Below are 56,506 nucleotides of genomic sequence, written 5' to 3'. Positions count from 1 at the left end.
CATCTACAAACAGGCCGGGTTTCACAAACGACGATTGGCGGCGACGCGCGATGGCAAACTTGTGCAGGTGATGACCCACCTTTAGCTTTCCGATTTTACGAAGAAGAAAAACATGAAACATTTTCTCGATATCGACGTCACGCCCGCCGAAGACCTCAAGGCGATCGTCACCCAGGCGATGACGATGAAAAAGGCGCGCGAGGGCCAGCCGAAAGGCACGCCCGACGCCGAGCAGCCGCTGGCCAACCATATGGTGGCCCTGATCTTTGAAAAGCCCTCGACGCGGACCCGTGTGTCATTCGATGTCGGCGTGCGCCAGATGGGCGGGCAGACCATGGTGCTGTCGGGCACCGATATGCAGCTTGGCCATGGTGAGACGATCGCCGATACGGCGCGCGTTCTGTCGCGCTATGTCGACCTGATCATGATCCGGACTTTTGAAGAACAGACGCTGCTGGAGATGGCCGAATACGCGACCGTGCCCGTGATCAACGGCCTGACAAATCGCACCCACCCCTGCCAGATCATGGCCGATGTCATGACGTTCGAGGAAAAGATGGGCCCGATCACAGGGAAGAAGGTCGTGTGGTCCGGCGACGGCAACAACGTCTTTGCCAGCTTTGCCCATGCCGCCCGGCAATTCGATTTCGATCTGGTCTTCACCGGCCCGCCGCCGCTTGATCCGGAACCTGCGTTGAATGGCCTTTATACGACGATCCGCAACCCGGACGAGGCCGTTCAGGGCGCTGACCTTGTGGTCACGGATACATGGGTCAGCATGCACGATCCGCAATCGGCGCGAGAGCGGCGACATAACCAGTTGCGCGGCTATCAGGTCAATGACGATCTGATGGCCAAGGCCAAGCCTGATGCGCTGTTCATGCACTGCCTCCCCGCGCACCGCGATGATGAGGCGACGAGCAGTGTGATGGACGGGCCGAACTCGGTCATCTTTGACGAGGCCGAGAACCGGCTGCACGCGCAGAAGGCCATCATGCGCTATTGTCTGGGCAAGTAGACATCCTTTGCCGCACCAAAATCCTCTAGCGGATTTTGTGTGGACAGCCTAAACCACATCGACCGCGGATAGGACGACCAACATGGCAAACGATCTTTTCAACAGCTTCATGACCGGTCCCGACGAAAAGGGCCGGTTCGGGAAATTCGGCGGGCGTTTCGTGTCCGAGACGCTGATGCCGCTGATCCTTGAACTGGAAGCGCAGTACGAAAATGCCAAGACAGACGAAACATTCTGGGCCGAGATGCATGATCTTTGGACCCATTATGTCGGTCGGCCCAGCCCGCTATACTTTGCCGAGCGGCTAACCAACCATCTGGGCGGGGCCAAGATCTACCTCAAGCGGGATGAGCTGAACCACACCGGCGCGCACAAGATCAACAATGTGCTGGGCCAGATCATCCTTGCCCGGCGGATGGGAAAGACCCGGATCATCGCCGAGACGGGGGCCGGGCAGCATGGTGTGGCCACGGCAACTGTCTGCGCCAAGTTTGGTCTGAAATGCGTGGTCTACATGGGTGCGCATGACGTCGAACGGCAGGCCCCGAACGTGTTCCGCATGCGTTTGCTGGGGGCTGAGGTCATCCCTGTGACATCTGGCCGTGGCACGCTGAAAGACGCCATGAACGACGCCCTGCGCGACTGGGTGACCAACGTGCGCGACACGTTCTATTGCATCGGTACGGTTGCCGGGCCGCACCCTTATCCAGCAATGGTCCGCGATTTCCAGGCGATCATCGGCAAGGAAACCAAGCAACAGATGCAGGAGGCCGAAGGGCGCCTGCCCGATACGCTGATCGCCGCGATCGGCGGTGGATCGAACGCGATGGGTCTGTTCTACCCCTTCCTCGACGACAAAGAGGTCAACATCATTGGGGTCGAGGCTGGCGGCAAAGGCGTGAATGAGAAGATGGAGCACTGCGCCTCGCTGACCGGTGGACGGCCCGGCGTGCTGCATGGCAACCGCACCTATCTGTTGCAGGATGATGTGGGGCAAATCCTCGAAGGGTTCTCGATCTCTGCAGGGCTCGACTATCCCGGGATCGGCCCTGAACATGCCTGGTTGCATGATATCGGACGGGCGGAATATGTGGCAATCACGGATAAAGAAGCGCTTGAGGCGTTCCAGCTGTGCTGCGCGCAAGAGGGGATCATCCCTGCGCTCGAACCCTCGCATGCCTTGGCGCATGTGATGAAAATCGCACCTGATTTGCCCAAGGATCACCTGCTGGTGATGAATATGTGCGGACGCGGTGACAAAGACATTTTCACCGTCGCCAAGCATCTGGGCGTCGATATCCAGACCGAATAAAAGCCTAAACTATCGTTTAGGGCTGTCTTTCATCGGTTTAGCGCGCATCGGCTAAACCGGTGAGCAATGGTCTGCGCGCATTGTGTCCTGCACCCTCTGCCGATCGGCGCGAATGCGCGCCACGAGCGAGAAAAGAGGACCAGACCATGAAAAAGACGAAATTTCTATCCACAACTGCCGCAGCCGCCGCGTTGATCTTTACCGGCACCGTAAGTTTCAGCCAGTCGATCACCGAGCAACTGATCACACAACTGACCGAGCAGGGATACGAGCGTATTGAAATCGACAATGATGGACGAACGGTCGAAGTCGAAGCGACACGCGGAGATTTCAAGTTGGAAGTCGTTTATGACGCGACGACCGGCGAAGTCATCGAAGAAGAAGTGTCGTCAGTCGATGATGAGGATGATGAGGATGATGAGGATGATGGCGACGTCGCAGACGATGAAGATGATGAAGATGATGACGAGGACGAAGACGACGAGGATGATGATGAAGAAGAAGACGACGAAGACGATGATGACGAAGACGAAGACGAAGATGACGACGATGATGATGACGACGACGATGACGACTAAGTTGTCATTCACCTGACGTCGATCGATGATCTTTGGCCTTGCCCCGCGTCACCGATGCGCGGGCGGGCCCATCGGTCGGAAAGCAAACATAGATGAAACTTCAAACGACAAAGTACGAAAAACTTTTCTCGACGCCCGTTCTGCGATTTCATGTCGAGGGCCATGACGATCTGAACACAGCGCTGTTGCGGGAAGGCAATGACATGCGGGCGTTGTCTGAAGGTGTGTCGAAATCCAATCGCGCCGGGTGGCATTCCGAAGGGAACCTGTTCAAACGAAAGACCGCTTGCGTGCAGACCCTTAAGACGCTGGTCACCGACAGTATTGCCGCGGCGAATGCCCAGATCGGGGCGAGGGCCGACTTTGACGAACTGTCGCTGAAACTGTTCGGATGGATGAATATGAACCCGGCCGGTGGATATAATGCCCCGCATACCCATCCGGGTGCCCAATGGTCGGGCGTCTATTATGTGTCGCAACCGGCGGTCGAGACTGGCAATGCGGGGATGATCGAATTCCTCGATCCCCGCTCCGATCTGCCGAATTGGCGCATCCTCAAAGCGCCCGCGTTCCGGCTGAAAAAGAAGCTGAGGCCGATGCCGGGCGATATGATCCTGTTCCCATCATATCTGGTGCATTGGGTTTATCCCAACGAGTCCGAAGAAGAACGTGTATCGATCGCGTTCAACGCGACCTTCAAAACCCGGCGCAAGAGTTGACGATGAAGCCGTATTATCAAAGAGTGACTGTCATGAAAAAACGACTGGCCCTATGCATTGGCCTGACTATCGCGCCACTATCCGTGGCGGCCCAATCCGTTGAAGAACAGGTTGTGTCCCAGCTGCGCGCGCAGGGTTTCACTGGCATAACCGTCGAAACAACGCTTTTGCGTCGTTTGCGATTTGAGGCAGAGCGTAACGGCCAAACCCGGGAACTTGTCATCAATCCACAAACCGGCGAAGTCATGCGCGACCGCTGGGTCAGCGAGCGAAGCTCACCGACCGTCATCATACCCGGTGGGGGGCGTGATGATGACAACGACGATCATCGTGGTTCGTCCAGTGGTTCATCGTCCGGCGGCGGATCCGGCGGCGACGATGACGATGATGACGACGATGATGACGACGACGATGATGACGACGATGATGATGACGATGATGATGATGACGATGACGACGACGAAGACGATGATGAAGACGACGATGACGACTGAGCACCTGCGCAAATCGTGAAGGAGCCTCGCCCGTGATCAGCCGCTGGTATATTCCGGCCATCGTTCTCGTTCAGGTCATCTGCGCGGTCTTTTTCGTATCACAAATCCTTTCGTCCATCCTTGGCTTTGCGCCGTTCAGTTGGCAGGTCCACGAACTGATCGAAGTCGGGGCCGCCTTGGGTTTGATGCTGGGGGTCATCCTTGGGCTTTTGATTCTGCGACGCACCGTGGCGCGCAACATCGTGGTCGAGGATCAGTTGCGCCTTGCCTCTGGTGCCTTCATGGAGGTGCTCGAGGAACGTTTTACCGATTGGGCGCTCACTCCAGCCGAACGGGACGTGGCGCTTTTCGCGATCAAGGGCATGTCGACCCAGGAAATCGCCGCCCTGCGGGAGGTCAGCGAAGGGACGGTCAAGGCGCAGACGAACGCGATCTATCGCAAGGCAGGGGTCAGCGGACGGACCCAGTTGCTGAGCCTGTTCATCGATGATCTGATGAGTGAGGCGGTTTGATATAACACCCGCCCCGGCCTAAAGGCGGAGCCTCAACATTGACCAAGAGGTCCCCGGTCAAGCCTAAGACGGCGTTAGGCCTATCCCAATATCCCCGCATATTGCCGCAACACATCGATCGGCACGATATCCAGCGCGCGGACATGGGTCGCGTGCAGGTTCACCTGCGGTGCGCAGCCTTCCTCGTGTGCTTGCAGGAACCGGCTGGCGCACAGGCACCACTGATCCCCCGGCTTCAGCCCGGCAAAGCCGAATTCGGGGCGTGGCGTGCTCAGGTCGTTGCCGACATATTTCGAGAAGGCGAGGAATTCAGCCGTCATGACGGCACAGACGGTATGGCTACCGGTGTCCTGCGCGCAGGTATCGCAGGCGCCGTTGCGAAAGAATCCGGTCATCGGATCGATCGAACAGGGTGTCAGTGCGCTGCCAAGCACATTGAATGACGGATCTTTTTCCATATCAGTTCAGGCTTTCTGCGATCAGGCGAAACATGTCTTCGTTCTGCTGGCTGACGCCGGGTTCGCGAAACCGGCGGTCGGCGGCGTGGACCGAGATGACCACATCGTTGATACGGTCAATGTAGATGTACTGACCGTAAATGCCACGGGCCATGAACTGGCCATCTGTCGCACCTGCCGGGATCCACCATTGATAGCCATAGCCGGTGCTGCCTACGGCTGTATTCGCGCTTGGCACGGTCGCGGCATCCACCCAATCTGCGGGCACGATCTGCTGCCCGTTCCAGCGCCCGCCCTCGGCGATCATCTGACCAAAGCGGGCATTGTCGCGGGTGGTCGTGTTCAGGCCGCCCAACACGAAGGCCACGCCAAATCCATCGGTCACATAGTAGACCTCTGATTCCATTCCCAACGGCTGGATGATTTTTTCGCTGAGCAGGTCGATCACGCTGTGGCCCGTCGCGCCGCGAATGACCATCCCGATCACATGGGTATCGATCGAGACGTATTTCCATATCTCGCCCGGCGGGGCAAAGCTCTGATCCTGCCCGGCGGCGAACGTGTCCATCGACGCGCCCAGGGCCAACACGCGGCCCATTTTGTTGATATCGGACCAGAAATCGAGATAGTCCTCGTTGAACACGATGCCCGACGACATCTGCAAAACATCCTTGATGCTGGTGTCTTCATAAGCCGTGCCCACCAGCGATGGCGCGTATTTGGTCACCGGCTCGTCAAGGCTTTCGAAGGTGCCTTCGTCCAAAAGGACACCGAACAAGGCCGACAGATAACTTTTCGAGATCGACCAGTTGATACGGATATCGTCGGGGCCTGTGCCTTTGAAATAGTCCTCATACACCACCGCGCCGTCTTTGAGGATGACCAGCCCGGTGATACTGCGGTCGGTGATCCAGCTTTGCACCGGGGCGGGCAGGGTGACCTGATCGCCGACGGGTAGTTCACTGGCCGGGCCATCGCCGCGATCGAGCGGCGTGTTCAGAAACGCGGCGTTCATGTTCGAGAAATTGCCGACGATGTTCTCTTCATCGAACAGTGTCAGCACGGTGCCAAGCCGCCCGATTTCTTCCCGCTTCCAAATGCCCACCGCAACAATGACAAGCGCCAGCAAGATCAGAATGCGGCCCGTCCATTTCAGAAATGATTTCATGATGTTCCCTGCTTTCCCGCCATCATGTCGGGCAGCGTGCATAAGGGCAAGCGCCTAGCCGCGCCAGTCCACCCAGCGTCCATGAAAATCCACGCGACCCAGATCGACATGCAGATCACCCGGCCAAAGGCGAAGGGTCATCGCGGCACCCGGATCGCCGCCATCGCTTTCCATGCTGAACCAGGCGAGCGGAGTGTCATCTGTCGCGGTGGCGCCTGCTGCTTCGATCAGTGCGGTGCCCTCGGCCTGCTTCTTCGCCGGAAAGTACTGCCAAGCGACGGTGCTGTAGATCAGATGCAACTGATCCGGCTGATGCGCCAGACGTCCCGCGAGCCAATCAACCGCATCCCCTTGCGCGACAGGCGTATCGGCCGCCGCAATCGCTGCATTCGTCAGTTCCAACCGATGCGGCTGATCTGGCCAAAGATAGGCCTGCAGGCGTAGCGCGTCGGTCTTGGGATCAAGCGGATTGAGGTCCACACCAGCGCGCTCAACGACCCTCGGCGCGACAAGCGGAGGCACGGGTCCGGTCCAATCTGGCGTCAATGTCAGTACTGCGTCAGCCGGACCAAAACGCTGTCCGTTTGCTTCTAGCGCATAGCGATCCCAGTTCAGGTTCAGCCCCGCGCTTGCCCCCAGTTCCGAGGTGCGGATGGGCAACCCGAAGCGACCCGCCAACCAATGCCCGACCGAGATCAGTGCGGCGGACCGCCGGACTTCATTCGTTTGTGGGGCGCTGTTGAGCCATTCATTGATGGTCGCTTCGTCGCTGACCAGCGTGGCGCTGACGGCGTCCCACAATTCATCGTCGGTCACTTGAGCGGGTGGATAAACTGCGTCGAGCACGGCATGACCGTTCAAACGCAAGCTATGGAGCGCCCCGGCCAGCCGCAACGACACCGATTGCCCACGCGGGGTGAGATCACCTTCCCACGCAAAGATCCGGTCACGGATCACACCTTCGGGCCACGGCATGGTCGCGCAAACCCGCATCAACTGCCCCATAAAGGGCGACCCGAGGCTTTCGCAGGCCTTCGCCTGAAACGCTAGGGCAGATGATATGGGCTCAGGGGCTAGCGAAACCGGTCCACCAGTTTTTGCAAGGCCGAGCGGTCATCGACAGGCTCTGGCGCGGGTTCCGCCGGTTTCGGTTTGGGCGCTGATTTAGACGACCGGGGCGGGTTCAGCCGCAACGACACGGCATTCAAAAACCGCCCGCCATCGCCTGATACAAGATGCGCGATCCCATCGCTGATCCCGCGCAATTCATCATCCAGCCATTCCGCATCCGCCTTGGGAAAATCGCGCAGCACGTATCCCGGCACAGCATCCTTGTGCCCCGGATGGCCGACGCCCATCCGGACGCGATCATAATCGGCGCCGATATGCGCATGGATAGACCGCAAACCATTATGACCGGCGTGACCGCCACCCGTTTTCAAACGGATTTTGCCGGGAGCGAGGTCGATCTCATCATGAAAGACGATCACATCGGCGGGCTCCAGCTTGAGATAGCGCATCGCCTCGCCCACGGATTGGCCCGACTTGTTCATGAACGTCTCGGGCTTGAGCAAGGTCACCTTGTCCGACCCGAACCGCCCCTCGGCGATCACACCCTGAAATTTCGACCGCCACGCGGCAAAACCGTGATCGGCGGCAATCCGGTCCATCGCCATGAACCCGATATTGTGTCGGTTCTGCGCATATTTCGCGCCGGGATTTCCAAGGCCTACAAGCAGTTTCATGGACGCAACCTAACCTGTGCCGCGACGCAGCGCCAGTTCATAGCAGTCTTAATGCAAAGGGTTTTGTGCGACGGGCGCGCCCAGAATTTCACGGACGGCACGCATTTTGCGGGACGGGCTTTGCATCGGATCCGAAAGCACCTTTCGCATTCTCAACTGCCCCAGGGGGGTCAGATCATCGCGGTAGAGAGAGTCGAGTATCAGCCAGACATCTTCGTTCTCGTAGATGCCCTCGTCATACAGGCGGTGCATCAAGGTTGCGATCGACAGACGAAACCCACCCTCGGCGGTGATGCGATTGCGCGGATGGCCAAAATAGGCGGCGACAGCGGCATCGATGAATGCCACCCTGTTATCGGCGTCGGCCTTGACCAACATCCGCTTTTCAACCTTAAGCATCACGATCCCAGTCGAAAAGCTGTGCGATCCGCAAAGGCGCGAATGCATCTTTCAAAGCGGCGACGTTATCAGGTGCGCCATCACGCGCGACATAGGCCAGGACGAGTCTCTCCAACGCATCCGAGAGCCCCGCCTGCCCACGCGCATCCTGCAACTGTCGACGTAAGATGTGCCCTTCGCGAATGGTGTCGATCCACTGCAGCGGCGAATGCGCCATCGGTGCCTCTTCGTCGTCCAGATCATCGTCAAGAAAGACAAAGTTGAATTTTGTCTGCAGCAGCGCATCAAGATCGTCGCCAGCGTCACTGTAAATCGCGTCTGTCGCGTCGGCATAGGATTCCGCAGTCACCGCCTCTTGAAAGGCAACGGCAAATTCCCGGGCTGCCGCGTATTGAGGTTGTGACAGTGCCTTGACCGCCGCGGGCTGTGTGAGAATCCATCGCAATGCGCTGATCCACATGATCCGCGGGGCAAAAGGGTCAAAATTCAGGCAGTATCCATCTTCCAGCCAATCGCAAAATCGGGCCATATCCATCGGGGCGATCTGGGGAATCCCCTCCGCAGCGAAAGCGCGCAAAAGCGTCATTTCGTCATAGCGCCACGTGTGGCTGTTCTGGTCAAAGACGGCATCATCGACCTTTTGCGTGGCCGTGTGGCATTCCGCGCGAAATCGATCGGGCGCGTCCAGTTCAAGAAAGATATGCGGTGCCAGCCGGTATGGGATGGACATCCCGAAAAGCACGACCAGATCAGCGATCAGATGGGGACGATAGCTGACGATCGCGGTCTCGAAGCGTTGAAGGCTGTCAGGCACGTGCAAAGTACTCCTTGATCTCGGCCTCGTTCACGGGCACGCCGGTTTGCGCGGCATACGCCGCAAGGCGTCGCGTGCCATCTGGAAGGCCGCTGCAACATCTTTCCACGGAATGAACACGCAAGGCCCTGTGGCAGGCCAGGCGAAATGCGTGCGCCGCGTCCCGGTGCATGTCCAGTTGCATCGTGCGCCGGATCGTATCGGCGTCGTAGTCGGTCAGCGCAGTTGACGTCAAAAGGGTCTGCAATGCGACGAAAGCATCATAAAGGTGCATTTCCTGTTCGGCGATACTGTCCGCGGCGGCGGTCATTTGGTCCTTTGGAATGAACTGGAAAAGCATATCCTGCTGCGCGGCGGCATCCTGATCCATCGGATAGAATGGGGTGAGAAGGCGCACTTCGCGATCCGTCGGCGCGGTCTGGTAGAAGTACCACAAAAAGTCGAAAAGGTTGCCGTTGGTCAGTTTCGATGAAAACTGCGCGAGGCGATCGTGGTCCACCTCGATGGTTTCATCGTTGGATTTTGGTCGGCCATAGGCACCATCATGCAGAAGATGGCGGCAAACGTCACGGACATGGGCCGGGTGTTCGACGATCAGCGACCGAATTTCGGAAAAGGAATCCAGTGCCAGCCAGGCAATGGCCTGATCCAATCTCGTGGCGTCTTGCGCTGATATCCTTACCGGCACAGCCAGTCTCCGAGGCCATAACCGACAGCCGCGCCCCCGGCGCCGCCAAGTGCGGCGCCTTGATAAGCACCTACCGCCGCGCCACCGACCGTGCCCACACCAGGCGCGACCAACGTGCCGCCGGCGGCACCCCCGCCGCCGCCAAGAACAAAGCCGCCAGCCCCCCCGATCAACGTGCCGCCACCGGTAAAGGTGCCGACACATACCTGTTCGGCCGATGGCAGGGCATTCCAGATCCGTTGCGTCAATGGCGGTGGATATTCGTCGCTATATTCCGGCATCGGACGGCCATGTAGGTCTTCCCATTCCGCCTGGGTCGGAAAATCCTTGGCCAGATATTCATCGATCTTCGGGTGCGGCGGCGGACCACCGCAATGCTGATTGTAGAAATCATTTGCCCTTTGAAGGCTGGATCTGGTTTCGTTCCAGGGTCGGACATGGTTCGGGATTTGAGAAGAAACAGCGTTGGGTGCAAGCCCGCGGGCAAGCCTGTTGATCAAACCTTCATGGGGGCCCTCCATCAAGCGATGGATGTAGTCCCGTACACAAGTGCACATGTCTGACTGGCATGTCCTGAGCGCCTTGCGAAGCCCGCCGCGTTCCTGCCTCCAGATCGATCTATCGACAACACCAAGCAAGTTTCGCGGCCTTTCAATTCAAAAACACAACAGCCAAAAGGTCTGACATCCGCGACTTTGTCAACAGAGTGCACCATGGAGTCAACGTACCCGCGCCGGTTTCAGGGGGCGGGGCCGGAATGCAGCGTTAGCGTCCCGCCGCGACAAGCTGCGCAAAAGCGCCCTCCAACTCGGCGCGCGGACGCACGCCGTGCAGATTACCCCGCAACTGCCCCTCTGCATCGAAAAGCAACAAGGTCGTATAGGGTGCGCCATAGCCATTGGCAAAGGCGGCCCCGTCTTCGGCTTTTACATTGGCCACGCGATATTGCAGGTCGCGGTCGTCGAACGCCTTCAATGCAGCCCTTGTTTCGCGCTGCAGGTCGATGCAGGCCCCGCATTGAGGGTCGTGAACCTGCACGACGACAGGAACGCCCTGACCAATGACGCTCAGGTCATGTTCGGCGATCGTCGCCATGACCGTGCTGACCGTAAAGAAACCGCCGATGGCCACAAGGCCCCCGATCAACGCGGCATTGCGCAGCACGCCGCGGCGATGGGCCGTGGGTTTCGGTGCCGGTGCTTGCTTTTTCCGTTTCGGCTGCTGTCGGCGCTGTTTCTTCATGATGTTCCTCGCATTTTTTCGATCATGACAAGAGCTGCCGAACGGGGGGGGTAAACTCGTCGTGAATGCAAAAAGGGCGCCCCCGGAGACGCCCTTTCCAAAATCCGATCCGAATGCCTTACGTCTCGGCTTCGGTCTCTTCCTCATCACCTGCGGTCGGCACCTCATCGGCGGCAACTTCTTCGTCGCTCTCATCCTCGTCTTCGGCCAGAACGGCGCGCGGTGCCTGGACGTTGGCGATGACAAAGTCACGGTCGGTGATGACCGGCTTGGCGCCCTCGGGCAAGGTCACACCACTGATCGAAATCGTGTCGCCCATTTCAGCCTCGGCCAGATCGACGGTGATGCTTTCGGGGATGTCACCGGCCAGCACGTCCAGTTCGACCTCGTTCCGCACAACGGTCAGCACGCCGCCCTTTTTCACGCCGGGGCAGGTATCTGCGTTCAGGAACTCGACCGGGATGAAGATGTTCACGCGGCTTGTACGCTTCAACCGCATCAGATCGATATGCGTCGGCAGGTCCTTGACCACGTCACGCTGCACACCGCGGCAGATCACCCGGACGTCTTCCTGTCCCTCGATCTTGAGGTTGAAAAGCGTCGACATGAAGCGGCCTTTGCGCAGCATGGTCAGCAAATAGTTGAAGGGAATGTTGATCGCCTGCGGGTCTGCCCCACCGCCATAAACAATGCCAGGTACGTCGCCGTTGCGGCGAGCTTGGCGGGCGGCCCCCTTGCCTGTCCCCGCGCGTACCGTGGCGTTCAGATCAGGGATCTGTCCAGCCATAGTATTTCTCCAATATGTAGGGGCCCGCCTCCAAGGGTGTCCGAGCCCGATGAAGCCGTGGCTATAGGGGGGATTCGGTAGGATGGGAAGGGGGTTTTTGTGTGCGCGCGCCTATTTGGCAACCAAAATATCACTAGGCGGGTTGCGGATCATATCGGATGAAAAGCCACCCAACAGGAAGCGCCCGACATTTGAACGTGTATGCGCACCCATGACCAACAGGTCGTGATCGTTGTCCTTCATGATCTGATCGACGGCATCCACTGGCCGGGCTTCGACAAACATGGGGGGCGGCAAATCATCATCCAGCCCAGCGACGGCAAGCCACGTGGCATAGTCACGCTCTGCCTCTTTGTGGAATGACACGTCATGTGCGTGGAAAAGACCTATCCTGGCTTGCGGCAGCAGGGCCTTGGCCAATCGGACCGCCCGGGCGCAGGCCGGGGACAGGTCCACCGCAGCCAACAAATGTGCGTACGGGGCCTCAGCCGGATTGACGACCGCCAGAACGGGTTGGCGGCTGTGGCGGATCAACCGCTCCATCGTTGTTTCCTTGATCTTGTCAAAGAACAGACGGCGGCGATGCACACCCAGGATCAGCAGGTCAGCCATGACCTGTTCAGCTACCTCACCGACTTCGGTGACGACATCACCGACGGGCACCTGAATGTCGGTTTTCAGCTTGGGGTCGGGCACGCAATCGTTCAGTTTCGTTTGCAGCGTGATCGTGGCCTGTTTCTGCACATGGGCCGCGATGTAAGCGGGCAGGGCACTGTCCACGACATAAGCGACCGTGACGGAAGCGCCATGCGCTTCGGCCAGTCTGACAGCACGCCGGATCGCATGGTCAGACCGTTCGGACAGGTCGCTGGCAACAAGGATACGTTTCATGGGATCGGTTCCTTCACACCAATCCAGTTAGGCACTGCGTATCACCGCGCAAGAGGGCTGCGACAACCTGCACAGGCCCGTGAACTTTGGACCTTGCTTTGGGAATATTTTAGATGCAGCACTGCGTTCATGTCGATCATGAACGCCCTTTCCGTCTCGCGCCGCCCCGCCGCCGCCTTTGTGGTGATCGGCCTGTTCTGGGGGTGCTTCGCCGCCCATGTACCAGTGCTCAAGGCGCAGATGGGCGCGTCGGATGCGTTGTTCGGGACGCTGTTATTGGGGTCCGCTACCGGGCTGGTTTCGGCCATGTGGCTCGCGCCGCGGGCTGATCACTGGCTGGGCGCGCGCAGCATGCAATTCGGGGTCGTCGCGCTGTCGCTGGCGTGGCTGATCCCCGGCAATATGACGGTGCCGATCCTTTTCGCGCTGTCCATGGCGCTGGTCGGCTTGTGCTCTGGCCTGCTCGACGTGGTGATGAACGCGCGCGTCAGCGAACTCGAGGCTGACCACAGACGCCCGCTGATGAATGCGAACCACGCCATGTTCTCGGTCGCCTACGCAGTGTCGGCGGTGATCGTCAGCTTCACGCGCGAAGCGGGGGTCGCACCCGTTTATGTCTTTGCTGGCTTCAGTATATTTTGCATCCTGTTAGCCCCATTCCTGCGGATGCGCGTCGCACATGTCGCCGCGGAAGAAGGCTATCAGGGCGGCTATCCGATCTGGCCTATCGCGCTGTGCGGGGCGATCACCCTGATCGCGTTCATGTCCGAGGCGACGGTCGAGGCGTGGTCGGCGCTTCATGTCGAACGCACGCTGGGTGGTGGCGCCGCCGAGGGCGCGCTGGGCCCCGCAATGCTGGGCCTGACCATGGCGATTGGGCGGTTTTCGGGGCAGGCGGTTTCAGAGCGGTTCAGCGAAATTCCTGTGGTCATCGTGGCCGCGATCATCTCGGCCAGTGGTGCGCTTATCGCGGCGGTGGCACCGACCCCAATCGCCGCCTACTTTGGCTTTGGCATCCTGGGCCTTGGTGTTTCGGTCATCGGGCCCATCGGGCTTGCGCTTGTCGGCAAGATGGTCGCCCCCCATCTGCGGACCGAGGCGATCAGCCGGGTCGCCGTGATCGGCTTTTCCGGTTTCTTCTTTGCCCCCATGTTGATGGGGCTGGCGTCCGAAGCGTTCGGCCTGCGGGTTGCCTTTGCCGGTGTTGCGCTTGTCCTGATCAGTGCTGTGCCATTCGCGGTTTTGGTCTCGCGCCTGAACGCCGCAGATCGAAAGGTGGCTTTGCAAAACTGATTATCAAAAGGGACCGGTTTTCACCGGCCCCTTTCAACCTGTGATCGACGCAGTGGTGTTTGCGTCTATGCACCGTGAGTATGCCGTAAGCCGGGAAAGTCGCGCGCGGAATGCAATGAAATAGTAGGTTGCTCCGCGCATCGTCCAATAATCCTCATAACAAATCGATAAGGCATTCAACGTGTAATTCACATGCCTTAGCCCAATGGTGCAGGCCTGGCCCGCACCGGTCAACGAAAATGTCCGTAACTTGCGTGGCTAGTCAGGAAAACCTGACCTCGGCGGACTTTACGCCCACCGGCCCTCGAAATCCTCGGGCACCAGCAAAACCTCGCGATCAAGCGTCTTGACATCCCGCCGCCCGCAGAGGGCCATGGTCGTATCGAGCTCTTTGTGAATCACGTCCAGAGCCTTTGTCACGCCTTCCTGTCCCATGGCACCCAGCCCATAAATATAGGCACGCCCAATATAGGTGCCCTTCGCACCAAGGGCGAGCGCTTTCAACACATCTTGCCCCGATCGGATGCCGCTATCCATATGCACTTCGACCTGATCACCGACAGCGGCCACGATCGATGGCAGCATGCGGATCGCCGACAAAGCGCCGTCAAGCTGCCGCCCGCCATGGTTGCTGACGATGATCGCGTCCGCGCCGACCTCCACCGCTTTCTTGGCGTCCTCCGGATCCAGGATACCCTTTAGGATCAGCTTACCGCCCCATTTTTCTTTCAGCTTGGCGATCTTGTCCCAGTCAAGCCGCAGGTCGAATTGTTCCGCAGTCCAGGATGACAGGCTGCTGGCATCGCCAACCCCTTTGGCATGGCCCACGATATTGCCGAATTGGCGTCGTTTTGTCTGCAGCATGCCCATCCCCCAGCGCCATTTGGTTGCCAAGTTGAGCATGGTCGGCAGGGTCAGCTTTGGTGGTGCGGTCAACCCGTTCTTGAGGTCCTTGTGCCGCTGACCCAGGATTTGCAGGTCCAGCGTCAGCACCAGCGCCGAACAGCCCGCATTCTTCGCCCGCGCGATGATATTATCGACGAATTCCTCGTCCTGCATGACATAAAGCTGAAACCAGAACGGCTCTTTTGTGTGCTCGGCCACATCTTCGATCGAACAGATCGACATCGTCGAGAGGGTGAACGGCACGCCGAATTTCTCTGCCGCTTTCGCCGCTTTGATCTCACCATCCGCGTGCTGCATGCCCGTCAGTCCAACAGGCGCAAGCGCCACCGGCATCGCTACGTCTTGCCCGATCATCTGGCTTGCCGTTGTCCGGCCGGACATATCCACCGCCACGCGCTGGCGCAGGCGGATCTGATCAAAGTCCGACGTGTTCTCACGAAAGGTCTGCTCGGTCCAGCTGCCGCTTTCCGCATAGTCGTAGAACATCTTGGGTGTGCGGCGTTTGTGCAGGCGACGGAGGTCGTCGATCGTGGTGATGACCGGCATGGGTGGAATCCTTCGAATTGGTCATGTCTTCATACCAATTCGAAGGATTCTGTCAAAGCGATAGTGTTTTCCTCAGAAACGCGATGCCCAAGGCAAGCTCTTTCGCCGTCTCGGTGGTTTGCCCGCCACCGCCATGCCCACCGGAGCGGCTGTGGAACCAGAAGGGTTGCCCCGCTGCCGCCAACGCAGCGGCAAAACGACGGGAATGCGAGGGATCGACCCGATCATCGCTGTCATTGGTGTCGATCAGGGCAGGGGGATAAGTGCGCTGATCATACGGGACGACGTTATGCAGCGGCGAATAGGCCCTTAGCCATGCCCGTGCCTTTGGATTATCGGGATCACCATATTCATCGATCCACCCAGCACCCGCGGGGAACAGATGAAAACGCAGCATGTCCATGACGCCGACACTGGCCCAAACCGCGCCAAAGCGTTCGGGATAACTGGTCAGCATCACGCCACATAACAATCCGCCATTGCTGCCACCATGGCAGGCGATGCGTTCAGGCGTCGCATAGCCCCGTTCAACCAAATCGTTGGCGATCGCCGCGAAATCCTCGAACGCGCGGGGCCGGTTCTGACCCTTCGCCGCCAGATGCCAGGATTTCCCGAACTCCGACCCGCCGCGGACATAGGTCAGCACGTAAGCGCCGCCCTTTTCCAGCCAAAGCGGCCCCATCATCCGCAAGTAGTAGGGCGACAGCCCATTGGAAAAACCGCCATAGCCATACTGGAGAACCGGCAAATCACCATCGTGATCCTTCGGCAGGACAATGTGATAGGGCACCTCCGTCCCATCATCCGAGGTTGCCATATGCAGGCGCACCTCCATGCCGGTGCTGTCGAAACTGCGCGTGGATTCGACCAGTAATTCATATACCGGGTGGGTTGCATCTCCGTCGAACAGCCACGTTTGCGAGGGCGTCAGAAACCCGCTCGTTACCATCTGCAGCGGGCCATCATCCGCTTCGGCATCATAATGACCGACCCAGATCGATTGGGCATCGACCGGTAAGGGCAGCGCCTCTGGCTGGTTTTCCACGTCACGCAGGTCCAGGCGTATCAACGTGGGTTGCAGCGTATCCTGCTCGATCCAAAAGATATGATTTTTGGTAAACGCGATCGAATAGACATCGACCGCCCGTCGTTCAGTCGGCTTGAACATGACGCGACGTTGACTGCCATCCAGCCGCTGTAGCACCAACGTGCCGGCTGGGTCGGGGCCATCATCCGCCGCGACATAGGCATAGTGGGAATGGTTGTGGATCGTCACGGTGCCAGCGGGTGCGGTCAACGACACCTCATCCTTACCAATGCGGACGATCCCAAGATCGTCCCCAATCGCCCGCACACGCTTGAGCCCGATACCGCGCGTCCCATCGGACAGCGGGAACGTATAGCCGAACGCCAGCAGATCGCTCTCTTCGACCTCGAAAATCACCTTGGCGTCTTCGGGCGCCTGCCCGCGCTGCAGCGATGCGACCTGCCGTGGCCACCCCGACCGCGTCGCTGCGACCGCCCCGTTCGACATCAAGATCGTATTCGCATCCAGCCAAGCGACCGATGACCGCGCTGGTGCGATATCAAACCCATCCGGTACCGCCGCCTGTGCATCGCAATCCCATTCGAGGTACCGGGTCTGGTCCGACCCCTGATAAGACAACGCCAGCAGTACGCGCGTCGGTTCCGACCACAGTGTTTCCGGTCCGCGCCAATGCCAGTCTTCACCCGTCTCTTTGCAAAAGGCATCCAGATCGAACACGACCTGCCAGTCCGCATCGACAGTCGGTTTCACACCATCGGGAATACGGCGCCACACCCCGCGCGGATGATCGGCATCCTTGCGAAAGTTGAAAACCCAGTCACCGCGGCGCACAATCCCGCCCAGATTGTCCGGGTCTTCCAGCACCTTCGCCGCGCGGTTGACGTCGGTTGCAAAGACATCATCCTGCAACGCCCCTTCGGTCCGGGTGTTCTGCGCCGCAACGAAAGCCGCGATCGCATCATCGTCATTTTCAAGTTCAGGGAATATGAAATCTGCCATGCCCCGATCGTCTCAGGTCACGGGCCCAGATACCAGCGGTTTTCAGGCGCGATGGGTCCCGTCGGCAAGGCTTTTCACAAAGGCCGTAACTTGATCCACGGATTGCCCCGCGCCGACCTTCTCGACGATGGCAGAGCCGACAACGGCCCCATCGGCGATCCGGGCGATGCTTTCTGCCGCTTCGGGTGTCTTGATCCCAAATCCCACGATCACCGGTAGATCGGTCTGCGCCTTGATCCGGGCCACCTCGGGCGCCACTTGGTCGGCCTGAACATCGGCAGTGCCGGTGATCCCGGTCATGGAGACGTAATAGACAAAGCCAGACGTATTCTGCAGCACTGTGGGCAGTCGTTTGTCATCTGTCGTCGGTGTCGCAAGCCGGATAAAGTTGATTCCGGCCTTCTGCGCCGGAATGCACAATTCATCATCCTCTTCCGGGGGAAGGTCTACGATAATCAAGCCGTCGACGCCCGCAGCCTTCGCATCCGCCAGAAAAGCGTCCACACCCCGCGAATAGATCGGGTTGTAATATCCCATCATCACGATCGGGGTGGTGTCACCCGTTTCTCGCACGGCCCTTGCATAATCCAGCGTCTTTTCAAGATCCTGCCCGGCCTCCAGCGCGCGCTGCCCGGCCAGTTGGATCGTCGTGCCATCCGCCATCGGATCGGTGAACGGCATGCCCAGTTCGATGATATCGACGCCCGCGTCGGGCAGGGCCTTCACAAGCTCCAGTCCGGTCTCATAATCCGGATCGCCCGCCATTACATAGGCCACGAACGCCTTCTTCCCCTCTGCACGCAACTGCGCAAATTTCGCGTCGATTCTGCTCATTGCCGTCCCTGTCTTCAACGTCGGGGTGGTGTGCGGGAAACACCACGAAAACGCAAGCAAATGCACGCGCAGCGGATCATACAATGTAACAATTTCTTGACAACATGATCAGCGAAGTTTGAAAGACATGAAGCCTTCGAGGGAATTTTCATGTTGTCGTATCGCAAGCATTTGGCAGTGGCCGCCTTCACTGCACTGCTTTTTGTCAGCGCAACCTTCCTTCTGATGCCAGGCCTGTCTGGCAAAGACATCGGTCGGATCGGTGCATGGATTTTGATCATCGGCCTCATCGCCGGTTGGCCTTATCTGAAGAAACGTCCGCCCAAGGCTGTCTGGATCGCGGTTTTATGCGGCCTGATCGCCATACCCGCCTTTGTCATCGAACGGGCATTTGGCAAGATCGATGTTTTGGGGCTGCTGGTCCATCTGCAGTTGGGGATCGATGGCGCGGATCTGTCCGGCATGGGGACCGACATACGCGAAGGAATCGGCGGTGTTGTCCTTTTTCTGGGTAGCTGCTTCGCACTTTGGGCGCTGATGAACCTGCCGCGATGGTCGTTTGGCGTTCCGGCTGTTGCTCTGCTTATGATCAATCCCATTGCCATCAGCATGTTGGTTTATGCAACCAGCGCGCCAGTTGAAAGTGATCTGCATACGCGATTGGCAACGCCGCAGGTCACGTCTTCTGACATCCGACCGGATGTCATATTGATTTATCTTGAGGGAACGGAACGCACCTTCAACCAAACAAGTAAGTTCGGCGACAGCTATCGTGTAATCTCGGACTACGAAAAGGAAGCGCTGACATTCACCAATATTCATCAGGTGAGTGGAACGGGTTGGACACTTGGCGGACTGACGGCGTCCATGTGCGGCCTGCCTGTCCTGCCCAACGGACTGCGGCAACTGAACAAGTTCGAGGGGCAGAACGATTTCATGTCTTCGAAAATCTGCCTGAGCGATGTGACTGCGCGGGTCGGATATCAAAACAAATTCTTGCTTGGCAGCGATGTGGCGTTTTCCGGAAAGAACCACCTGCTGATGTCGCACAACTTCACCGAGATCTTTGACCGGGCTAATTTGGAAGGGATGTATGATCAGCAGGAATTGGACCGTGCGATGTCCGGTTGGGTTTACGATGACCAGATGCTTTTTGATGCCGCCGGTCGGGTCTATGATGAAAGCATAGAGGACCCTGATCCTCTTTTGATGATCGTGGAAACATTCGGGCCGCATGGTAAAACAGCGGCGCTGTCACGGCGTTGTACGCCGGATGGTCAATCCGTCGTCACAGCCGACATCGAAGGGCCTGTCACGTGCATGCTGGACGAGATGCAGACGTTTATCACGCATGTTCAGAGCAACCGGAACAATCGGCCTACCCTTGTTTTCCTGCTGTCCGATCATCTGCATCACGGCCCGGCGATGAAGGATATCGTATCGGACGCCGAACGCCGCAACACCGCCCTGATGCTGAGTTTTGGCTATGACACACCCTATCTGACGCCCGGAGCCGCCAATGACCGCCTGGCCAGTATGCTTGATCTCTATCCCACCATGCTGGCGGTGATGGGCCTCGCCGGGCCTGATGCCCGTGGTGGCCTTGGTGTATCTCTGTTTTCTGATGATCCGACGCTGGTTGCTGAAAAGGGGTTAGAGCAGCTTAATGACGAACTCTACCGCAACCCTGACCTCGCGCTGGCCATTTGGAACTGAGCGCGGTTGCGCCAGACGCAAACCCCACCTAGAAGCGCCTTGACCAAGAAGGGAGAGCCGCAATGGGTTTCAAAATGGGTATCGTCGGACTGCCGAATGTCGGCAAATCGACCCTGTTCAATGCGCTGACCAAGACAGCCGCAGCGCAGGCGGCGAACTTTCCTTTCTGCACGATCGAACCCAACGTGGGCGAGGTCGCTGTGCCCGACGCGCGCCTCGACAAACTCGCCGCCATCGCGCAATCCAAACAGATCATCCCCACCCGGATGACCTTTGTCGACATTGCGGGCCTCGTGAAAGGCGCGTCCAAAGGTGAAGGCCTCGGTAACCAATTCCTCGCCAATATCCGCGAATGCGACGCGATTGCCCACGTCCTGCGCTGTTTCGAGGATGACGACATCACACATGTCGACGGGCGGGTCGACCCGGTCGAGGACGCCGAAACGATCGAAACCGAACTCATGCTCGCCGACCTCGAAAGCATCGAAAAGCGGATGCAGAACATCGTCCGCAAGGTGCGCGGCGGCGACAAGGACGCGGTACAGCAGGAACGGCTGCTCAAGATGGCGCAAGAAGCGCTGGAAAACGGTCAGCCTGCCCGGACGGTGGACATCGATGCAGACGACGCCAAAGCCTGGAAGATGCTGCAACTGCTCACCACCAAACCGGTCCTCTACGTCTGCAATGTCGAGGAAGACAGCGCGAGCGAAGGCAACAGCCAATCCGCCGGCGTCGCGGAAATGGCGGCGGCCCAAGGCAACAGCCACGTCGTCATCAGCGCCCGGATCGAAGAGGAAATCAGCCAGCTCAAGGCCGAAGAGGCCGAGATGTTCCTGTCTGAAATGGGCCTTGAAGAACCGGGGCTCGACCGGTTGATCCGCGCAGGTTACGAACTGCTGCACCTGCAAACCTACTTCACCGTCGGCCCAAAAGAGGCCCGCGCCTGGACGATCAAGGAAGGCACTTCTGCCCCGCAGGCCGCAGGCGTCATCCACGGCGATTTCCAACGCGGCTTTATTCGGGCGGAGACCATCGCCTATGACGACTTCGTCACACTCGGCGGCGAAGGCCCGGCGAAAGAGGCTGGCAAGATGCGCGCCGAGGGCAAGGGGTACATCGTCAAGGACGGCGACGTGATGCACTTCCTGCACAGCGGCTAAAGGACTGACCATGAGAATTATCACGACACTCGCACTGATTACGCTCACCGCCTGCAGCAACGAAAGCCTGATCAACAGCGCCTACCCGGACCGCGAACGCATCTCCTTCGCCTCCAGCGACGGGATCGACACGTTCACCTATCTCTGCGAACCCGGTTCAACACCCGCCGAAACACAGTCCCGCGCGCAAGAGGCGCATCGCTTCGTCGAGGTTAATCTGGATGTCGCATCGGAACGCGCCGCAGAACAGTTGATCAGCGATGTCGAAGAGGACCGCTCGCGCCTTGGAAGCAGCATTAGGCTGGCCACCGCGATGAACCGGGCAGCTGAATTGATCGCCGAACAGACCGACGAACGCTATCAGTGCCTGCTGATCGACACAGGCGATAGCTGACACCTTGATCTCAGGCATATACGGATGTATATACATCCGTATCAAGGAGTCGGAACAATGTTCGAGACCAAAATCCGCAAAGTCGGCAATTCCGCCGTGATCACCCTGTCGAAAGAGGCGATGGCCGTCATCGACGCCGCCGAGGGCGATACGATCTACCTCGTGCGCACCGACGACGGCAGCCTTGCACTGCGGCGGCATGAGGATGATTTTGCCGCGGCGATGCGTGCCGCTGAAAAGGTCATGGACGACAACAGGGACGCCCTTCAGGCCCTCGCATGAACGATCCAACATGGTTGCCGATCAGCGTCATTTATGTGGTGCATGATCGGCAAATCTCACGACACGGCGGTACGCCGGGGATCAGGGATCGAGCGCTGATTGAAATGGGCTGCGCGCGGCCTTTGAACCTGTGGGCCTATGGCGAACCTGATATATTCGACTTGGCCGCGGGCTATGCCTTCGGGATCGCCAAGGCGCATGGTTTTGTCGACGGGAACAAGCGGACGGCACTTGTCGCCGCGCTGACCTTTCTCAGCATTAACGGTATCGACATCGTGCCCGATCAGATGACAGCAGTGCGACAAATGGAAGGCCTCGCCGAAGGCACCGTGCCAGAGGCCGAATTCGCACGCTGGCTGCGCGACACTCACTCCGCCTGATCATCCCCGCGCAACTGCTTCAAAATCCTCTCCGCCCGCTCCGGCGGCAGGGTTGGCGCGGCATCCCGCATCTCCTGCACCCGCCGCTCGGCATTGCGGATCAGTTCCGGGATATGCGCGGCCTCCGGCATATTCTTCCAATACTTCTTCGGCATCTCCGACGTCATCGCCTGCACCTTTACCCGCGCCGGGTTGAAGATATTGCAGAAATACGTCCCCCATAGCGCCTCTGCCGCATCCTCGGGCAAATCCGGCTTGGGCTGGCCGGGATGAAACGACAGATTGCCATCCACAAACTGCGCGGTCACATCCGGCGTCGCGATCATCCAGTCCATATCGGCGAAACGACGGGCAAAGAACGGTGCTGTGGGTTCGACCGTATGATGCGTCGGCTCAAACCACGCGGCAAAGCTGCGCCGCTCGCCCCCCTGACGCAGATCACGAAACCGCACGAAGGCCTTCATCTTGTGCCGACACCGGTTCACCGCCTTTTCCATTTGACGCAGCTTGGCCAGTTCCGGGTCAGCGCGATCCTGCATCAACCGCGGCTGATGCCGCAGCCGCCATAACAGCGCATAAAGCCGGGCAAAGCGCTGCGGGTCCTTATGCCAGACCACATTCTGCGACAGTTGCACAAAACTCTGCGGTGCCTTCACGCGGCGGGTGGGGGCGGGCAGGGGGGTATCCGTCTCGAACAACTCCCCCATCGTGTCGCCATAATCCCACAGAATATCATGGGGCGACACACCGGCCCCGATCAGGCGCTTGGCCGCATCGCGCCAAACCACATCGGTGCCAATCACAGGAAGCGGAACGGTAAACATCAAAACAGGCTCAGTTGTTCAGGGGGCGGGGCGAAACGAGCGCGCAGGTCGGCGCTGTCGGTCAGGGCACCGGGGGACCAGCCGTCGGCGATGATGAACGCCTTCGCCTTTTTCAGCAGCGCACCCATGCGTAGCAGATCATCGTACCGTAGGCGACGGTGGCGGCGACTGCTCAAAATCCGGCCCACAATCCGTGTTCCAAACCCTGGCACGCGCAACAGCATCTCTTTCGCAGCCCGGTTCACATCCACCGGAAACAGTCCACGGTTCTGCAAGGCCCAGGCGAGTTTCGGATCGATGTCCAGATCAAGGTTCCCATCCGGCCGCACCGCCGTGACCTCACCCACGTCAAAGCCATAAAACCGCAGCAGCCAATCCGCCTGATACAACCGATGCTCCCGCACCAGCGGCGGCTTGATCAGCGGCAATTTCGCCGTCGCATCCGGGATCGGGGAGAACGCGGAATAATACACACGGCGCAACTTGTAATCGCCATAAAGCCGGCTCGACTGGCCCAGGATCGTCGCATCATTGGCCCCATCCGCCCCCACGATCATCTGCGTCGATTGCCCTGCCGGGGCAAAGCGTTTGCCGCGCTTGCCGCGATAAGATCGCTCGCCCGCCACTTCTTTCCGCGCCCGCACATCCCCCATCGCCTTGCGAATGGTCGCCGGGTTCTTTTCCGGGGCATAGACCTGCACGCTGCGATCGGTCGGCAATTCCACATTGATCGACAACCGATCTGCATAAAGCCCCGCCTGCTCGACCAATTCCGGCGCCGCATCGGGGATCGTCTTCAGATGAATATAGCCCCGAAACCGCTCCACCTCGCGGAGGCGTTGCGCAATGCGCACCATATCGGCCATGGTCGCATCGGGTGAGCGAATGATCCCCGACGACAAAAACAGACCCTCAATGTAGTTCCGCCTGTAAAACTCGATCGTCAGCTGCACAATCTCATCAACGGAAAACCGGGCACGGGCGACATTCGACGACACCCGATTGATGCAATAGGCGCAATCATAGATGCAGAAATTCGTCATCAGGATTTTTAGCAGACTGATACACCGCCCATCCGGCGCATAGGCATGACAGATCCCCGATCCCTCGGTCGACCCCAACCCCTTGCCATCACGACTGTCCCTGCGCGCCGTCCCGCTTGACGCGCAAGAGGCGTCGTAACGGGCAGCATCGCTCAGGATCGCGAGCTTTTGTGAAAGGTCCATACGCGGCATGCGTTCATGTTATGTTCCCATGAATTGCCGCGCAACCTTAAACCCGCACCGGTTTGGAATTTGACCTTGCGGGTTGCATAATGACGACTGCAATGTATACGCAAAAATGGGGGTGATCACTATTAAGGTTTCCGGGACAAGTCCACGGAACCTGCGAAAGGATCGCAAATGCGATACAAACTACCATTGCTCGCTTTCGTCGCTCTTTCGGCATGCGAGGCTGATCCGGCGCAAATGTGTCGTGACAATTCTGCCGATGTGCAGGCATATCGCGAAGCCCGTTTCGCGTTCGGTATCGCTGATGCGAACGTCGAAAGAGGTTATGCCATCGGCTTTGAAATCAACGAAGGACTGGCAGCGTTGAGTTCCGACGCCACAGTGCGCCGCAGATGCGAATCGACAAGCGCGAACGGCAGTAGATCGGAATACGATTGTCTGTATACAGTCGCCGGTTCGGGCAATGTGCGGCCCGTCCCTGTCAGCATGGCCGAAGAACGTAAAATTCGCGCACGGTACAAGGCCGAACTCGATCGGCTGGGACCCAAATACCTGGCGGAATGGGAACGCTGCGATCGTGAAAACCCATAACCCCGGTGACCGACGAAAGTTATCTTTCCCATAAACGGGTCGGATCGCCGCGCCGCTCGGGCGGTGACCCGATTCCCGCGACATCTTTCACAAAAAGGAACTTCTTTATGAAGTATTGGTTTGCGATACCACTTGTCATGTTGTCCGGTTGCGGTCTGGGCCCGGTCCTCTGCAAAAGCGACGTGCGCGTCGCGCTCGACGAACCCGAAAGCGCGATCAGAATGGCTGAACGCAACCTTGAACGGGGCTATTTTTGGGGGCGCGAGGTCGTCAGCCTGCGCAGCGATGATCTTGACGCGACGACGGATGACCCCGATTTGCGGACGGGGGCCTGCACACGGCTTGATCTGCAAGGGGTGGAACGCCCCTATACCTGCTTTTACAGAGTAGTGGACTTTCCGACCGAAGAGACGCTCCGGCTAAGGGTCGTGCCAAGCGAGGAAAGGGCGATCATCGCCCAGCAAACACCGCTTGCAAACAAACTTCGCGCCACGTTCGAGCGTGACCTCGCGGCCTGTGAAGAAGGCTAGTGGTCTACAAAGCCCGGACCGGGATCTCAAGACAGATCCCCGGTCGTGGGTGTCGCCTGATGAAAACGCAACTGCCAGCGGCCCGCCGCGCGTATCCAGATCGATGACCGCTTGCCCAGGCGTATGCGCCCGGCGTCGCGATCTTCACTGACACAAGTGACCAACACCACATCTTCGGAAAGATATCGGGCGGTGAAGTCGCGCAGCGACAGGGTGGCATCGATTATCCCGGGTATGTCACCCTCTCCGATCAGGTCAGATCGGCGATATGTTCGGCCGGACCAGCCGAATTCGACAAAGTCTTCAGCCAGGACCCGTTTCAGAAATCCGTCGTCAAAACGGGTTTCGGCGCGCCAAAGGCTTTCCTCCAGAGCTCTGATCTCACAAAACGTTTTCTGGTCCATGATACCCGCCCTTCGTCCCGAGTGTTAACGTCGATCATCACTTGAGGTCATTGCCGATGTCGTCGCGGATATCGGGCGGAACACATTTGCACCTGTCCGATACGCACGCTTAACAGGTGTGCATTGGCGATCATGCCAACCGTTAACAAAATCCACAAAGACCGGGCGCCAGGGTCCGATGAAAGTCCGACGCAATTCCGATGGTTATCCGACAACGGAAATTCAAAATTATTATAATAAAATCAGATACTTATAATTAAACCAACGTACAACCCGCGCGATTACAACCTTCAAACCCCAAAAAATGCCGCGCGAACCATCAACGCGGCCTTAACGATTTGACGGCACATGACCGCACCGCGCAAAACAACGTAGCCATTTCGCCCCTTGCCCAGACTGGCGCGCATGGATAAACGGGTCAACGGAGACGTGGCCGAGTGGTCGAAGGCGCTCCCCTGCTAAGGGAGTAGGCGGGAAACCGTCTCGAGGGTTCGAATCCCTTCGTCTCCGCCACAAAAACAGCGCTACATTTCTGCGAACATCCTGTCTCACGACGGAAACGCCTGCAAAATTTCGGGACGTTCCGTTATATATGTGGCTTTGACGCGCGCCTCGGGTATCACGATTTGTTCTGACGCTACTTCACCCATAGACGATCGATACGCGAACGACGGCTTTGAATAATCGTTGCGGTGCATGACGATTTTTGTCTGCAGGCAACGCATATGCATCAGCCGTCGTCCGTTGTGACCTGTCAGTGTCAGATCGGTCAGAGTCCTATTGTTGTTGTGGCCAGTGCCTGGTTTTCGGCCGCGACTCTCTGCTGGACGGCGACACAGGCTTGCAGGTCTCCTGCAACGCACGCGGCATCAAGTTGCTCGCGTGCTGAAATCTCGGCGGGTGTTTCGCAAGCGCTAAGACCAAAAGCGGCCAAAATCAGGTATCGTTTCATTGTCGTATCTTTCTTAGTTTAAGCTAGGATGACCGTCGCAGTTGCGCGAATGACAGATCGCGTTCGAGCGGCTGCGGGCGGTAAGTCATTAGGTGTTATGGGTGACGTGGTGATGGGTATCCTTCGGTCGGTTTTCATTGTATCCCGTTTCCCAAATTCACGCGGGTCCGTCGTCCAACCCAGCAGGATGAGACAGTGTTTTTCGATAACTTGTGGGTGTTTCACCGGTCAGCCGCTTGAAAGCGTTGTAGAATGACGACCGCGCGTTGAACCCGACTTCGTAGGTGATTGTCAAAACGGTATTATCTGTTTTGGCCAACAATTCCTTAGCCTCGGCGATGCGGTAGCTGTTCACGAAATCAAAAAAGCTCGCTTCGATCTCCTCGCTGAATGTCTGGGAAACGTAGTTGGGGGACGCTCCGACATGACGCGCCAGAGTCCAAAGTGACAGGTTGGGATCCCGGTGCAGGTGATCTTGCTCCATCGCTGCGCGGAGCTTTCGCGCGATCCGGGCGGAGGCCTCCGCGCTCAGCGCCGACTTTTCGTATTTCTCCGACGGTTGCGCGGGTTGCGACGTCACGGTCATATCGGTCTGCCCTGTATCATCAAAGTCTGGCAACAATGGCGGGCGTTGCCGCAGCCCCCAAAGTGTTGTTGTCGCCACCAGGGCCAGGCCGACGACACTGGTGACACTGAAGACAAGGGCCAGTGCGGTTGTCCGCGTTGCGTCCAACACCAGAAATTGGATGCCCACACTGGCCAACCAAAACAACGCCCCCAGACCGCCGATCATATAGATCCAGCGCAATTCATGTGCTTCGGTACTCGAATAGACATCGCGTAGCATGACGCGGTAGCGCAGCAGGCGTCGCACGATCAAAACCAAGTAGACGGGAATCTGGACAAAGACAGCCAACTGCAGCACGGCCAAGATGACAAGAAGTCCAAGCGACCAGCCAGAGGGCAGCGTTTCCGTATCGGTGTCGAGAAAGGCTGACGCAGTGTCAGACGTCACCGCGATAAGTACCCCGACGAGCATCGCAAGGCCCGGCAAAAATAGATGTCGACGGATACGGACAGGTCGCTGATCATCGGGCGACGTCAACGAAAACACATAGAGCCAGAACAAGGGTGCCAGAGCCAGCGAGCTGGGAAACCAAACGACCAGTTCGATTACATTGAGATAGGCCGCATCCATGCGCTCGACCATGCGTCCAAATGCTTCGGGGGCATTGTTGACCGCCACGGCAGCCAGAAACATCGCGAAATGACGGCTGACATGGGAATATCGTGTTTGCGTCAGGCCAAAGGCGATACCAAAAAGCGTGATTGCGATGGTGGCAGTGCTCATTATTTCGGCAATGATTTGTTCCATGCCGCAACGTGTCGCAAACCATAGTCAGAGGCCAGAGGGCAAAGTCAGTCAACACCCCGATATGTGGCCATCCCTGCCCAGATGGCGCAAGCAATTCAGACAAGAAGCAAAGAATGTTCGATAATTTTTATTGCGACACTGGCCGGTGTCCGACGGGTGTCAGTTCCCGCGCCACAAGGTATCCGCATGTTTAACGGCTGCTTAACGCAAATTCTCGCCTGGCATAGCGTATGTATCGGGTCCGGCTATAAATGGAGTCTGGGGTAAAAGTAACCCATTGATATTGCGTTGTTAAATGAAATTTGTTCACTTTGTCGGGCAAGACCTGACCCTGACGATGAGGTCGTTACAAAAAGGTGCCCGGAGGCGCCAGTTTCAAACCTGGACACAATTTGCCAGTCGAGAAGATCTGCCAGATAGAAGATTGGCAAACCTTCCCGGTCGACGGCCAAATCGATCTGCTGCTCACCGATTTTCTCATAAACTTGCCCTTCATCAATACCTAATGTCCGGGAAGCAGATGTGACAGTCTGATTTGTGCCCAAAAAAGCGATTTAGGACTGTTGAGGTGCCGCTAGATTTTTAGACGCTTTGCCCCCAAAATTTGAGTCAACGAGGCCGATATGGGAAAAGCAAACTCCTGCGGGGTAAGGTTGCCGAGGGATGAATGTGGTCTGTATTGATTATAGCTCTCCTTCCAAACGGTGATCTTTTGGCGGGCCTCAGCCAGTGACGAGAACAGGGTTTCGTTCAAAAGCTCATCTCGGAAGCTGCCGTTGAACGACTCGACGAAGGCGTTCTGCATCAGCTGTCCCGGAGCGATGTGGTGCTAGTCGATCTGCGTTTCTTGGCACCATGTGAGCACCGCCATGCCGGCCAGTTCCGTCCCGTTGTCGTTGACAATCGTTCTGGGCCGTCCACGCCGCACCATGATTGCCGTATCAAGGTTCCAGCATTCATTGCGGCGTTGCGGCACCAGCATTGACCTTCGCGTTCTCAGAGCATGCTTCCGGCCTCCAAGCTTGCGCACTTGCAGCTTTTCTTCGCGATAGGGCCGCCTCAGCTTCTTCTGGTTCACCCGCCATCCTTGGCGTTCGAGTATCACATGTACTCGGCGATATCCAATCCGCGCTGTACGCAAGGATTGCGTAAAGCGATGCGTAGACACCTAGTGATCTGGGTATACCACACAGTTTCACCACCAGTCGCTTAACCATTTAATCTAATTGCTCATTTCCAACGGGTCACAACATGTCAGCAGGCATCACCAAAGAACCCTCCGATTTCAACGACATTGATGACGATCAGGAATACGGATCGCCGCTCAGGTCGAAGATGAAACCTCTCTTTCCGACGACAAGTCGGCGGGTCGGAAGATCCTTGAAGCAGCCACCGGGACCTTCCGTCGACGACGGCCAATCAGATGCAGGCGGTGGAGCCGAGGATGCGTCCGAGAACCCGCTCAATGCGGCGATTGTCCGGATTGGTGAGGTTCTCAAGACACGGCATGGTCGCGATCGGTTTGAAAACCATTTTCTCGAGATGATGCCAGAGGAAACCGAGCAGATTCAGCGAACGGTTTCGCAGCTTCATGAAGAACAGATTTTCAGCTTGCGGATCCTGTCCGCCAGCAGCGCCAGGCAACCGCAGATTTCATATCAGACCCGTGAGAAGATGAACCTCTTACTCGGCTCTGACCAGCGGTCAATCCTGTGTATTGACGGCGGCGCGATTACCTTGATTGTCGCACCTGATCTTTCAGGTGATCAGGTGCTCGAAGAAGCGATAGGAACGCTCGCAGATGAGATACGTATGGTCGCTGCGGAAAACGATGTGCGCTCTGAAAGACATCGTTTGACGGTCTTCCTACGCGACCTGATCGCCCAAGGCTGAACGTTACATACCGAACATGTCTTGGACCGCGCTAATGAACGCGGCATAGCTGCCCTCATCCAACGGATCGCCCAGTGGTCTTGTCAGGCCTGCTTTGGTCAGTAGTTCATGTTCTTTCTCTGGCCAGCCTTGATTGGTGATATCCTGACGTAGTTTCAGCGCTTCGCGAGCCGTCAGCGCTTTCACTACGACATAGGGTGCCACAACATCGGGTGGACGAAATTCGATGCCGACAGCCTTCCCTTCGAAAAAGAAGCACATTGTGGCGTTTTCGGCTTTTGCTTCGCGTCGCGGCGTATTCGCCTCGCGCATCAGACGGCGGCGTTCCTGGCGAATTTCCGGTGTCCCGTGCTGGTCTTTTCGCTCTCGCTTCTGCTCTGTTTCGGTCATCCTTTGTTCGCTGAGGAAAACCTTGTTCTGCACAATCATGTCGACCACGGCAGCAAGGATAAATATCACTACCGCACCGATCACGAGTAGTCGGAAAATCGGCATGATTTGTATGGCCATGCATTCGCCGGTGCAGGTCCATTGCTGTAGAAGGGCCAGAAATGGCCAAAAGCCAAGAAGTCCCGCGAAGGCTAGCCACAATAATATTCGCGTCGCAGACACCGGGGTTTCAATCAACCCGCGGCGTCCATAGATTCTTTTGAAACCAGCTTTCGGCGAAACCCGGTTCAGTTGTGGTATCACCGGCTTCATCGCAAAAATGAAACCCTTGTTGTAGATCATTGCGGCTACAAACGCTGTCACCAAGGTGATCCCTAGTATCGGAAGGATTGCGAGCAAAAGAGTGCGTCCAAGAACGTTTGAACTGACTGATCGCGCCTGATCAAATGGCATCGCGATCACCTCCATGCTTGAGGTGATCATGAATTGTAGTTGTATCCATATCAACGGGGCAGTACCGAGAATGAGGGCAATGCCCAAGGCGCAGGCCAAAAAGCCGGACGATTCCGCACTGCTGGCGACCGACCCCTTTTCACGTTGCTTGCGGAGTTTGGCGTCTGAAGCTGCGTGTTTTTTGGCCTCTGATCCTTCGCTCATTCGAAGAACCTTTGCAATATCATCAGGGCGCCACTGCTTTCGGCGATCTTTTCATCCGACAGCCCCCAAATCAACCAGGCCGTGAGCGGAAGAGTGAGCGCGGTGGCAAGATTCTTGAGCGGGAAGGCCATGTCGTAAAAGTTAAATCGCCGCCCTAATCGGGCCGCGACCGAAACGGCCAGTTCAATGACGACCAGCATCCCAAGCAGCGGCAGGGCCACCCAAATTGCACTGATGATCGTACGTGTCAGAATATCGACAGCCTGCAAACCAACAGAGGCGCTGAATGTCGGAAAGCTAAAACTGACCGGCCAGATTATGTAGCTTGAATAAAGGTTTTCGATAAGTCTTTCAAAACCGCCAAAACTGAAGAATGCAAAGAAACCTATGACCAGATACATCACTGAGAATGTATGCAACGTGCCCCCACCCGGATCGGGGGTGCCGGTTTCATTTTCTCCCCGAAATGCGTCTGTGATCGCACCGGCATATTGCAGCGCGAAAAACGGCAGGGATGCCAGAAACCCCAGCGCATATCCAAGGCCGAACTCCTTGAGGCTGAGCGGAGCCAGTTGCAGTGCATTTGGTTCGACAATCAGCGCTTCGATTGCGTCAAGGTTTCCGCCGATGGTCGGTAGAGCAAGGGCAATCGCTATTGACAGCCGCAACATGAGCGCGCTCTTGAGTGCCCAAGTCATCGCCAGAAAACCCAATAGAAGGCCGAATGGTCGCAGAGCGATCAGGATCATGATCGGATAAGCCTTTGCGATGCCATAGTCGGTAACAATTCTGATGAGATCGTCACCCATAGTTCACCTGGCAAGAACGTGAAATTCTTCAAAGATCTGTGTCGTTGACGTCATCAGCGGCCCGGTTAGCCTGGTCCCGAATATCAGCAAAACAAGAACGACAGCTGTGATCTTGATTGTCTGGGACAACGTCTGGTCCTGGATTTGCGTTACCGCCTGAAAAAAAGACATCAAAAAGCCGGATAACGTCGCGATTGCCAAAGGAACACCGGCTAAAATGGCGACATCAACCATGAATGTGACAAGAAGCGAGGAAAACGAGGTCTCCATCACGCGCCTCCATATGTCATGACCAAGCCTTCGACGAGCCGGGCCCAACCATCCACGAACACAAAGGTCAAAAGCTTGAATGGCGTCGCGATGATGTTCGGCTGCACCATTTGCATCCCCAACGCCATCAGAATTGCCGTGACTGCAAGATCAATTGCCACAAAAGGCAAGTAGATCAAAAACCCGATCCGAAATGCCTCGGTCAGTTCGGAAATCATGAAGGCCGGTACCTGAATAATGAAATCATCTTGTGATCCAGTCATGCCTGACCCTGCCCAAAGCTCGTCAGATATGGTGACGAAAAAGTCCAAGTGCTCGACATCCACGTTGTTGAGGATGAAGGACTGAAAAGGTGCTATTCCGACTTGCCACAACCGCAGTAGCCCGTCCGGTGTGGTCGTGTCACCGACACCCGCATCGGCAAGCGCTGTAATCGACGCGGAAAAAACCGGCATTGAGATAAAGACGGCGGTAAATCCCGCCAAAGCCATCAGAACCATATTTGATGGGACCTGCTGAAGCCCCAGCGCCTGACGTATGATCATGAAGACAACGGAGAGTTTGACGAAAGACGTCAACGTCAACACCGCGAGAACCATGAAACCCGCAAGAAAACTGATGACCAGCGGTGTCGTGAGCGGTTCCATGGGCTTAGACGACTTCCGTCATGCGAATAGCGATCTTGCCGTCAAAACGGACAAGATCACCGCGACCGAAAGGTTTGCCGTTTGCCAGAAGCGCAACATTTATTGGCAGTTCGGTTGCAAAAGGCAAAACATGCCCTGCTGACATCTCTTGCAAGTCGGCAAGGGTCAGGGTGGTCCGCCCAAGTTCGACGGTGACCGTTACCGGCAAGGCGCCTGTTGTGGTTTGGTCAAGCTCCGACATAGTCGTTTCCTTTGCTTTTTTGATTTCGAGCGCGGACGTCAGGGTGACGCCGGCATCTGACAATCGTGCATGTGCAAACAAGTGTTCGGCGATGAACATCGTTGCCGTCTGCTGCCGTGACCAATCCGCCTCAAGCAGGAAGGCGTCACCGATTGTCGTGGCGGTCAGATCTTCTTTGGAAATGCTGAAGGCGACGCCACGCAGCGTGGCATCAAAGACGGTCCCGGCCAGCGTTGGCCCCGGCAGATCCGCACCGCCGCCCGGTATGGCGTTCAAAAGTGACAACAATAGATCCGCGTCAGCGGAAAGACCGATAGCAATATCGGCTTGGTCCACTGTCTTTAGGGTGAAACCAAGTTGCCTATGACGATGTGGCAACTCTTTGAGTTCGGTCGCACTAATCAGAAGCGGTCCGTCAAACACTGTTTCAAGTGGTTGCAATATGGGTGCCAGCAGATGCTCGATAACCATCGCCGCAGTCGTCGGCCCGTATTGCTGCCAATTATCGTCGAGCTGATGCGCCGATAACAGCAGCGCAAGCGCATTTTTCGGCAAAAGCGCAAGAAACTCATGCTCCGCTATTTGGCATCTCCAGACCACTGCATCAGCGGTATCTGGCGCCGCGTGTGGACCGCTGACGGCACATTCAGCATCACCGACAAGAACCGGAAAGCTAAATGCCTGACCGAAAAAACGTGCGAACACCGATGCGTCATCGGTTGTCACGTCTGGAAGTTCAGGCCAGACAGCGTCGGTGATCTGAGCCGCCGGATGTCTGATAAACTCATGCAGGCTCATGCCCCTGCCCTCCTGCCAAAATATCTTGTATGTCCTCTTCGTCCGCGGCCTCATCATTGGCCCGCGATACTGCCATCATGTTGTCAATGACGTCGGCGAAATGATCTGCGCGGCTTTGTGCGGCGACGTAAGCCAAAACAGCATCACTTCGGTCAGAGGTTGCCGATCTGTGGCGTTGAGCAAGCCGCTCTGCACGAACGGCCAGTGTTTCCGCTTCCCGGTTGGCAAAACGCTGGCCAAGGGCGAGGCACTTGAAAAATGCGGCGGGGTTGGTGTTGTTGGCCGCATCCTTGAAACGGTCATACATATACTCTTGTGCCGTCCTCACAGCAGCGTGTTGCCGTTCTTGGGCTGCTTGGGCCACTGTTTGACGCTGGATCTCGATAGACTGCGCCTCCTGCATGCGGCGCTGCGCAGCTGTGACCCGCAGCGAACGGATATCGAGCAACGCTAAAAGCTGGTCCTGCCGTGTCATCTAGCGACCGCCTGAAGTGCTGGAAGAACGGCGGTAAAATCGCTGCGCTCACTGACATCTTGTTGCAGAAAGGCGTCAATCTGCGGCTTTGCTGAAATTGCGCCGTCCGTCTCAGGGTCATTACCGCTGTGATATTCGCCAAGCTGCAAAAGCAGTTCGATATCGCGATATTTGGCCAGCAGTCCACGTATCCGTGCTGCGGCCTTGGTATGTTCGATCGGGACGATTGCGGTCATGCTGCGGCTCAGGCTTTCGACGACATCAAGGGCTGGGTAATGTCCCGCTTCCGCCAATTTGCGACTTAGCAGAAAATGACCGTCTGTCAGGCTCTTGACCTCTTCCGCGATGGGATCGATGTCTTTTTCGCCTTCCTGCAGGACAGTATACAACGCTGTGATATCGCCTGCATTGCTGCGACCAGCCCGTTCGATGATGGCTGGCAACGCTGGGTAGACAGACGCGGGGAAACCGCGTCTGGTGGGTGGTTCACCTGCTGCAAGCCCAATTTCGCGCAAGGCGCGTGCTGTGCGGGTGAGACTATCGATCAGCAAGAGTACTGATGCGCCCTGATCTCGAAAACCCTCGGCAACGGCAGTGGCACTGTGGGCGCAAAGCGCGCGCTCCACGGCCGGACGGTCGGATGTCGCCGCGACGACGACGACACGCCCTCGCGCTTCTGCGGGCAAATCCCGGTCCACAAATTCACGAACCTCGCGACCGCGTTCGCCGATTAGCCCGATCACAATGACGTCCGCGGTAGTGTGGCGCGCAATGGCAGCAAGTAGGGTGGATTTGCCGGTGCCGGGCGGCCCAAAGATGCCGACCCGCTGACCGCGGCCAAGGGTCATCAGACCATCAATGGCCCGAATGCCGGTTGGCAAAGGTTTTTCGATCAGAGGTCGATCCATCGCGGAAGGTGGATCTGCCTTGATTGGCCGACGGGTTACATCTTCCGGCAGAGCGCCAAGGTCATCAAGGGCGTTGCCGAATCCGTCCAGAACACGACCCAGAACCGCTTTGCCTGTGGCAATGCGCAACGCCGAATTCGTTAGCGACAGGCGCGCACCAGCGTTCAAACCCTTGCTGTCGCCATAAGGGCTGAGCAGAATACCATCGCCGTCGATTCCGATGACCTCAGCCAGAAGACTGCTGCCATCGCCACGTTCAATCGTACAGATAGAACCCTGCTTCGCGCCGGCAAAATCAGCACAAAGCAGCGGCCCGCGCACCTTGGTCAGTTGGCCATATGTCTTACGAAATGACAGCGGCCCAAGGGTGTCAGTCAGGTCGGAAAGTTTTTCGGCCAACGCGCTCATTCTTCGATCCCGCCGTCGCTCAAATGTGCCACGATATGTTCTTTCAGGGCCGTCAGCTGCGCATCAATTCCGATGCTGACCAGACCACCCTTGCCTTCTAGAAACAGTGCGCCCTGCTCCAGCGATGCGTCCGGAACAATCTCTGAAACAGCCTCAAAGCGTGCGGGGTTTGTGTTGATCAACTCTTTCAGCATGACGTGGTCGGCTGCCGCGACGCGAATGACCAACTTTTCGTTACTGGCCCGCTCGGCTACCGCTGCCGCAACGGTCGCCGCGACAAGGTCCGCATTATCCATCTGGCCGATAATCTTGCGTAGGGACTGTGTCACAAGGTCTGTCAGCCATGGTGTCAGACGTCTAAACTCGGACCGGATCCTTGCAGCCTCATCCAATACGTCAACCGCGACCTTGGCCTGCTGGTTCAGTGTTTCGCGACCTACTGCCTCAAGGTAGGCGGCGTCCTTGGCCTTCTGCTGCAAGTCGCGCAGTGCGTCTTCTTCGGCTTGGCGTGCGGCTCGGCAGGCATCGGCCTCTTGCCGTGCATCCGCAAGTAGTTTGGCTGCTTTACGCTCTGCACTGGCAACGCACCCGGTTGCCCTTTCGAACTCATCAACAGGAATGCGGCGGGCGACGTAAGGTTCCATGATCCTAACTTTCCAAGAACTCGGCATCGCTGCATAAGGTTTCGATCAGTTTGGCTCGCGCCGGATCGTGCGCCTTGCGATCAATTAAATCGGGTGGAAGGCACAATTTCAGCCGATTTGCCGTCGCATCACTTGTATGCGCCAGCCAAGCCGCAATACAGATCGCGCCTTCATTTGCGTAGTCAGCAGAAAGACCGGCGTGGTCCTTTTCTGAAAGATCGGTGTGATCCTGGTACTTCAATATGAAGCGCAGCTGACTACGATCATCAATCCCCAGCGCCGTCCGGCCCTCGGGGCTGATCAGTCGTGGCGCAAGCAGCGGCGCGAGCCAGATTTGCCCAATACGGATCAGGGACACATTCTCTAGTCGCTCCGCCACTTGTTTCGTGGTTTCCAATACTGGACCGGTTTCGGAAAGGATCGCGCAGTCAAGATCATCCAGTAGATCTGCGATGATGCGCGTTGCGAAGCGTTCATCGCCCAAAACAGCATCGCGCAACTTGGCGTTGCCAATATCCGCCAGCATCTTGTCCTGCCATCCCGGATGAAGCGGCATGCTGGGCAGCGACGGGTGGATCTCGACGCGGGTCATCAACTATCTCCGCTGTCTTTACCGGAACCGAACGTCAGCCCAAGGGCAGGGCCAAAGCGCACCAAGCCAAGTCCGAGCGCAAGTATCAGGCTTAGCGTACCCACGATGCCGAGATGGATGTTTGACCCGCCGCTTGTACCGGCAGAGTTGCCCGCTTTCGGAAACAGGCTGGCTTCGATGATTGTAGGTGCGGGGTTCGTTGCGGCCTTCGTAGCGACCTGTGGCCCCGAAGTGGGAAAGAAGGCCACGGCTACATTATCATACTCTAAATTCGGAAGAGAATGGGCGATGACAGCCTTGATCTTTGGTACCTCATTGTCGATGTCAAAACCAGGATCATAGTTAATGGTTACAGATGCTGTCGCGGCTGGCGCTTCGCGCTCGTAACGCTCTTTTGGCGGCGCAGTAACTAAAACCCGAGCTGAGCGTACACCGCTGATAGACGTCACAGTGCGCGACAATTCCTCATTCATGGCGTGTATGTAGCGGGCATGCTGCTCAAATGGCGTGCCGACAATTCCCTCGGCACTAAAGACATCGCCCAGTGACTGAAATTTCGGTTTAGGGTAACCTTCGACGCGGAGTAATGTCGTTGCAGTAGCGATATCGCTTGCACTGATCAGCAATGAGTAAATATTGTCTTTGTCACGCTCGCGTGTCGCATCGATCCCGGACGCGGCGAGGATAGCCACCATCTCGTTGGCCTCGATTTCTTCAAGATCGGAAAACAAGACCTCTTTGCAGCCGGTCAGGGATAGGCAGCAGACAGCGATCAGCAAGTAACGCCTAGAAGGAGTTAAAAACTTTGCCATTGTGAGCTTCCTTGCATGATTGGTCTTTGCCATGATCATGAAGCGGTTGGTTGCAAGATTCAGTAAGTGTGTGCAGAATTAGATCGTGCGGATACGCAAAAGCGGTACGTAGCTACGCAAAGCACCATTATCTGCGAAACGCGCTCTGGACTCGATTGTTAAAGATTAGGTCTGTGCGATGAGAGCTCAGACCGCTATAGAGTTCGTCGCGAATGCTATTACTCTGCTGTCTGCTGCCTGACTGTTGCAAACTCGCATTTGCAAGGTTGGCAATGTCCAGCAGGCTGGCGAATGCGGAAAATATGGCGTCGCGGAAACCAAGATGGGACGAGATCAGCACATAAGCGACGCCTGTCGCATCTATGAACGCAAGTGTTCCGAAAGGTAAACCCAGGCAATCCGTTTTGTTATTATTTGGTCGGATTTCCCGAACGGGCAAATAAAGTGCGGATATCTCTGCGATATCTGTTTTCTCGCTTTGTGATGTGTTGCGCAGTGCAATCTTCTCGACATGCCTTTCCACGGCGGCGCGCACCATATCCATTTCTTCGATGAGTTCGGAAACTAATCCAAGATGAACAGCATGCCGGTCAGTTGAAATGATCATGGGGGCAAGATCACTTCGCAATTTGGGATTAGCCACGACATCGACATCCAGCACAAAGCAGAAGCTATCGTCTGACTCAACGTGATCCTTTTCCCAAATCGCCATCGCCGCAATACCTCATCTGACGAGCCATCTCGTCAACGCAAAGAAGAGGCTTGTGTCGATCTAAAGTGCAGATGGCTACATCGCTTTTCGCACTGCTGGCAAAGTAGCAATTCAGCCACCCGCTGTGAATACGTATGACCACGCATTACGCTAGGTGTTGTGACGCATCAATGTCGAGCCGGCGACAGGCAGTTGCATCTGCTCTGCAATAGAATGCAACGCATCAACGCTATTGCATGATGTCTTGCGATAAATTGCGTTGCGATGCGTTTCGACAGTGCGCACGCTGATATCAAAACGTTCGGCGACTTGTTTCGTGCAAACACCCGATACACATGCTTCCAATATCTCGATCTCGCGTGGAGAAAGTCCGTAGATGTTGCCAGTCTTGATCGTGTTCTGTCGCAGGCACATGAAATCATTGACGTAATCATCGGGAATGCAGACATAACCCAAGCTGATTGATCGAACGGCGTTCACGAAATTCGATGCTTTGGCCTGCTTGGGTACGAAACCCTTTGCGCCCTCTGCAATCAACGCGAATATCTCTGCTTTTTCAGCTTCTGAAGAATAGATCACGATTTTCAGATCCGGTTTGATCGACATCAGTTTGCGAAAAGTCTCTGAACCTTTTGGCCGTGTGATTGCCAAATCCATCAGAAAGATATCGGGATCGAGGTTCCGGCACATCTTGATCGCTGTGTAGCCGTCGCAGGCGCTACCAACAACGTTGGCACAACTGGCGTCTGTCAGAATTCTGGATATGCTGTCACGGATAATTTCGTGATCGTCGCAGATGATTAGCCTTGGTACATCTTCCATGTTCTTGCCCTTTCCTCCGCATTCTCTCGAATACAACCATATGTGATTCCACTGGTATACAAGTCGACCCTATGGGAAATTTTTGGTAGAGCGTTAGGCACATTTCCCATTCGGCGCATTATCGCAAATCGCAGCCGATAGGACCGGTAACGCAAGCCATTTCCTGCCAACAAAAGTAACATTTTTGAGTGCTGACTTATGTGTTTTCAACGCCTATATGCCCTCAAACACCAATTATTACAGGCGCTGAGGCGACGCTCTGCGTTTCACGCTCGTGTTATCAGTCTGTTGTTTCAGCTCACAGCAGCCAGGTGCATGGATGTGGGATTGCCATGCTTCGCCTCTGCCTTTTCCTCTCCAACAAGCTCAATTGGAAAGCTGGGGATTTCAGACGAGATTTCCTGCGCGGCCAAAACTGGCAAGTGTAAGTTGTGAGATGCGAGCTGGTTGCGCACCCGACGGCGCAGATCCGATGAGACCACCAGTGCAATCTGTCGACCTTGCTGCCCCTTCGTCTTCATCAGCCTTCGAACATGGCTAAGGAAAAGGTCATTTGTCTCGGGATCAAGTGCCAGACCACAATTGGCCAGATCAAGCGTCGCGTTGGATTGATCGTGAAGGCCCTGGCGCAGCTTTCCTTCCAGACCGGGCTCAACAAGCGCTAATCCCAATACGCCATCTTCTCCCGCGATGCGGTGGCATAATTGCCGCTTCATGGAGCCTCGTAAGCATTCAGCAAGAATGACCGGCTGGTGGTCATCCAGTGTTGTCAGCCAGTATCGGATCGAAGAAACCACTAAAGAGAGAGGTCTGAGGGGAACGCCATCCTCAACAAGATATCTGAGCATCTTGTAAAACGAACCGTCATCCAACTCCTCGTCGATCTTTTGCATTTGAACAGGCTCAACCTCACGCGCCTCTTCCATCAATCCCGCAAAAATTCCATGCGAAAACAGGTTGCCAAGGTTCTGCTCGTAGATACGGAAGGTCAGATCACTTATGCCGACTTCCAGATCGCACTCAATCTGCTTGGAGTCCGAGATAACCTCTGCCTGATCGCGCGGAATCCAGATACCATCAATGAGCGGCCACTTTGGATGATCGTCGTTTTCCTCTACCCGCCCCGTCAGTAGAACGTGATCCTGTGGCACCGTTTCGCGAGCAACCGGCACCTCGTCGATTTCGATCTGGAAGCCCTGCGGATCAGAAAGTCGTTTTGCTTCGATAACCGGGCACAAGAAGCGGACGCCACGTGCAGCATGAAGCATCGTCAAGTGTGTCGCCAGGCGCTGACTGATTTTGCTCAGGTCGAGGTGATCAGCAAGGTCGGTTGCAATAACTAACCGAATGCGGTCGTCGAACCCGAGCGCGAGGTTATCGGCTTCCGATGCAGCGGCCTGTTGATCCAGTTCTGCTTGCGCCTCAGCATCTTCTGACTTTTCCTGTGCCCGTAAAGCCCGTCGAATAGCCGCCGAGATCAAGAGCATGCCCACTGCCATGGCTGCAAACGTGATCGTGGGGAATCCAGGGATCAGGCCGACGCCCAGTACGATAGGCGCACCAATTGCAGGCACCCGTGGGTCTGCAATGATCTCCGCAGAAATGTCGGACCCCAGATCCTTACCTTTCTGTCCCTCGGCGCGCGTGACGATGATACCGGCACAAAGCGACATCAAGAGGGCCGGTATTTGTGCGACAAGCCCGTCACCAATAGTCAGAAGTGAAAAAATGCCAATGGCTTCTCCAAAACCGTATCCATGGGCGCTCATGCCGACAGCGACGCCGCCGATCAGATTGATACAGATGATGATGATACCGGCAATTGCATCGCCCTTGACGAATTTCATAGCGCCATCCATGGCGCCAAAAAAACGGCTTTCGCGATCAAGTCGGGCGCGGCGTTCAGCAGCTTCCTCGGCAGTAATATTGCCGGCCCGCGCTTCGGCGTCGATGCTCATCTGCTTGCCTGGCAATGCGTCGAGGGCAAAGCGCGCACCGACCTCAGCCACACGTTCAGCGCCTTTGGTGACAACGATAAACTGTACGACAGTAATGATCAAAAAAATCACCAGGCCGATGGCGATTGATCCGCTGACCACGAATTCGCCGAAAGTTTCGATGATATCTCCGGCTTCTGCCTCGGAAAGGATCAGGCGGGTGGTGCCGATGGATAGTGATAGACGAAATGCGGTTCCGATCAGGATGACGGACGGAAATGTGGAAAAATCGGAGGGATGCTTCAGGTACACCGCAACCATCAATAACAAAACGGCCAAACTGATATTCACCGCCAGCAAGATGTCGATGATTGTCGAATTGAGCGGGACTACCATCAGCGTGAGCGACGCCACAATCACGGCAACAAGTGCAATATCCTTACGCATGACGGAATTCCATTCTGAAACAGGTTTTTGGGCGAGGTGCGCAAGTAACGCACCTCGCCTTTTCGCGCATTAGCCTTGCGTGATTGTCTTGTTGGCCTTGGCGGGCTCTTTCTTTACGGCAGCTTCATACTGCTTTTTCGCCATCGCGTTGAACAGATCGGCCATCATGGCACCATAGTCCGGTCCGCCAGCGCCACCAGCGCCACCGGCACCGCCAGCGCCACCTGCTTGATTCAGCGTCATCTTGTCTTCGAACTTTTTGATCGTGCTAAACATATCAGTGTCCTTTCTGAAACCTGATGTTGGTCTGATTGTCGATCCACGGGATTTGGTGTCGTATGACCCCAATTCCGTCCAGATCGGTGGTTGCACCTGGGGCGATTTTCCCGGTGCGCAGTATCCCCCAAACCGGTGTGGGCCGGGGAATGCGGTAAGCGGGTAAAGAATGGTCAACCATCGGTCGTCTCTCTATCCTGCTGATGTTCTTCTTCGGTCGAGGAGTTCGTCTCCGTGGACTGTGCCTGCGCGCTGGCGGTCTCAGACGATTGGGTCTGATTGGCCGCTATCATTCCGGCTTCTCCGTAATACTCCAGCGAAGTGTTCATGCCGCGTCGGACGCGCACGACAGATTGTTCGGATGCTTCCTCCGATGGCGCGCCGGTAACCTTTAGGATTGCCTCGGCCAAAGCGACGTATTCCGGAGGTCCGGAGATCGAAAGGGCATTGCCATCTGCGACAGAGTTAATACGTGCAGTTGGTGATAAGAGTCCGCTTTCGTCCAGTGACTGTCGCGCTACCTCACTCGTAAGACCTTCTAAAGGAATGAGTCGCGTCGTGGCCTCTGTTGAACGCGATACATAGAACGCTTCATCGTAACTGAACCATTCCAGATCGTTCTGTTGTGCGACTGCTGCGATCATTTCTTCGGCTGAGCCGGATAGATCAATCTGGCTTACTCGCCCGCGCACCCCCGGCGCAACAACGATCCGTTGACCCGTTTCCCCCTGTAGCATGGAAAAAAGGGCATCCATTGGCATATCAAGAATCTTGTATTCATACTGCTTACCAGTGGGTGAAACTGTGCAAGTGTCTCCAATACAGTCTTTGACCTCATCCGCTGACGTAATCGCCGGGGCGCAAATCGCTGATCCCAAAAATATGGCGTATGTCAGTTTCATGTTCGTCTCCGAGTTTGGTCGCTGGCTGATTGGGCACAGCCTAGGCGCGAATGATCGGACGGAAACATCGGTAGTATCCGCTGACAGCTCCGGTACCGGCGCCTAGAAACCTCGGTAGAGATTGCGAAATCAGCATGATCTACGTACGGGGCTACGTAGATGGGCGCATTCAGCCTGCGCGCCTTTGCAGTTATTCGATGGATGGAAACCAGACTGCGTAAAGGAGAACGACATGGCAGATGATGCACCTCAAATCGGCGACGGCGTTGATCCATCGGCAATCGCGACAGAGCAGCAGATGATGGAGCAACTCGTCATGCAGATGATGATCTTTGGGCCGTTTATGGAAATGCTGGAGGAAGACCGCGAGGGCGAAGAATAGCACTCGCATCATTCCATTGAGAGCAAGCATTCGTCAGGAGAGTGACATGACCGTTCCAGTTGGATCAATACCTGGTGCGATGGCACCGCAGCAAACCACCCTTGATCAGGTGAGTGCGCTAACGACGGCTGATCTGCATCGGTCAGATCTTCTTTCGGGGGTGTCCCAGTCGGCGTTCGAAAGTATTTCGAAGTATCCCGGCCAAGTTCAAAAAGAAACCCGTTTGAAGAATGAGATTGCCGGTCAGAGCGGGGAAAATCCGTTCCTGTCAGATGCCAATGTGTCCCAAAAACCAGAGGCCTTGTCGGATCAGTTCATTACGAAAATAAGTGGTTTGTACAATGAAGTCACCGTTTATCAGGTTGCTTGGAATATGGCGAAACGGACCGGGCGCGATATCGAAACGCTCTTGCGTGCACAGTAGGAAAAGGCAGAAGAGTTATGACCCTTGATGTTGAAACCTATCGCAGTTTTTTTGAAACGCGGTTCCGCGGCTTAAAGGCAGCGCTTCTTCTCGACAATAATGCGGATTTGGTTGTTAATGTTGAAGTTCTGAATGGCCTACACAAAGGGTCAAAAGCAGATTTGAAGGCCAGCAATTTGGTCATAGGTTCGGACACTGACCATGACATCATGCTTGTCGATGATGAAGTATTGGGTTCTGCAATTCACGTTCGCTGCTGCCGGTCGCTTTTCGGCACACTTCTGACCGTCACAACTGACCGCGATGACATCAGCCTAAATGGAAAGTCCGTGCGTCCTAATGACCAAACGGTGACCGAACGGCTGCCCTGCGAGCTCACCATCAACGGTATTTCGATGCGGTTTTGTGCACTGAACGGAGGTCAAATTGCAAAAAGCGTTGCGCCGGATCAGGTTGCACTTGTTGCGCTTGTTGCAGTTGCGGTCGCGGCTTTCAGTGGTCAGGCCTATCTGGATAGCCAATCCCCGTCGCAAGGCATCGTGCTCAATCAGTCACCATCAGAACAGCAGTCGGCTGGTACTACACCAGATATCACACTGGCAACCGCCAGTGATGTTTCGTCTGTAGCTGAACCGGTGGAAGAAACCGAGCGTGATCCCGCAGCAATCATTCGGGAGACGGTGAAAGACGCGGGGATGGCAAACTTCGTCGAGGTCGCACCCACCCCATCGGGCATAATTCTGATCAGCGGTCAGGTTCCGCCGGAGCGGATGTCCGAATGGCGCCAGGTACGCCAGGAAATTGATACTAAGACTGCAGAGAATATTGTTATTGCCGATGTCACGGAAACCAAAAGCCTGACCGATCTTCCGCCAATCGCAGCCGTCAACCTGGGCAGCGATCCAAAGGTCATCTTTGCGAATGGCATAGTTTCGCGAGTCGGGGACCGGGTTGTAGACGACTGGGCGATCGCATCAATATCACAAGACAGTCTGCAGCTTCGCCGACACGATGAAGCCATTGATGTTTCGTTTTAGTCAAGGGGTAAGCTGATGCGTGTTGTAGAACGTCAAAACGATGATCTGGCGTCGCAGTCGCCCGAAAAACATGTGCGCGCGTTGCCCTCCGACCAGATTGGCCCAATTGAGCCGCGCAAAACCAACCCGGGTTATGTCCCGGCGTATCGCTCGATCACGCGCAGACCACCTGAACTGCGCCTGAACGTTAACGAGGTATTGGAACAGTCCGAGCTCGAGCGTCTGATCTCGCATCAGATTGAAGAAATCGCCGGAACCGAAACGCTGGACTTCGCGTTTTCGGTGTCTGAGTTGGCCTCTCGTTTGGAAGGCGTGATGAGCACCGCCAACGATCCGGAAGTCCTCAAAGGCTTCGAAACGTTGGCCCGAACCGCGAAGATGTACGAGCATCTGATCGTTCTGCAAAATGAGGGGCCAGAGTGATATGACATCTCGGAGCAAAGTCTCGTCGGATGATCTTGCATTGTTGCGTCGGATGGCCGCCGGTCATATGTTGTTCGGAAGCAATGTCCGTGCCCATCAGCTCCTATCGCTCGCGCTGTGGCTGGATCCGGACTGCGACGAGACACAAAAGCTGAAGTTGCAAGTCGGTACGACGGGATAATTCCGCACGACAGTCAGTCACTATTACCCAGGGCAGCGGTCGAAATAGCCGCCAGTCACAGCAGAATTGCGGTCGAGGTGCGACGGTCGAATTTTTCGCCAGCGCCCGAAGCGCCAGTACGTGTGTGGTGCTGACACCAGCTTTGTCTCAGCCACTTCCACCCTACGCAGTCCGAACACGCAATGAGCGCAGGAATTTTGCGTAGATCCACCAATCTTCCTGGGTTGCATGACGGAATAGCATACCCTCAATCACATTTCAGGAGAGTGACATGGCTCGCGTTGAACAAGGCATATCCAACCCTAACCCCCAAGCCGATGCACACTTGGCCACAACCGTTGGTCGAAAGCGCACCAATACTAGTGCCGGTGGTCGCAGGGTGACGGCATCGGCTCAGGAGTCGAAAGAAAGATATCGCGAGACAGCCAAGGATGACAAAAAGTTCGAAGAATTCGCATTTGCGCTGACCGGCAAGACGGCCGGCGAGCGGACCCCAAAAGAGAATGCAGCGCTCAAGCAGTTGCGCCAAGAGATGCGGAATGGAGAGATTTCGCCCGAATTTGTTGAAGCGGATCCGGCGAACAGTTCCGGCGATGACAGGCTGCCCACCGGCGTGCGCGGCGCTTACGTGAGCGGTGGCAAGGGTCGGCAGGGGCGCGTGTTGATCTCGCCCAGCTTGCGCGGCCGACAGCTTGAGCGCACATCGGATGAAGAGCAGGGCGAGGCGGTAGCTGACCGCGCTGCTCAACTGGGTATTGGCGTTGCCGACGGCGATGCTGGGGCTCGGATCAGTGGGGTTGTCAATGGCCGGGCCGTGACGCGCAAGACCGATCCGGCGCTGTTCAAGAACGCGGCGTCAGACACAGTGACCGTTGTATCAAACGGTGAGGTTGTCGAGGCCGAAGCGGACGCGCAGAGCGGGTCGCCCGCACAAACCACACTCACCATCGAGTTCAAGAAAGGGTCAAAAGCGCAATCCGAAGTTCAGTACTATGACGAGACAACCCAGCAATGGATCACTGTCGCAACCGGCAACGACGGGAATGGCAACGCGACCGTCACTGTTCCCGGCCACGTTACGCTGGACAAGATCAGGATCAACAACCTTCGCGATGGTGGCACGTACCAAGGCAACGGCACAAACGCACGATCAAGTTTTGCCAGCAATGGCACAACCATTGGCTTTGAAGATAAGAACGACGACGATAGCTTCGATGACGTCAAAGTCACTACAACCGCCGTTTTGAATCAGCCACCCGCACCTTCGGCAGATGGTACAGAGCCGTTCAACGTTCGGGGTCCGGACGGGCAGGCCTATAATCTGAACGATCCAAATCAGCGCGAGGCTTATCTGAAACAATTCGATAAAGACGGAAACGGATATCTTTACGCCGATGAGGCCGCCGAAGCCTTTGGTGGAACAGCGGAGCATGGCCAGTGGATCGTGCGGATGTATGGCACATCGAATACGGACAGAACAAACGTCGGTATCCCGGTTTCTGAAAACGACGCCAACAACACCATCGGCGTTGATCAGATGATCGCTGATGGTTCCCTGTTCCTATACACCGATGCAGACGGTTCGACGCGGTACGCCGTCGATCTAGCTGGCGCAACCCCGGAAACCGCCGCCAATGCGATGATCCGTGCCGAAGCTCAACGCCGCAAGGAAGACGGAGACGAACGGCCAATGGCCCAGATCATCTGGGAGATTGAGACGCGTGGTATGAACGCTCAGGAGATGGACTGGGCGACCGACCATCTTTTCGGCGACAAAGACCCGTTGAACCCGGATAACGGCCACGCCGATGCGATTGCGGAAAACTTTGGGTTTAGAAACGAACGAGGCGACAAGCAGTTGGTCAAGGCGAGCATGGTTCAGATTTTTTCGCAAGGCGCGTTGAAGATCAACCAAGACAAAGGCGACCATATCTCGATCTCGGCCCATCGTGAGCCCAAGCCACCCGCAGCGTATTGGGAGCAAATCTATGGTGGCGGAGTTGACGAATTGGAAGGGCCGTCGTCGGATGATGACGATGGCCATCTAACCCTGAATTTCACCACGGATGAAACGGTGACCGTTTATGCGACCATCTACGATCCGGTCACCAAAACGTGGTCAAAAAAGCGAATCTATACCCGTCCCGCAGGTGGGCCTGATCAGGTCAATATCATCGTTCCGCTAGAACCCGGTCAGCAGGTCGGAGAGTTCAGCATCGAAACAGAAGCGGGTGGTGAACGGACTGTGAGCCAACCTGGTCCCGAAGTATTTGGAAAACCAGCCTGGTCAAGCCAGGAAAGCGGCAACGCGGTCAGTACACATTTTTTTGAAACGTCGGCCAACGGAAACGATTACAAGGACGTTGAGATGACGTGGATGCCGCCCGCGTCCACCTACACCCGGCACGAAACGCAATACGAGGCTTATGGCGGTAAGCCAACGATAGAAACCTACGGGACTCAGTCATGGGGCAATGCGCTGGCGGCAAATCCGAACCTGCAGGTCCAGTATTATGATCCCAATGCAGCAGGCGGCGGCCAATGGCAAGCAGTGCCACCGGGCCAAGATATCTCAATCGACAATTCGCACCGCAATGCGCCACCGGTGGAGCCGCAGATGCGGGTCGTTGACACCTCGACCAACACGGTTGTCGCTGGTGCCGAGGTTCCCGGCACCATGAAGCGGATCAAAAGCCATGATGGCACCACGACGTTCTATTTCTCGGTCACCGGATCGGGCACAACTGATTTCAATGATGTCGCAGTGAAGACCACGCCATCGGTGGCGACCGGCGCATCAGGGCCACCGACACCGGACGTGGAAATGGGTAACTTTGTTGATGTACCCATCGAAAACGAACTTTATCCAGAGCAGCCCCTTGGTGCCGTTCATCCCGGAATGACCTTTGAAGAGGCCTTCCCAATGTTGCCCAGCGACGAACAGGATGCGGCCATCCAGCATCAGGCGACGAGGTTATTTGTTGACGAGATTACCAATCAGCCTGAGGGATCGAACGCAAAAATCCTGCATAATCTGCTGGTGACCAAGCAGTTGGCCCAGTCGGGCGAATACCAGGGCGAGGTCGATATGGCCGCCTTGGACAAGGATATTCAGAAGTATTCAAAAAAGGCCGATGTGGTCGCAATTCGTCAAAAGGCGGAGCAGGATATCACTTCCAGGATCGTTGGCGGAGACCCCAAGACCCGGGCCGCCGAGGCCGAAGCGTGGCTGCTTTCACCCGAGACCCGTATCGCCCTGGCCGCTATGCCACCCGAGAAGCGACAGGCCTTTATTCAGAAGGCGATCAGCAAGGTGATGGCGCTGGATCCAGCGGCGGGTGCACGTGTTTATGAGGGCCTGACCACCAACCTTTACAAGGGCGTTGCGGCCGAGGATGTCGCGCTGGAGAAATCAGCGCTGGCCGCTGTTGCTGACCAGAAAGAAGCCAATGGTCTGCCGCTGACAGCAGAAGAGCAGAAGGCCAAGGACGATGTAGAAGCGGCCGCGGCCGACACGTTTGAGACGGTGACAACCAAACTGCGCGGCGTTGGTGGAGCAGCAAGCCGACTGGCCTCCAGCCTTGAGACCTGGGCAAAGGGATCGCCTGGTCAAGCGTCCAAATTCCTGTCGCATTTCACCAAAAACCTGAATGAAGGGATGACCTTCGAGCAGGCGGTCAGCGGTGCGCTGAAATCATCAGGCGCGCCTGCCCGTGTCGCCGCGGACATGACCCAGCTCATGGCCATCGACGTTGCATCTGCGGTTCTGGGCGGCATGGGCATGATCTTTGGCGTCTTTGCCGTTGGGCAGGACTTCGCCAAGCTGGCCAATGGCGGCGATTTCACCGCCGAAGATCGGCTTAATTTGACCGCCGATATCTTCGCGACGCTGGGCGGTGTCAGCACGACCGGCAAACGGATCATATCGCTGGTTGACCCGGGCAACACGAAAAGCTCGCTCCACAAGCTGCACGAATTCCAGGTTGCCGATCAGGCATTTGACCAGACCTTCCAGGAATACAAGGCGGCGAACCAGATACATCAGGCCAACACAGAGCGTGTTGCCAGTGCCGAAGAACGGGTCGCGAATGCCGAAGAAACCGTCCGGACCACACCCGAGCCGGAAAACTACGACCCGCTGGCAACGCCGGAAGATATGACGCCGGAGCAGGCGCTCTGGGATGCCGCGATTGAGGAACGTGACGCAGCCTTGGCCGAAAAAGAAGCGGCGGACGCCGCCTGGGCGGAATCAAGCATTGAACTGCGCAAGGCGCGTCGCAATACGCAAACCGCTTACAATCTTGCGCGGTCCAAGCAGGAAGAGGCGAAGATCGCCCTTGGTAAAGACCCGCGCATTCCCGGATCTGCGAGCAAGGAGGTCTGGACCGAACTGGAGCCCGACTATGTGTCGGTGAATGATGAGGGCAAGCAAATCCTGGTCGGCGGAGAGCCAGAAGACTTGGTGTTGTTTAGCAAGATCCATAAGGAGCAGTGGAAGGACCCTGCGATCATGGCGCAGGCGGAACGTGAGGCCGCAACGGCACCTTGGTACCGTAGTGCCAAGTTCACCACCGGCCTGAAGGTCGTCGGCGCGCTTGGCGACGCGGCTTCCATTTTCTATGGTGTAGGTGCAGCGATGAAAGCCGATCAGTTGCGCCAAGCGGGCGACACGACTGACGCGGCTTTGGAAGGGACGCAGGCCGCTGTTTTGATTGGTGGAGGTGCGGTTGGTATCGCCGGACTTATCTCGGGTTTGGCCGGCTGGGAAGCTGCGGCTGCATTATTTGGCCCTGTCGGGATCGTTCTGGGATTGGCGGGCTTTGCCATCGCGGCGGTAACATGGGCGCGGTCCGAACAAGAGGCGAAAGCCATTCAGCAGAAGACTTACAAGGACTTCATCAACAACACCGGAACCGGTCGCGAATACGCCAGATAACGAACCGCCCCCGCGCGCGAAGTGCGGGGGCGCGTCATGATGTGAGAAGTGTTCGCAGACCTTAGTGTTATTTAGCGACTGGACCGCAAATAATCTAGCTGAGTAAGACAATGGCCGTACGTTATTAATGTCGCGTGAAAGGTCCTATGATGGTTCAGTAGCAGGATTAAACGGCCAGTATTTCGGGTCTCGACCAAGATTCTGCTCTCCAGAGCATTTCTCCAAATCGACATCCACGCAGCTATTCAAATGATGTCCGAGAGTTTTCCGTACGTGTTGCACCTGAAACCTGACCGGTTGTCTTTCAGACCCCCCGACTGGCAGTGAAATCGGCCTGACGCTTAATACAAAATCAGAGAATTGTAGACCTTTGACCTAATCCTGGTCTTCGAATTATCTACTGAATCCATGATATGGACCATCAGGGTACACATTCGCTTCGTCGGCATAGCAGGTCGATGCTCAATTCGTTGGTGGATACAATTTCGATTCAATTAAGTTGGATTAAACAACTTAAAATTGTAGTTCATGCAACTCGTCGCAGATGACCTACTTACCCTTCTAAGTAGCGTCACTTATGGAAGCATTACTCGATTGATTGTTTGATTATCGCGAGCAATCTCGGAGACTCTCATGGTTAGCATACAGCGTCAATCGACGAATAACTCTGTCGCTCCAAGCCTGCGTGGATCACCGAGCGTACGAACAGCAGCGCGTTCCAATCCAAGAATTCGCCACGCAAACCAGAAATCACAACAGAAATATCAAGCGATTGCGAGAAGTGACTCAGCGTGGGAGGCATTCATTTTTGCTTTGACAGGCAAGAGCGCCGATGAACGGACACCCGCCGAGAACAAGGCAATCAAACAACTGCGCAAAGAGATGCGCGACGGGAATATTGCACCTGAATTTCTGCAGGCAAGTCCACCATATTCAGACGACCCCAATCGATTGCCAAGTGGCGTTTTGGGAGCATTTGTTCCGGGGCAGTCCGGTCAGTCTGGAACAATCGTCATCGCCCCCGGTCAAAACGGAGCCCAACTCGCCGAAACAATGGACGAAGAGCAGGGAGAAGCGATTGCTGCGCGGGCTGAAAGTCTGGGGATCACGGTCGCTGAGGGTGATGCAGGCGCACGCTTGAGTCTGACGGCAGGTGGTGACTTGGTGACGCCGGAAACGCACGAAGAATTGTTCGTCGCTGCCCCTGACGATACCGTCGTGTTGTACTTGGAGGGGAAAAAGGTCCAAGGGAAAGCTCGCGCCGCAACCAACAACTCCCAGCGAACACCTCAACAACAAGCTGTCGAGTTTTTCCAGCGCGCGGGATACCGGGATCCGCAGACTGGGAAAGGCTTCATTGATAAAGAGGCGCTGATGTCCAGCCTCGGAATAGACGACGCAAGCGCGACCCGGATCTTGGCTGCATACGGAACGCCGCATCCCGATGGGCGGATTGTGGTGACAGAGGATAACATTGCCAAAATGTATGCTGACGGTGTGCTGACTGACACAGTGCAACCGCCGACCACGCTAGGCTTGACCGTCGCCGAAGTCATGACCCAGTATGGCGTTACGCAGGCCCAGGCCAATCAGATGGTTTGGGGTACTTCCACAACTGTTGATATCACAAAAACAGGCGGAGCTGCCGCACCAGCCCCGGCACAACTGACACCGAAACAGCTTGCTCAGGAAGTCTTTGCCGCATCTGGCCGTAAACCGGGCGAAAAACTAACTGCGGAAGAATTCAAGTTCTACGCCGATCAGGTGATCCGATCCCACAACCCAAATGCACAATTACCATCCATCGGTGCTTATTCCAACATGGTCAGCCGGTTTGGTGATCCATATGGCCTCATTGGACAAGGTGGCATGGAGCACGCTTTTGGCAGCGGTAGTCTGGCCTCTGTTGGTGCGACGGGCCCGAGGACGCAAGAAGATGCAGACGTCATAGCGGCTGACTCGCAGGCAGCAACCGCCGGTTACTTCATGTATGACCATCTCAGCGACGCGCAGATCGACAAGGTCGTTCAGTTGATGGACCTGACAGAACGAGCTGCGCAAGGTGACCCGCAGGCCATTCAAGAAGCTCAACAGTTGTATAATGAAGTGAAAGGCTTCCTGCCTCCGGGGATGCAAACCCTGTTCAAGGGCCTACCGACAAGCGGGGCCGGCCTGGGGGCGCAGCAATTCTCAGAATTGAACAGACGTCTTCAGGGCGGCTTTATGAACGGCCTCGATGCACGCCTTCGCTACGCAGAGAAGGATGCGCGTGAAACACTCATGCATAGTAACCCGCAAGAGCTTGCCACGGAGATCGATTCAGATGAGTTCAAACTGGCTGTGGAGACTGGCGGAGCATCAGGTGCCATCGATTACGTAGCCAGTCTTTACGGCGTTGACATTAGCAAAGAAGACAAAGCGGCGTTCGCGCGCGGCGAGGTCAATCCTGAACCGCTTAAGCAAAAAGTTTTGCAGCTATCGGCGGTCAAATTCGGTCGGATCAACAGTGGCCAAAACCTTGCAGGTCAGCAGGCTACCAAAGTGCTACAAAACGCGGTCGCATGGGATCTCGGATTGCGCACTTCAGAGCATGGTGTCGAAGAAGAAAATCAGGAATTTGTCTATGTTGGTGATCCTAACGAAAGCCCCGACAATACGACCGATGGTGCTGGGGATGGTCAAACTGCTGGAACAGAGGTCACCCGGTCGTTCATGTCGGTCGGACGGCAGATGTTTTATGAGTACCACTACGATCAGAGCCTTGCCCAACACGGCGATCCGGAGCGCGCGACGCAAGATGCGAAGGCCGCAGTACGTCGATTGGATGAGCAACAGCCGCAGCCCGATCACACCACAAGTGGCCTGACGGTCGTTGAAGAAGATGTGATCGGCCGCGAAAATGTCGCTGATGATGACGAGGGTATTGCACCAAGCGACTGGGAGGCATCTCACGGTCAGGTCACCAATGTGGCCGAGGGCAATTACGATCCCGAAACGGGATTGCTGACAGGTGAATATGCAAACCAACGTTACTTGCCCGTCGAGATGAATCTGAAGGTCGTCATGACCAAAGGGTCTTCAAAGGATGGCGATTACGAATACATTGAGGTTGACTATGGGGACACTACGGCAATCGAGGCTGCGAAAGCTGATGGCTTTGGCATAAAGGCTGTTCGCCAGACCGAAGCAACGCAAGGGCAGTTGCAAATGGCGCAACTGATGCGGACCTACCAACATGCCAAGCAAACCTACAAACCGCGTTATGATGCGCAAGGCAACCTGGTAAATCCCGACCCGACTGCGCGTTTCGCCCAATATTACCAACAGACAGACTTCAAGCACAGTTGGGAGTGGGAAGAAACCGAAAGCGATAGCGACTCTCATGGAAGTGCCGGTTGGGAAGACGGTGACATGAGCATTGGCCCGTCGGGCAAACCTGTCATGACCGACACACAGGCCTTGCGCGGTATGCTTGCGGACCTTGGGCTAAACGATGCCCAAATTGACGCACTCATGACAGTGATCGAAGATGAGATTGCCCGGCTAGAGCAACTTCACCCGGAACTTACAACTGGGCAGACCGTCTCCATGGAGGCGGTCAACGCCCTGACCTTCGGCCTGTCAAACGTCATCAGCGCCTTTTTCCAAAACCTTCAAGACACGCCGATGACGCAATTCTCCAAGGGAATGCTGGAAGAGCATGGACGTGGCACCTACCAGGCCGAGCGTCGCGAAGAGGATAATGATCCAAGTGTCGGTAAAGCAGTGGGTCAATTCTTCATTGATCTGGTCGTCGACACGGCAATCGATGCTGTCTTGCCCGGTCTGGGCAAAGTCGCAAAGGTCGTTAAGCGTGGCGCCAAGGCTGCCGGCAGGCTTGCACGGACGGGCCGCCTTGGCCGCCGGGCCTTGGACGCTGCTGGCGACACTGCGGCGGCGGCTGGACGTGCGACGCCTTCGGGAAACGTGGCGACAACAGGTGGTGTGACTGCTACGGGCACTCGGGGTGGTACGGCCGCCACGACTGTTGATGGACCACCACCGCCTGAAGTAGGTATCGGCGGTAAGGCACCTGATGTAGTAACAGATGGTTCGCCACCTGTAGGTTCAGATGGTGGTTCGATAGGAGCCCCTGACGCACCAGCAAACCCAGAGGTTGACGCCAGACACCAATGGCCGACAGGCAACACATCATCCGCCACCGCGCCGACTACCCCGAATGAAGTGACACTTGACGCGCGCGGTGTACCGCAACTCTCTCCTGAGAGAGACGCTGATCTTATTGACGACATCCTTGTGATGCCTTCCGGCACAGGACCAGATGGTTACTTGGATAGCGGACAAGCGATCTTGCGCAAGGCCGGCGAGAAGAACTGGCTCGTCAGCACTGATCCCTCCCTGACCTTTGATCAAGCCCGCCGGGCGGGCAAAGTAATTCCGGTCAGTCAGGCAAATGAAGCCCAAAAGGCGCAATTCATTCTCATGTACCGCAAGAACAACTGGGCCTCACCATCTCGCTACGCACAGCGTAACGTACCGACCGCCTTTAGCGATCCGAATGGTCAACAAACCTTTGGGTTTCCTGTATTGTACGGTGGCGGACCGACCAAACGGCCTAGAAACAGCGGAAATGGAGCTGGTCCCAGCAACAAACAACCTCGCACCTTGCGCCAATCGGCAGGTAAAGCGGCCGATGGAACGCCACTAACGAGCCAGGGCAAACGCACGGAGTCGGCAAAAGTTGAACAGAACTTCTCTGGCACGCCAAGTGGCAACCCGGTTGTCAGTGGCAAGAAAGCACCCGAAACAGAATTGGACGAGCATTACTTTGATGCCAACGGAAACTTGGTGGATTGGGATGGCAAGGGACCAGCCCCGAGCAATATACGGGAATGGCGGACAGGAACGGGGCCCGGCGATCATAATGTCACAAAGGTAACCGAAACGACAACACGCACCTACGTTGATCATAACGGCGCAACGGTTACCGGCGAAGTTCCAACAAAATTCAAGTTCTCGCTAAACAAAGTTTTTGGCGGCGTGCGCGGCCCCAAGAAGAAAAATCCTTCAGGGCGCAGCCACAATGATCATGCAACCAATGTGGGGAATCGTGACAACGTCACTGGAGTCCGTGCTATGGCCAAGGATAGGAACGACGGTGGCCACGCAGTCGGCAGTCAGTTCATGGGGCGGACACCCGAGATCGGTATTGTCCCGCAAGATGCGACCCTGAACGAAACGGGCGGCTGGAAACAGATGGAAACCCACTTCGCCGACTGGTTGGGCAAGACTGACAAGAATGGCAAGCCCTTTACCATCGAAGGCGAGATTGTTATGGACTATCCGCCTAACAACGCGATGCCTGATACGCTACAGGTCAAGTATACGGTACGTGATGGAGCCGGAAATATCGTCGAGCAAGGAACAAAGACCTTCCAGAATGATGCAGGCGATACATGGGATGTTCCCTCTCCCAAAAATGTGGATCCGGCCACGATTCAACCACTTGAGCCCGAGCAGATAACCTGAAGATGGAGGCGACCCCATGGCTGGCGTAAACGAATTGTTCGAACGTCTGATCAAGATCTCATTATCCGAGAAAGAGGTGAATTCAGACAAATGGGATGGCCTATCCATCATCTTCAACGTTGATGCGTCGGGTGCGGAAGAGGTAAAGGGCTATCTTTTTGAAGAAGAGGCCTGGAGCGGATTTCTGCCCGATAGTAACCTACCTGACCTCGTTCTGACGCTTCGTTCGTTGCGCGAGGCCTTGAAAGGTGATGCAAGGGATGGCTGGGCGTCAGGCCTATTTAAAATCGATCTGAGAGAAATGGATGTCGATCTTGAGGTTGACTACGATAACCCCCAGAGGTGGGCGATGACACCCGACAACATGGACACGATGATCGAGCAGATACGCCCTTAAAGTTTCAGATATTTGATAGAATGGGTACTGCTCCGAACACCGGGTCATCGCCCATACCACCCGTCAGGTTAGGATTACGTCACCGTCTCGATCCCGAATGCGCTCCAATACGGTGGCACATGGCGCATCCTCGCGTGATGAAGCATCGTGACCCAGCCCCCTGAAATCGGGCCACTGAAGTGTTAGTAATCCGTCCCAAGAGAGGATGGACTATGAAACGCAGATTTAGTGACGAGCAGATCATTGGGATGATCAAGGAGTATGAA

General features: G+C 56.4%; 58 protein-coding genes and 1 tRNA gene (1 of these 59 cut by a window edge). 24 read left to right on the top strand and 35 right to left on the bottom strand.

What is annotated here, in order from left to right; all coding sequences use genetic code 11:
* The 7 genes from V8J85_RS07690 to V8J85_RS07660 all read left to right on the top strand — a co-directional run.
* Positions 1-85, top strand: the end of a protein-coding gene (locus V8J85_RS07690) for a GNAT family N-acetyltransferase (protein ID WP_339953138.1). 398 nt of this gene lie to the left of the window's left edge; 85 of the gene's 483 nt are visible here — the last part of the coding sequence; the start codon falls outside the window, past its left edge; its stop codon occupies positions 83-85.
* Between the two features lie 27 nt (positions 86-112).
* Positions 113-1,018 carry an ornithine carbamoyltransferase gene (gene argF / locus V8J85_RS07685; RefSeq protein WP_339953137.1) on the top strand — a complete coding sequence of 302 codons (906 nt, stop codon included), beginning with the start codon at positions 113-115 and terminating at the stop codon, positions 1,016-1,018.
* 82 nt (positions 1,019-1,100) lie between these two features.
* Complete coding sequence (trpB, locus tag V8J85_RS07680; protein WP_339953136.1) at positions 1,101-2,330, top strand: tryptophan synthase subunit beta; 1,230 nt, start codon at positions 1,101-1,103, stop codon at positions 2,328-2,330.
* A gap of 146 nt (positions 2,331-2,476) precedes the next feature.
* Complete coding sequence (locus V8J85_RS07675) at positions 2,477-2,908, top strand: PepSY domain-containing protein (RefSeq protein WP_339953135.1); 432 nt, start codon at positions 2,477-2,479, stop codon at positions 2,906-2,908.
* Positions 2,909-3,000: 92 nt separating this feature from the next.
* Entirely contained in the window at positions 3,001-3,627 is a 627-nt protein-coding gene (locus V8J85_RS07670) for a TIGR02466 family protein (protein ID WP_339953134.1), read from the top strand.
* Between the two features lie 32 nt (positions 3,628-3,659).
* Positions 3,660-4,121, top strand: coding sequence for a hypothetical protein (locus V8J85_RS07665; protein WP_339953133.1), 462 nt, complete (start codon positions 3,660-3,662; stop codon positions 4,119-4,121).
* Positions 4,122-4,153: 32 nt separating this feature from the next.
* A complete protein-coding gene (locus V8J85_RS07660; protein ID WP_339953132.1) occupies positions 4,154-4,633 on the top strand; it encodes a helix-turn-helix transcriptional regulator in 480 nt (159 codons plus the stop codon).
* An 80-nt stretch (positions 4,634-4,713) separates the two neighbouring features.
* Here V8J85_RS07660 and V8J85_RS07655 read toward each other — a convergent pair whose 3' ends face one another.
* The 11 genes from V8J85_RS07655 to V8J85_RS07605 all read right to left on the bottom strand — a co-directional run bounded on the left by V8J85_RS07655 (position 4,714) and on the right by V8J85_RS07605 (position 12,825).
* The gene (locus V8J85_RS07655; protein WP_339953131.1) at positions 4,714-5,091 is read right to left on the bottom strand and encodes a DUF2237 family protein; all 378 of its coding nucleotides are present in this window, start codon (positions 5,089-5,091) and stop codon (positions 4,714-4,716) included.
* A 1-nt stretch (position 5,092) separates the two neighbouring features.
* Complete coding sequence (locus tag V8J85_RS07650; RefSeq protein WP_339953130.1) at positions 5,093-6,259, bottom strand: serine hydrolase domain-containing protein; 1,167 nt, start codon at positions 6,257-6,259, stop codon at positions 5,093-5,095.
* Between the two features lie 54 nt (positions 6,260-6,313).
* Positions 6,314-7,321, bottom strand: coding sequence for a DUF2332 domain-containing protein (locus V8J85_RS07645; protein WP_339953490.1), 1,008 nt, complete (start codon positions 7,319-7,321; stop codon positions 6,314-6,316).
* A gap of 11 nt (positions 7,322-7,332) precedes the next feature.
* On the bottom strand, positions 7,333-8,004 hold the full coding sequence (gene pth, locus V8J85_RS07640; RefSeq protein ID WP_339953129.1) for an aminoacyl-tRNA hydrolase: 672 nt from the start codon (positions 8,002-8,004) through the stop codon (positions 7,333-7,335).
* A 48-nt stretch (positions 8,005-8,052) separates the two neighbouring features.
* Entirely contained in the window at positions 8,053-8,403 is a 351-nt protein-coding gene (locus V8J85_RS07635; RefSeq protein WP_339953128.1) for a hypothetical protein, read from the bottom strand.
* Positions 8,396-9,217, bottom strand: coding sequence for a hypothetical protein (locus tag V8J85_RS07630; protein WP_339953127.1), 822 nt, complete (start codon positions 9,215-9,217; stop codon positions 8,396-8,398). Before V8J85_RS07630 ends, V8J85_RS07635 begins: the two co-directional genes overlap by 8 nt.
* On the bottom strand, positions 9,210-9,869 hold the full coding sequence (locus tag V8J85_RS07625) for a hypothetical protein (protein ID WP_339953126.1): 660 nt from the start codon (positions 9,867-9,869) through the stop codon (positions 9,210-9,212). Before V8J85_RS07625 ends, V8J85_RS07630 begins: the two co-directional genes overlap by 8 nt.
* A 26-nt stretch (positions 9,870-9,895) precedes the next feature.
* Entirely contained in the window at positions 9,896-10,426 is a 531-nt protein-coding gene (locus V8J85_RS07620) for a hypothetical protein (protein WP_339953125.1), read from the bottom strand.
* 244 nt (positions 10,427-10,670) lie between these two features.
* Complete coding sequence (locus tag V8J85_RS07615; RefSeq protein ID WP_339953124.1) at positions 10,671-11,147, bottom strand: TlpA family protein disulfide reductase; 477 nt, start codon at positions 11,145-11,147, stop codon at positions 10,671-10,673.
* A 118-nt stretch (positions 11,148-11,265) separates the two neighbouring features.
* Positions 11,266-11,934, bottom strand: coding sequence for a 50S ribosomal protein L25/general stress protein Ctc (locus V8J85_RS07610; protein ID WP_339953123.1), 669 nt, complete (start codon positions 11,932-11,934; stop codon positions 11,266-11,268).
* A gap of 111 nt (positions 11,935-12,045) precedes the next feature.
* Positions 12,046-12,825 carry a universal stress protein gene (locus V8J85_RS07605; protein WP_339953122.1) on the bottom strand — a complete coding sequence of 260 codons (780 nt, stop codon included), beginning with the start codon at positions 12,823-12,825 and terminating at the stop codon, positions 12,046-12,048.
* 129 nt (positions 12,826-12,954) lie between these two features.
* Between V8J85_RS07605 and V8J85_RS07600 the strand changes: the two genes are divergently transcribed.
* Positions 12,955-14,118, top strand: a complete 1,164-nt coding sequence (locus tag V8J85_RS07600) for an MFS transporter (protein ID WP_339953121.1) — start codon at positions 12,955-12,957, stop codon at positions 14,116-14,118.
* Between the two features lie 288 nt (positions 14,119-14,406).
* Here V8J85_RS07600 and V8J85_RS07595 read toward each other — a convergent pair whose 3' ends face one another.
* From V8J85_RS07595 to trpA, 3 genes are read right to left on the bottom strand one after another with little or no spacing between them, the layout of a single operon-like run.
* Complete coding sequence (locus V8J85_RS07595; RefSeq protein WP_339953120.1) at positions 14,407-15,570, bottom strand: alpha-hydroxy acid oxidase; 1,164 nt, start codon at positions 15,568-15,570, stop codon at positions 14,407-14,409.
* Positions 15,571-15,622: 52 nt separating this feature from the next.
* Positions 15,623-17,617, bottom strand: a complete 1,995-nt coding sequence (locus tag V8J85_RS07590) for a prolyl oligopeptidase family serine peptidase (RefSeq protein ID WP_339953119.1) — start codon at positions 17,615-17,617, stop codon at positions 15,623-15,625.
* Between the two features lie 42 nt (positions 17,618-17,659).
* Positions 17,660-18,451 (bottom strand): tryptophan synthase subunit alpha, encoded by a 792-nt coding sequence (gene trpA, locus V8J85_RS07585; protein WP_339953118.1) that lies wholly within the window; start codon positions 18,449-18,451, stop codon positions 17,660-17,662.
* Between the two features lie 150 nt (positions 18,452-18,601).
* Here trpA and V8J85_RS07580 point away from each other — a divergent pair, with 150 nt between their 5' ends.
* From V8J85_RS07580 to V8J85_RS07560, 5 genes are all read left to right on the top strand, one after another.
* Positions 18,602-20,167, top strand: coding sequence for a sulfatase-like hydrolase/transferase (locus V8J85_RS07580; RefSeq protein ID WP_339953117.1), 1,566 nt, complete (start codon positions 18,602-18,604; stop codon positions 20,165-20,167).
* 62 nt (positions 20,168-20,229) lie between these two features.
* Positions 20,230-21,327: a redox-regulated ATPase YchF gene (gene ychF / locus V8J85_RS07575; protein ID WP_339953116.1), complete on the top strand. Its 1,098-nt coding sequence runs from the start codon at positions 20,230-20,232 to the stop codon at positions 21,325-21,327.
* Positions 21,328-21,337: 10 nt separating this feature from the next.
* Complete coding sequence (locus tag V8J85_RS07570; RefSeq protein WP_339953115.1) at positions 21,338-21,721, top strand: hypothetical protein; 384 nt, start codon at positions 21,338-21,340, stop codon at positions 21,719-21,721.
* A 57-nt stretch (positions 21,722-21,778) separates the two neighbouring features.
* Positions 21,779-22,003 carry a transcriptional regulator/antitoxin MazE gene (locus V8J85_RS07565; protein WP_339953114.1) on the top strand — a complete coding sequence of 75 codons (225 nt, stop codon included), beginning with the start codon at positions 21,779-21,781 and terminating at the stop codon, positions 22,001-22,003.
* The gene (locus V8J85_RS07560) at positions 22,000-22,383 is read left to right on the top strand and encodes a type II toxin-antitoxin system death-on-curing family toxin (protein ID WP_339953113.1); all 384 of its coding nucleotides are present in this window, start codon (positions 22,000-22,002) and stop codon (positions 22,381-22,383) included. The genes V8J85_RS07565 and V8J85_RS07560 overlap by 4 nt, the downstream gene beginning before the upstream one ends.
* Here the strand turns inward: V8J85_RS07560 and V8J85_RS07555 are convergent.
* Positions 22,371-23,207 carry a TIGR03915 family putative DNA repair protein gene (locus V8J85_RS07555; RefSeq protein WP_339953112.1) on the bottom strand — a complete coding sequence of 279 codons (837 nt, stop codon included), beginning with the start codon at positions 23,205-23,207 and terminating at the stop codon, positions 22,371-22,373. The two genes, V8J85_RS07560 and V8J85_RS07555, sit on opposite strands and share 13 nt — an antisense overlap.
* The gene (locus tag V8J85_RS07550) at positions 23,207-24,442 is read right to left on the bottom strand and encodes a putative DNA modification/repair radical SAM protein (protein ID WP_339953111.1); all 1,236 of its coding nucleotides are present in this window, start codon (positions 24,440-24,442) and stop codon (positions 23,207-23,209) included. Before V8J85_RS07550 ends, V8J85_RS07555 begins: the two co-directional genes overlap by 1 nt.
* 168 nt (positions 24,443-24,610) lie before the next feature.
* On the opposite strand from V8J85_RS07550, the gene V8J85_RS07545 reads away from it, so the two are divergent.
* Complete coding sequence (locus tag V8J85_RS07545; protein WP_339953110.1) at positions 24,611-25,030, top strand: hypothetical protein; 420 nt, start codon at positions 24,611-24,613, stop codon at positions 25,028-25,030.
* A gap of 107 nt (positions 25,031-25,137) precedes the next feature.
* Positions 25,138-25,560, top strand: a complete 423-nt coding sequence (locus V8J85_RS07540; protein WP_339953109.1) for a hypothetical protein — start codon at positions 25,138-25,140, stop codon at positions 25,558-25,560.
* A gap of 26 nt (positions 25,561-25,586) precedes the next feature.
* Here the strand turns inward: V8J85_RS07540 and V8J85_RS07535 are convergent, their stop codons facing one another.
* Positions 25,587-25,964, bottom strand: coding sequence for a nuclear transport factor 2 family protein (locus tag V8J85_RS07535; protein WP_339953108.1), 378 nt, complete (start codon positions 25,962-25,964; stop codon positions 25,587-25,589).
* A 423-nt stretch (positions 25,965-26,387) separates the two neighbouring features.
* Between V8J85_RS07535 and V8J85_RS07530 the strand changes: the two genes are divergently transcribed.
* A tRNA-Ser gene (locus tag V8J85_RS07530) sits at positions 26,388-26,477 on the top strand.
* A 596-nt stretch (positions 26,478-27,073) separates the two neighbouring features.
* On the opposite strand, the gene V8J85_RS07525 is transcribed toward V8J85_RS07530, so the two are convergent.
* The 3 genes from V8J85_RS07525 to V8J85_RS07515 all read right to left on the bottom strand — a co-directional run bounded on the left by V8J85_RS07525 (position 27,074) and on the right by V8J85_RS07515 (position 29,459).
* Positions 27,074-28,267, bottom strand: a complete 1,194-nt coding sequence (locus tag V8J85_RS07525; protein WP_339953107.1) for a helix-turn-helix domain-containing protein — start codon at positions 28,265-28,267, stop codon at positions 27,074-27,076.
* A gap of 598 nt (positions 28,268-28,865) precedes the next feature.
* Positions 28,866-29,114 (bottom strand): integrase core domain-containing protein, encoded by a 249-nt coding sequence (locus V8J85_RS07520; protein WP_339953489.1) that lies wholly within the window; start codon positions 29,112-29,114, stop codon positions 28,866-28,868.
* A 6-nt stretch (positions 29,115-29,120) separates the two neighbouring features.
* Positions 29,121-29,459, bottom strand: coding sequence for an IS3 family transposase (locus V8J85_RS07515; RefSeq protein ID WP_339953106.1), 339 nt, complete (start codon positions 29,457-29,459; stop codon positions 29,121-29,123).
* 83 nt (positions 29,460-29,542) lie between these two features.
* On the opposite strand from V8J85_RS07515, the gene V8J85_RS07510 reads away from it, so the two are divergent.
* Positions 29,543-30,184, top strand: coding sequence for a hypothetical protein (locus tag V8J85_RS07510; RefSeq protein WP_339953105.1), 642 nt, complete (start codon positions 29,543-29,545; stop codon positions 30,182-30,184).
* A 3-nt stretch (positions 30,185-30,187) separates the two neighbouring features.
* Here the strand turns inward: V8J85_RS07510 and V8J85_RS07505 are convergent, their stop codons facing one another.
* The 15 genes from V8J85_RS07505 to V8J85_RS07435 form a co-directional block, all read right to left on the bottom strand.
* Positions 30,188-31,231 carry an EscU/YscU/HrcU family type III secretion system export apparatus switch protein gene (locus V8J85_RS07505; RefSeq protein ID WP_339953104.1) on the bottom strand — a complete coding sequence of 348 codons (1,044 nt, stop codon included), beginning with the start codon at positions 31,229-31,231 and terminating at the stop codon, positions 30,188-30,190.
* On the bottom strand, positions 31,228-31,980 hold the full coding sequence (locus V8J85_RS07500) for a flagellar biosynthetic protein FliR (RefSeq protein ID WP_339953488.1): 753 nt from the start codon (positions 31,978-31,980) through the stop codon (positions 31,228-31,230). Before V8J85_RS07500 ends, V8J85_RS07505 begins: the two co-directional genes overlap by 4 nt.
* 63 nt (positions 31,981-32,043) lie before the next feature.
* Positions 32,044-32,274 (bottom strand): EscS/YscS/HrcS family type III secretion system export apparatus protein, encoded by a 231-nt coding sequence (locus V8J85_RS07495; protein ID WP_339953103.1) that lies wholly within the window; start codon positions 32,272-32,274, stop codon positions 32,044-32,046.
* Between the two features lie 35 nt (positions 32,275-32,309).
* Positions 32,310-32,957 carry an EscR/YscR/HrcR family type III secretion system export apparatus protein gene (locus V8J85_RS07490; RefSeq protein ID WP_339953102.1) on the bottom strand — a complete coding sequence of 216 codons (648 nt, stop codon included), beginning with the start codon at positions 32,955-32,957 and terminating at the stop codon, positions 32,310-32,312.
* 4 nt (positions 32,958-32,961) lie between these two features.
* Positions 32,962-33,996: a FliM/FliN family flagellar motor switch protein gene (locus V8J85_RS07485; RefSeq protein WP_339953101.1), complete on the bottom strand. Its 1,035-nt coding sequence runs from the start codon at positions 33,994-33,996 to the stop codon at positions 32,962-32,964.
* Positions 33,983-34,471: a hypothetical protein gene (locus tag V8J85_RS07480; protein WP_339953100.1), complete on the bottom strand. Its 489-nt coding sequence runs from the start codon at positions 34,469-34,471 to the stop codon at positions 33,983-33,985. The genes V8J85_RS07485 and V8J85_RS07480 overlap by 14 nt, the downstream gene beginning before the upstream one ends.
* Positions 34,468-35,787 carry a FliI/YscN family ATPase gene (locus tag V8J85_RS07475; RefSeq protein ID WP_339953099.1) on the bottom strand — a complete coding sequence of 440 codons (1,320 nt, stop codon included), beginning with the start codon at positions 35,785-35,787 and terminating at the stop codon, positions 34,468-34,470. The genes V8J85_RS07480 and V8J85_RS07475 overlap by 4 nt, the downstream gene beginning before the upstream one ends.
* On the bottom strand, positions 35,784-36,431 hold the full coding sequence (locus V8J85_RS07470; RefSeq protein ID WP_339953098.1) for a FliH/SctL family protein: 648 nt from the start codon (positions 36,429-36,431) through the stop codon (positions 35,784-35,786). Before V8J85_RS07470 ends, V8J85_RS07475 begins: the two co-directional genes overlap by 4 nt.
* Positions 36,432-36,435: 4 nt before the next feature.
* Positions 36,436-37,023: a hypothetical protein gene (locus V8J85_RS07465; protein WP_339953097.1), complete on the bottom strand. Its 588-nt coding sequence runs from the start codon at positions 37,021-37,023 to the stop codon at positions 36,436-36,438.
* Positions 37,023-37,835, bottom strand: a complete 813-nt coding sequence (gene sctJ, locus V8J85_RS07460) for a type III secretion system inner membrane ring lipoprotein SctJ (protein WP_339953096.1) — start codon at positions 37,833-37,835, stop codon at positions 37,023-37,025. Before sctJ ends, V8J85_RS07465 begins: the two co-directional genes overlap by 1 nt.
* A gap of 127 nt (positions 37,836-37,962) precedes the next feature.
* Entirely contained in the window at positions 37,963-38,547 is a 585-nt protein-coding gene (locus V8J85_RS07455) for a hypothetical protein (protein ID WP_339953095.1), read from the bottom strand.
* A 150-nt stretch (positions 38,548-38,697) separates the two neighbouring features.
* A complete protein-coding gene (locus V8J85_RS07450; protein WP_339953094.1) occupies positions 38,698-39,369 on the bottom strand; it encodes a response regulator transcription factor in 672 nt (223 codons plus the stop codon).
* 293 nt (positions 39,370-39,662) lie between these two features.
* Entirely contained in the window at positions 39,663-41,753 is a 2,091-nt protein-coding gene (locus V8J85_RS07445) for a flagellar biosynthesis protein FlhA (protein ID WP_339953093.1), read from the bottom strand.
* 69 nt (positions 41,754-41,822) lie between these two features.
* Positions 41,823-42,029 (bottom strand): hypothetical protein, encoded by a 207-nt coding sequence (locus tag V8J85_RS07440; RefSeq protein ID WP_339953092.1) that lies wholly within the window; start codon positions 42,027-42,029, stop codon positions 41,823-41,825.
* A 173-nt stretch (positions 42,030-42,202) separates the two neighbouring features.
* Positions 42,203-42,931, bottom strand: coding sequence for a hypothetical protein (locus V8J85_RS07435; RefSeq protein ID WP_339953091.1), 729 nt, complete (start codon positions 42,929-42,931; stop codon positions 42,203-42,205).
* 232 nt (positions 42,932-43,163) lie between these two features.
* Between V8J85_RS07435 and V8J85_RS07430 the strand changes: the two genes are divergently transcribed.
* The 7 genes from V8J85_RS07430 to V8J85_RS07400 all read left to right on the top strand — a co-directional run bounded on the left by V8J85_RS07430 (position 43,164) and on the right by V8J85_RS07400 (position 56,240).
* Positions 43,164-43,313 (top strand): hypothetical protein, encoded by a 150-nt coding sequence (locus V8J85_RS07430; RefSeq protein ID WP_339953090.1) that lies wholly within the window; start codon positions 43,164-43,166, stop codon positions 43,311-43,313.
* A gap of 46 nt (positions 43,314-43,359) precedes the next feature.
* A complete protein-coding gene (locus V8J85_RS07425; RefSeq protein WP_339953089.1) occupies positions 43,360-43,737 on the top strand; it encodes a hypothetical protein in 378 nt (125 codons plus the stop codon).
* A 17-nt stretch (positions 43,738-43,754) separates the two neighbouring features.
* A complete protein-coding gene (locus V8J85_RS07420) occupies positions 43,755-44,774 on the top strand; it encodes a SctD/MshK family protein (protein ID WP_339953088.1) in 1,020 nt (339 codons plus the stop codon).
* A 15-nt stretch (positions 44,775-44,789) separates the two neighbouring features.
* Positions 44,790-45,197 carry a hypothetical protein gene (locus V8J85_RS07415; protein ID WP_339953087.1) on the top strand — a complete coding sequence of 136 codons (408 nt, stop codon included), beginning with the start codon at positions 44,790-44,792 and terminating at the stop codon, positions 45,195-45,197.
* Positions 45,198-45,649: 452 nt separating this feature from the next.
* On the top strand, positions 45,650-50,314 hold the full coding sequence (locus tag V8J85_RS07410; protein ID WP_339953086.1) for a hypothetical protein: 4,665 nt from the start codon (positions 45,650-45,652) through the stop codon (positions 50,312-50,314).
* Positions 50,315-50,947: 633 nt separating this feature from the next.
* Complete coding sequence (locus V8J85_RS07405) at positions 50,948-55,843, top strand: DNA/RNA non-specific endonuclease (RefSeq protein ID WP_339953085.1); 4,896 nt, start codon at positions 50,948-50,950, stop codon at positions 55,841-55,843.
* A 16-nt stretch (positions 55,844-55,859) separates the two neighbouring features.
* Positions 55,860-56,240: a hypothetical protein gene (locus tag V8J85_RS07400; RefSeq protein ID WP_339953084.1), complete on the top strand. Its 381-nt coding sequence runs from the start codon at positions 55,860-55,862 to the stop codon at positions 56,238-56,240.
* Positions 56,241-56,506: the final 266 nt, after the last annotated feature.

The organism is Yoonia sp. 2307UL14-13 (assembly GCF_037572755.1).
In the GTDB taxonomy this organism is placed as follows: Bacteria; Pseudomonadota; Alphaproteobacteria; order Rhodobacterales; family Rhodobacteraceae; genus Yoonia.
This window is presented reverse-complemented; position numbering and strand designations above follow the sequence as displayed.

What these genes read in the sequence shown, in the direction of transcription:
- V8J85_RS07510 (WP_339953105.1), top strand. Translation starts at nt 29,543, where the DNA reads ATGTCAGCAGGCATCACCAAAGAACCCTCCGATTTCAACGACATTGAT.
- V8J85_RS07615 (WP_339953124.1), bottom strand. Translation starts at nt 11,147, where the DNA reads ATGAAGAAACAGCGCCGACAGCAGCCGAAACGGAAAAAGCAAGCACCG.
- trpB (WP_339953136.1), top strand. Translation starts at nt 1,101, where the DNA reads ATGGCAAACGATCTTTTCAACAGCTTCATGACCGGTCCCGACGAAAAG.
- V8J85_RS07605 (WP_339953122.1), bottom strand. Translation starts at nt 12,825, where the DNA reads ATGAAACGTATCCTTGTTGCCAGCGACCTGTCCGAACGGTCTGACCAT.
- V8J85_RS07400 (WP_339953084.1), top strand. Translation starts at nt 55,860, where the DNA reads ATGGCTGGCGTAAACGAATTGTTCGAACGTCTGATCAAGATCTCATTA.
- V8J85_RS07440 (WP_339953092.1), bottom strand. Translation starts at nt 42,029, where the DNA reads ATGTTTAGCACGATCAAAAAGTTCGAAGACAAGATGACGCTGAATCAA.
- V8J85_RS07565 (WP_339953114.1), top strand. Translation starts at nt 21,779, where the DNA reads ATGTTCGAGACCAAAATCCGCAAAGTCGGCAATTCCGCCGTGATCACC.
- trpA (WP_339953118.1), bottom strand. Translation starts at nt 18,451, where the DNA reads ATGAGCAGAATCGACGCGAAATTTGCGCAGTTGCGTGCAGAGGGGAAG.
- V8J85_RS07655 (WP_339953131.1), bottom strand. Translation starts at nt 5,091, where the DNA reads ATGGAAAAAGATCCGTCATTCAATGTGCTTGGCAGCGCACTGACACCC.
- pth (WP_339953129.1), bottom strand. Translation starts at nt 8,004, where the DNA reads ATGAAACTGCTTGTAGGCCTTGGAAATCCCGGCGCGAAATATGCGCAG.
- V8J85_RS07675 (WP_339953135.1), top strand. Translation starts at nt 2,477, where the DNA reads ATGAAAAAGACGAAATTTCTATCCACAACTGCCGCAGCCGCCGCGTTG.
- V8J85_RS07470 (WP_339953098.1), bottom strand. Translation starts at nt 36,431, where the DNA reads ATGGAACCTTACGTCGCCCGCCGCATTCCTGTTGATGAGTTCGAAAGG.
- V8J85_RS07450 (WP_339953094.1), bottom strand. Translation starts at nt 39,369, where the DNA reads ATGGAAGATGTACCAAGGCTAATCATCTGCGACGATCACGAAATTATC.
- V8J85_RS07500 (WP_339953488.1), bottom strand. Translation starts at nt 31,980, where the DNA reads ATGATCCTGATCGCTCTGCGACCATTCGGCCTTCTATTGGGTTTTCTG.
- ychF (WP_339953116.1), top strand. Translation starts at nt 20,230, where the DNA reads ATGGGTTTCAAAATGGGTATCGTCGGACTGCCGAATGTCGGCAAATCG.
- V8J85_RS07635 (WP_339953128.1), bottom strand. Translation starts at nt 8,403, where the DNA reads ATGCTTAAGGTTGAAAAGCGGATGTTGGTCAAGGCCGACGCCGATAAC.
- V8J85_RS07610 (WP_339953123.1), bottom strand. Translation starts at nt 11,934, where the DNA reads ATGGCTGGACAGATCCCTGATCTGAACGCCACGGTACGCGCGGGGACA.
- V8J85_RS07580 (WP_339953117.1), top strand. Translation starts at nt 18,602, where the DNA reads ATGTTGTCGTATCGCAAGCATTTGGCAGTGGCCGCCTTCACTGCACTG.
- V8J85_RS07430 (WP_339953090.1), top strand. Translation starts at nt 43,164, where the DNA reads ATGGCAGATGATGCACCTCAAATCGGCGACGGCGTTGATCCATCGGCA.
- V8J85_RS07485 (WP_339953101.1), bottom strand. Translation starts at nt 33,996, where the DNA reads ATGAGCCTGCATGAGTTTATCAGACATCCGGCGGCTCAGATCACCGAC.
- V8J85_RS07570 (WP_339953115.1), top strand. Translation starts at nt 21,338, where the DNA reads ATGAGAATTATCACGACACTCGCACTGATTACGCTCACCGCCTGCAGC.
- argF (WP_339953137.1), top strand. Translation starts at nt 113, where the DNA reads ATGAAACATTTTCTCGATATCGACGTCACGCCCGCCGAAGACCTCAAG.
- V8J85_RS07425 (WP_339953089.1), top strand. Translation starts at nt 43,360, where the DNA reads ATGACCGTTCCAGTTGGATCAATACCTGGTGCGATGGCACCGCAGCAA.
- V8J85_RS07435 (WP_339953091.1), bottom strand. Translation starts at nt 42,931, where the DNA reads ATGAAACTGACATACGCCATATTTTTGGGATCAGCGATTTGCGCCCCG.
- V8J85_RS07490 (WP_339953102.1), bottom strand. Translation starts at nt 32,957, where the DNA reads ATGGAACCGCTCACGACACCGCTGGTCATCAGTTTTCTTGCGGGTTTC.
- V8J85_RS07480 (WP_339953100.1), bottom strand. Translation starts at nt 34,471, where the DNA reads ATGACACGGCAGGACCAGCTTTTAGCGTTGCTCGATATCCGTTCGCTG.
- V8J85_RS07475 (WP_339953099.1), bottom strand. Translation starts at nt 35,787, where the DNA reads ATGAGCGCGTTGGCCGAAAAACTTTCCGACCTGACTGACACCCTTGGG.
- V8J85_RS07505 (WP_339953104.1), bottom strand. Translation starts at nt 31,231, where the DNA reads ATGAGCGAAGGATCAGAGGCCAAAAAACACGCAGCTTCAGACGCCAAA.
- V8J85_RS07405 (WP_339953085.1), top strand. Translation starts at nt 50,948, where the DNA reads ATGGTTAGCATACAGCGTCAATCGACGAATAACTCTGTCGCTCCAAGC.
- V8J85_RS07650 (WP_339953130.1), bottom strand. Translation starts at nt 6,259, where the DNA reads ATGAAATCATTTCTGAAATGGACGGGCCGCATTCTGATCTTGCTGGCG.
- V8J85_RS07465 (WP_339953097.1), bottom strand. Translation starts at nt 37,023, where the DNA reads ATGACCCGCGTCGAGATCCACCCGTCGCTGCCCAGCATGCCGCTTCAT.
- V8J85_RS07415 (WP_339953087.1), top strand. Translation starts at nt 44,790, where the DNA reads ATGCGTGTTGTAGAACGTCAAAACGATGATCTGGCGTCGCAGTCGCCC.
- sctJ (WP_339953096.1), bottom strand. Translation starts at nt 37,835, where the DNA reads ATGGCAAAGTTTTTAACTCCTTCTAGGCGTTACTTGCTGATCGCTGTC.
- V8J85_RS07540 (WP_339953109.1), top strand. Translation starts at nt 25,138, where the DNA reads ATGAAGTATTGGTTTGCGATACCACTTGTCATGTTGTCCGGTTGCGGT.
- V8J85_RS07455 (WP_339953095.1), bottom strand. Translation starts at nt 38,547, where the DNA reads ATGGCGATTTGGGAAAAGGATCACGTTGAGTCAGACGATAGCTTCTGC.
- V8J85_RS07545 (WP_339953110.1), top strand. Translation starts at nt 24,611, where the DNA reads ATGCGATACAAACTACCATTGCTCGCTTTCGTCGCTCTTTCGGCATGC.
- V8J85_RS07595 (WP_339953120.1), bottom strand. Translation starts at nt 15,570, where the DNA reads ATGCCGGTCATCACCACGATCGACGACCTCCGTCGCCTGCACAAACGC.
- V8J85_RS07600 (WP_339953121.1), top strand. Translation starts at nt 12,955, where the DNA reads ATGTCGATCATGAACGCCCTTTCCGTCTCGCGCCGCCCCGCCGCCGCC.
- V8J85_RS07550 (WP_339953111.1), bottom strand. Translation starts at nt 24,442, where the DNA reads ATGCCGCGTATGGACCTTTCACAAAAGCTCGCGATCCTGAGCGATGCT.
- V8J85_RS07670 (WP_339953134.1), top strand. Translation starts at nt 3,001, where the DNA reads ATGAAACTTCAAACGACAAAGTACGAAAAACTTTTCTCGACGCCCGTT.
- V8J85_RS07560 (WP_339953113.1), top strand. Translation starts at nt 22,000, where the DNA reads ATGAACGATCCAACATGGTTGCCGATCAGCGTCATTTATGTGGTGCAT.
- V8J85_RS07535 (WP_339953108.1), bottom strand. Translation starts at nt 25,964, where the DNA reads ATGGACCAGAAAACGTTTTGTGAGATCAGAGCTCTGGAGGAAAGCCTT.
- V8J85_RS07445 (WP_339953093.1), bottom strand. Translation starts at nt 41,753, where the DNA reads ATGCGTAAGGATATTGCACTTGTTGCCGTGATTGTGGCGTCGCTCACG.
- V8J85_RS07620 (WP_339953125.1), bottom strand. Translation starts at nt 10,426, where the DNA reads ATGGAGGGCCCCCATGAAGGTTTGATCAACAGGCTTGCCCGCGGGCTT.
- V8J85_RS07420 (WP_339953088.1), top strand. Translation starts at nt 43,755, where the DNA reads ATGACCCTTGATGTTGAAACCTATCGCAGTTTTTTTGAAACGCGGTTC.
- V8J85_RS07410 (WP_339953086.1), top strand. Translation starts at nt 45,650, where the DNA reads ATGGCTCGCGTTGAACAAGGCATATCCAACCCTAACCCCCAAGCCGAT.
- V8J85_RS07495 (WP_339953103.1), bottom strand. Translation starts at nt 32,274, where the DNA reads ATGGTTGATGTCGCCATTTTAGCCGGTGTTCCTTTGGCAATCGCGACG.
- V8J85_RS07665 (WP_339953133.1), top strand. Translation starts at nt 3,660, where the DNA reads ATGAAAAAACGACTGGCCCTATGCATTGGCCTGACTATCGCGCCACTA.
- V8J85_RS07590 (WP_339953119.1), bottom strand. Translation starts at nt 17,617, where the DNA reads ATGGCAGATTTCATATTCCCTGAACTTGAAAATGACGATGATGCGATC.
- V8J85_RS07555 (WP_339953112.1), bottom strand. Translation starts at nt 23,207, where the DNA reads ATGTTTACCGTTCCGCTTCCTGTGATTGGCACCGATGTGGTTTGGCGC.
- V8J85_RS07525 (WP_339953107.1), bottom strand. Translation starts at nt 28,267, where the DNA reads ATGAGCACTGCCACCATCGCAATCACGCTTTTTGGTATCGCCTTTGGC.